The sequence below is a fragment of the Streptomyces sp. NPDC047515 genome, from assembly GCF_040643055.1.
Lineage (GTDB): Bacteria > Actinomycetota > Actinomycetes > Streptomycetales > Streptomycetaceae > Streptomyces.
In genome coordinates, this window is the sequence record NZ_JBEYTM010000020.1 from 56447 (window position 1) to 112390 (window position 55944).

General features: G+C 70.6%; 50 protein-coding genes, 3 tRNA genes and 4 pseudogenes (1 of these 57 running past the window's edge). 27 read left to right on the forward strand and 30 right to left on the reverse strand.

Going from position 1 to position 55944, the window contains the following annotated elements; all coding sequences use genetic code 11:
- A protein-coding gene (locus ABZ826_RS18595) for a site-specific integrase (protein ID WP_361448875.1) crosses the window boundary here: on the forward strand, positions 1-1172 show its 3' portion. The gene continues 331 nt to the left of window position 1, outside the view; the window shows 1172 of its 1503 coding nt (coding positions 332-1503); its start codon lies beyond the left edge, outside the window; its stop codon occupies positions 1170-1172.
- 183 nt (positions 1173-1355) lie between these two features.
- On the opposite strand, the gene ABZ826_RS18600 is transcribed toward ABZ826_RS18595, so the two are convergent.
- Positions 1356-1703, reverse strand: coding sequence for a hypothetical protein (locus ABZ826_RS18600; RefSeq protein ID WP_361448878.1), 348 nt, complete (start codon positions 1701-1703; stop codon positions 1356-1358).
- Between the two features lie 180 nt (positions 1704-1883).
- Between ABZ826_RS18600 and ABZ826_RS18605 the strand changes: the two genes are divergently transcribed.
- The 3 genes from ABZ826_RS18605 (at position 1884) to ABZ826_RS18615 (ending at position 3216) form a co-directional block, all read left to right on the forward strand.
- Complete coding sequence (locus ABZ826_RS18605; protein ID WP_361448881.1) at positions 1884-2111, forward strand: holin; 228 nt, start codon at positions 1884-1886, stop codon at positions 2109-2111.
- Positions 2108-2449 (forward strand): hypothetical protein, encoded by a 342-nt coding sequence (locus ABZ826_RS18610; protein ID WP_361448883.1) that lies wholly within the window; start codon positions 2108-2110, stop codon positions 2447-2449. Before ABZ826_RS18605 ends, ABZ826_RS18610 begins: the two co-directional genes overlap by 4 nt.
- Positions 2450-2682: 233 nt before the next feature.
- Positions 2683-3216, forward strand: coding sequence for a TerD family protein (locus ABZ826_RS18615; protein WP_361448886.1), 534 nt, complete (start codon positions 2683-2685; stop codon positions 3214-3216).
- Positions 3217-3325: 109 nt separating this feature from the next.
- Here the strand turns inward: ABZ826_RS18615 and ABZ826_RS18620 are convergent, their stop codons facing one another.
- The 3 genes and pseudogenes from ABZ826_RS18620 to ABZ826_RS18630 all read right to left on the reverse strand — a co-directional run bounded on the left by ABZ826_RS18620 (position 3326) and on the right by ABZ826_RS18630 (position 4908).
- Positions 3326-4180 carry a helix-turn-helix transcriptional regulator gene (locus ABZ826_RS18620; protein ID WP_361448889.1) on the reverse strand — a complete coding sequence of 285 codons (855 nt, stop codon included), beginning with the start codon at positions 4178-4180 and terminating at the stop codon, positions 3326-3328.
- Complete coding sequence (locus tag ABZ826_RS18625; protein ID WP_361448892.1) at positions 4107-4676, reverse strand: DUF6879 family protein; 570 nt, start codon at positions 4674-4676, stop codon at positions 4107-4109. Before ABZ826_RS18625 ends, ABZ826_RS18620 begins: the two co-directional genes overlap by 74 nt.
- A pseudogene (locus ABZ826_RS18630) lies at positions 4648-4908 on the reverse strand (hypothetical protein). The gene ABZ826_RS18625 and the pseudogene ABZ826_RS18630 overlap by 29 nt, the downstream one beginning before the upstream one ends.
- A 199-nt stretch (positions 4909-5107) precedes the next feature.
- Here ABZ826_RS18630 and ABZ826_RS18635 point away from each other — a divergent pair.
- Both ABZ826_RS18635 and ABZ826_RS18640 read left to right on the forward strand, forming a co-directional pair.
- Positions 5108-5248, forward strand: a complete 141-nt coding sequence (locus ABZ826_RS18635) for a hypothetical protein (RefSeq protein WP_361448895.1) — start codon at positions 5108-5110, stop codon at positions 5246-5248.
- Positions 5249-5912: 664 nt separating this feature from the next.
- Positions 5913-6347 (forward strand): annotated as a pseudogene (locus ABZ826_RS18640) (radical SAM protein); the annotation flags it as partial.
- A gap of 131 nt (positions 6348-6478) precedes the next feature.
- Here the strand turns inward: ABZ826_RS18640 and ABZ826_RS18645 are convergent.
- Positions 6479-6718 carry a helix-turn-helix transcriptional regulator gene (locus tag ABZ826_RS18645; protein ID WP_361448898.1) on the reverse strand — a complete coding sequence of 80 codons (240 nt, stop codon included), beginning with the start codon at positions 6716-6718 and terminating at the stop codon, positions 6479-6481.
- Positions 6719-8085: 1367 nt separating this feature from the next.
- Here ABZ826_RS18645 and ABZ826_RS18650 point away from each other — a divergent pair.
- Positions 8086-8283: a hypothetical protein gene (locus tag ABZ826_RS18650; protein WP_361448901.1), complete on the forward strand. Its 198-nt coding sequence runs from the start codon at positions 8086-8088 to the stop codon at positions 8281-8283.
- Between the two features lie 286 nt (positions 8284-8569).
- Here ABZ826_RS18650 and ABZ826_RS18655 read toward each other — a convergent pair whose 3' ends face one another.
- The 6 genes from ABZ826_RS18655 to ABZ826_RS18680 all read right to left on the reverse strand — a co-directional run bounded on the left by ABZ826_RS18655 (position 8570) and on the right by ABZ826_RS18680 (position 16305).
- Complete coding sequence (locus ABZ826_RS18655; RefSeq protein WP_361448904.1) at positions 8570-9601, reverse strand: LacI family DNA-binding transcriptional regulator; 1032 nt, start codon at positions 9599-9601, stop codon at positions 8570-8572.
- A 233-nt stretch (positions 9602-9834) separates the two neighbouring features.
- Positions 9835-11298, reverse strand: a complete 1464-nt coding sequence (locus ABZ826_RS18660) for a GH1 family beta-glucosidase (RefSeq protein ID WP_361448907.1) — start codon at positions 11296-11298, stop codon at positions 9835-9837.
- Positions 11299-11419: 121 nt separating this feature from the next.
- Positions 11420-12337, reverse strand: coding sequence for a carbohydrate ABC transporter permease (locus ABZ826_RS18665; RefSeq protein ID WP_361448910.1), 918 nt, complete (start codon positions 12335-12337; stop codon positions 11420-11422).
- Between the two features lie 15 nt (positions 12338-12352).
- The gene (locus ABZ826_RS18670) at positions 12353-13354 is read right to left on the reverse strand and encodes a sugar ABC transporter permease (protein WP_361448913.1); all 1002 of its coding nucleotides are present in this window, start codon (positions 13352-13354) and stop codon (positions 12353-12355) included.
- A 131-nt stretch (positions 13355-13485) separates the two neighbouring features.
- Positions 13486-14814 carry an extracellular solute-binding protein gene (locus ABZ826_RS18675; RefSeq protein WP_361448916.1) on the reverse strand — a complete coding sequence of 443 codons (1329 nt, stop codon included), beginning with the start codon at positions 14812-14814 and terminating at the stop codon, positions 13486-13488.
- A 798-nt stretch (positions 14815-15612) separates the two neighbouring features.
- On the reverse strand, positions 15613-16305 hold the full coding sequence (locus ABZ826_RS18680; RefSeq protein ID WP_361448919.1) for an FCD domain-containing protein: 693 nt from the start codon (positions 16303-16305) through the stop codon (positions 15613-15615).
- Between the two features lie 154 nt (positions 16306-16459).
- Between ABZ826_RS18680 and leuA the strand changes: the two genes are divergently transcribed.
- Positions 16460-18253, forward strand: coding sequence for a 2-isopropylmalate synthase (gene leuA / locus ABZ826_RS18685; RefSeq protein ID WP_361448922.1), 1794 nt, complete (start codon positions 16460-16462; stop codon positions 18251-18253).
- 411 nt (positions 18254-18664) lie between these two features.
- On the opposite strand, the pseudogene ABZ826_RS18690 reads toward leuA, so the two are convergent.
- From ABZ826_RS18690 to ABZ826_RS18700, 3 genes and pseudogenes are all read right to left on the reverse strand, one after another.
- Positions 18665-19461: pseudogene (locus ABZ826_RS18690) on the reverse strand (ATP-binding protein); the annotation flags it as partial.
- A 19-nt stretch (positions 19462-19480) separates the two neighbouring features.
- Positions 19481-20407: a fused MFS/spermidine synthase gene (locus ABZ826_RS18695; RefSeq protein ID WP_361449076.1), complete on the reverse strand. Its 927-nt coding sequence runs from the start codon at positions 20405-20407 to the stop codon at positions 19481-19483.
- A gap of 111 nt (positions 20408-20518) precedes the next feature.
- On the reverse strand, positions 20519-20902 hold the full coding sequence (locus tag ABZ826_RS18700) for a hypothetical protein (protein WP_361449079.1): 384 nt from the start codon (positions 20900-20902) through the stop codon (positions 20519-20521).
- A 308-nt stretch (positions 20903-21210) separates the two neighbouring features.
- On the opposite strand from ABZ826_RS18700, the gene ABZ826_RS18705 reads away from it, so the two are divergent.
- A complete protein-coding gene (locus tag ABZ826_RS18705) occupies positions 21211-22563 on the forward strand; it encodes a tetratricopeptide repeat protein (protein ID WP_361448925.1) in 1353 nt (450 codons plus the stop codon).
- A gap of 187 nt (positions 22564-22750) precedes the next feature.
- On the opposite strand, the gene ABZ826_RS18710 is transcribed toward ABZ826_RS18705, so the two are convergent.
- Positions 22751-23347, reverse strand: a complete 597-nt coding sequence (locus ABZ826_RS18710; protein WP_361448928.1) for a histidine phosphatase family protein — start codon at positions 23345-23347, stop codon at positions 22751-22753.
- 275 nt (positions 23348-23622) lie between these two features.
- On the opposite strand from ABZ826_RS18710, the gene ABZ826_RS18715 reads away from it, so the two are divergent.
- The 7 genes from ABZ826_RS18715 (at position 23623) to ABZ826_RS18745 (ending at position 29967) form a co-directional block, all read left to right on the forward strand.
- A complete protein-coding gene (locus tag ABZ826_RS18715) occupies positions 23623-24615 on the forward strand; it encodes a phosphatase PAP2 family protein (protein ID WP_361448931.1) in 993 nt (330 codons plus the stop codon).
- A 46-nt stretch (positions 24616-24661) separates the two neighbouring features.
- Positions 24662-25687 carry a hypothetical protein gene (locus tag ABZ826_RS18720; protein ID WP_361448934.1) on the forward strand — a complete coding sequence of 342 codons (1026 nt, stop codon included), beginning with the start codon at positions 24662-24664 and terminating at the stop codon, positions 25685-25687.
- Positions 25678-27285 carry a hypothetical protein gene (locus ABZ826_RS18725; protein WP_361448937.1) on the forward strand — a complete coding sequence of 536 codons (1608 nt, stop codon included), beginning with the start codon at positions 25678-25680 and terminating at the stop codon, positions 27283-27285. Before ABZ826_RS18720 ends, ABZ826_RS18725 begins: the two co-directional genes overlap by 10 nt.
- Positions 27282-28616, forward strand: coding sequence for an AAA domain-containing protein (locus ABZ826_RS18730; protein ID WP_361448940.1), 1335 nt, complete (start codon positions 27282-27284; stop codon positions 28614-28616). The genes ABZ826_RS18725 and ABZ826_RS18730 overlap by 4 nt, the downstream gene beginning before the upstream one ends.
- A gap of 91 nt (positions 28617-28707) precedes the next feature.
- Positions 28708-29049 carry a hypothetical protein gene (locus tag ABZ826_RS18735; protein WP_361448943.1) on the forward strand — a complete coding sequence of 114 codons (342 nt, stop codon included), beginning with the start codon at positions 28708-28710 and terminating at the stop codon, positions 29047-29049.
- A 146-nt stretch (positions 29050-29195) separates the two neighbouring features.
- Complete coding sequence (locus tag ABZ826_RS18740; protein ID WP_361448946.1) at positions 29196-29903, forward strand: bifunctional DNA primase/polymerase; 708 nt, start codon at positions 29196-29198, stop codon at positions 29901-29903.
- Positions 29894-29967, forward strand: a tRNA-Lys gene (locus ABZ826_RS18745). Before ABZ826_RS18740 ends, ABZ826_RS18745 begins: the two co-directional genes overlap by 10 nt.
- A gap of 73 nt (positions 29968-30040) precedes the next feature.
- On the opposite strand, the gene ABZ826_RS18750 is transcribed toward ABZ826_RS18745, so the two are convergent.
- Positions 30041-31255 (reverse strand): M6 family metalloprotease domain-containing protein, encoded by a 1215-nt coding sequence (locus ABZ826_RS18750; RefSeq protein ID WP_361448949.1) that lies wholly within the window; start codon positions 31253-31255, stop codon positions 30041-30043.
- Positions 31256-31664: 409 nt separating this feature from the next.
- Here ABZ826_RS18750 and ABZ826_RS18755 point away from each other — a divergent pair, with 409 nt between their 5' ends.
- Entirely contained in the window at positions 31665-33545 is a 1881-nt protein-coding gene (locus tag ABZ826_RS18755) for an EAL domain-containing protein (protein WP_361448952.1), read from the forward strand.
- Positions 33546-33594: 49 nt separating this feature from the next.
- Here ABZ826_RS18755 and ABZ826_RS18760 read toward each other — a convergent pair whose 3' ends face one another.
- Positions 33595-34692 (reverse strand): LLM class flavin-dependent oxidoreductase, encoded by a 1098-nt coding sequence (locus ABZ826_RS18760; protein WP_361448955.1) that lies wholly within the window; start codon positions 34690-34692, stop codon positions 33595-33597.
- Positions 34693-34809: 117 nt separating this feature from the next.
- Entirely contained in the window at positions 34810-35622 is an 813-nt protein-coding gene (locus ABZ826_RS18765) for a decarboxylase (RefSeq protein ID WP_361448958.1), read from the reverse strand.
- Between the two features lie 194 nt (positions 35623-35816).
- Between ABZ826_RS18765 and ABZ826_RS18770 the strand changes: the two genes are divergently transcribed.
- The 8 genes from ABZ826_RS18770 (at position 35817) to ABZ826_RS18805 (ending at position 42944) form a co-directional block, all read left to right on the forward strand.
- On the forward strand, positions 35817-36776 hold the full coding sequence (locus ABZ826_RS18770) for a D-2-hydroxyacid dehydrogenase (protein ID WP_361448961.1): 960 nt from the start codon (positions 35817-35819) through the stop codon (positions 36774-36776).
- A gap of 256 nt (positions 36777-37032) precedes the next feature.
- The gene (gene ehuB, locus ABZ826_RS18775; protein ID WP_361448964.1) at positions 37033-37935 is read left to right on the forward strand and encodes an ectoine/hydroxyectoine ABC transporter substrate-binding protein EhuB; all 903 of its coding nucleotides are present in this window, start codon (positions 37033-37035) and stop codon (positions 37933-37935) included.
- Between the two features lie 19 nt (positions 37936-37954).
- On the forward strand, positions 37955-38695 hold the full coding sequence (gene ehuC, locus ABZ826_RS18780) for an ectoine/hydroxyectoine ABC transporter permease subunit EhuC (protein WP_361448967.1): 741 nt from the start codon (positions 37955-37957) through the stop codon (positions 38693-38695).
- A complete protein-coding gene (gene ehuD, locus ABZ826_RS18785) occupies positions 38692-39336 on the forward strand; it encodes an ectoine/hydroxyectoine ABC transporter permease subunit EhuD (RefSeq protein WP_361448970.1) in 645 nt (214 codons plus the stop codon). The genes ehuC and ehuD overlap by 4 nt, the downstream gene beginning before the upstream one ends.
- Positions 39326-40177: an ectoine/hydroxyectoine ABC transporter ATP-binding protein EhuA gene (ehuA, locus tag ABZ826_RS18790; RefSeq protein WP_361448973.1), complete on the forward strand. Its 852-nt coding sequence runs from the start codon at positions 39326-39328 to the stop codon at positions 40175-40177. Before ehuD ends, ehuA begins: the two co-directional genes overlap by 11 nt.
- Before the next feature lie 165 nt (positions 40178-40342).
- Entirely contained in the window at positions 40343-41101 is a 759-nt protein-coding gene (locus tag ABZ826_RS18795; RefSeq protein ID WP_361448976.1) for an IclR family transcriptional regulator C-terminal domain-containing protein, read from the forward strand.
- A gap of 120 nt (positions 41102-41221) precedes the next feature.
- Positions 41222-41295, forward strand: a tRNA-Lys gene (locus ABZ826_RS18800).
- A gap of 131 nt (positions 41296-41426) precedes the next feature.
- Positions 41427-42944: an MFS transporter gene (locus tag ABZ826_RS18805; protein ID WP_361448979.1), complete on the forward strand. Its 1518-nt coding sequence runs from the start codon at positions 41427-41429 to the stop codon at positions 42942-42944.
- A gap of 244 nt (positions 42945-43188) precedes the next feature.
- Here ABZ826_RS18805 and ABZ826_RS18810 read toward each other — a convergent pair whose 3' ends face one another.
- The 3 genes from ABZ826_RS18810 to ABZ826_RS18820 form a co-directional block, all read right to left on the reverse strand.
- Positions 43189-43779 (reverse strand): lytic polysaccharide monooxygenase auxiliary activity family 9 protein, encoded by a 591-nt coding sequence (locus ABZ826_RS18810; protein WP_361448982.1) that lies wholly within the window; start codon positions 43777-43779, stop codon positions 43189-43191.
- A 157-nt stretch (positions 43780-43936) separates the two neighbouring features.
- Complete coding sequence (locus tag ABZ826_RS18815; RefSeq protein WP_361448985.1) at positions 43937-45469, reverse strand: SPFH domain-containing protein; 1533 nt, start codon at positions 45467-45469, stop codon at positions 43937-43939.
- 28 nt (positions 45470-45497) lie between these two features.
- The gene (locus ABZ826_RS18820; protein WP_361448988.1) at positions 45498-46886 is read right to left on the reverse strand and encodes a peptidoglycan-binding protein; all 1389 of its coding nucleotides are present in this window, start codon (positions 46884-46886) and stop codon (positions 45498-45500) included.
- Positions 46887-47070: 184 nt separating this feature from the next.
- On the opposite strand from ABZ826_RS18820, the gene ABZ826_RS18825 reads away from it, so the two are divergent.
- Both ABZ826_RS18825 and ABZ826_RS18830 read left to right on the forward strand, forming a co-directional pair.
- Positions 47071-47144: transfer RNA gene (locus tag ABZ826_RS18825), tRNA-Lys, on the forward strand.
- Positions 47145-47305: 161 nt separating this feature from the next.
- Positions 47306-47608, forward strand: a pseudogene (locus ABZ826_RS18830) (glycosyl transferase); the annotation flags it as partial.
- A gap of 77 nt (positions 47609-47685) precedes the next feature.
- Here ABZ826_RS18830 and ABZ826_RS18835 read toward each other — a convergent pair.
- From ABZ826_RS18835 to ABZ826_RS18875, 9 genes are all read right to left on the reverse strand, one after another.
- Entirely contained in the window at positions 47686-48369 is a 684-nt protein-coding gene (locus ABZ826_RS18835; RefSeq protein ID WP_361448991.1) for a class F sortase, read from the reverse strand.
- A 1-nt stretch (position 48370) separates the two neighbouring features.
- Complete coding sequence (locus tag ABZ826_RS18840) at positions 48371-48940, reverse strand: hypothetical protein (protein WP_361448994.1); 570 nt, start codon at positions 48938-48940, stop codon at positions 48371-48373.
- A 127-nt stretch (positions 48941-49067) separates the two neighbouring features.
- Entirely contained in the window at positions 49068-49856 is a 789-nt protein-coding gene (locus ABZ826_RS18845; protein ID WP_361448997.1) for an HAD-IIA family hydrolase, read from the reverse strand.
- Positions 49857-50061: 205 nt separating this feature from the next.
- On the reverse strand, positions 50062-51123 hold the full coding sequence (locus tag ABZ826_RS18850) for a 2-aminoethylphosphonate ABC transporter substrate-binding protein (RefSeq protein WP_361449000.1): 1062 nt from the start codon (positions 51121-51123) through the stop codon (positions 50062-50064).
- 64 nt (positions 51124-51187) lie between these two features.
- Positions 51188-51985 carry an ABC transporter permease subunit gene (locus tag ABZ826_RS18855; RefSeq protein WP_361449003.1) on the reverse strand — a complete coding sequence of 266 codons (798 nt, stop codon included), beginning with the start codon at positions 51983-51985 and terminating at the stop codon, positions 51188-51190.
- Complete coding sequence (locus tag ABZ826_RS18860) at positions 51972-52916, reverse strand: 2-aminoethylphosphonate ABC transporter permease subunit (protein ID WP_361449005.1); 945 nt, start codon at positions 52914-52916, stop codon at positions 51972-51974. Before ABZ826_RS18860 ends, ABZ826_RS18855 begins: the two co-directional genes overlap by 14 nt.
- Complete coding sequence (locus ABZ826_RS18865) at positions 52909-54009, reverse strand: ABC transporter ATP-binding protein (RefSeq protein WP_361449008.1); 1101 nt, start codon at positions 54007-54009, stop codon at positions 52909-52911. The genes ABZ826_RS18860 and ABZ826_RS18865 overlap by 8 nt, the downstream gene beginning before the upstream one ends.
- Positions 54006-54731 (reverse strand): phosphonatase-like hydrolase, encoded by a 726-nt coding sequence (locus ABZ826_RS18870; protein ID WP_361449011.1) that lies wholly within the window; start codon positions 54729-54731, stop codon positions 54006-54008. The genes ABZ826_RS18865 and ABZ826_RS18870 overlap by 4 nt, the downstream gene beginning before the upstream one ends.
- Positions 54728-55852 (reverse strand): TIGR03364 family FAD-dependent oxidoreductase, encoded by a 1125-nt coding sequence (locus ABZ826_RS18875; RefSeq protein ID WP_361449014.1) that lies wholly within the window; start codon positions 55850-55852, stop codon positions 54728-54730. Before ABZ826_RS18875 ends, ABZ826_RS18870 begins: the two co-directional genes overlap by 4 nt.
- Positions 55853-55944: the final 92 nt, after the last annotated feature.

A 55944-nucleotide genomic window follows, 5' to 3' on the forward strand; every position in this document is an offset into this window, starting at 1 on the left:
ACGCGGCCGGACGCGAGCACCCCGCCACCATCGGGAACCTCACCCAGGACGACATCAGCGACTGGGTGCGCGCCGAAGAAAAAGGGGACCCCGATCCCGCCGCCAAGGGGAAGTGGCTGCGGCGGCCGGCCGACCCGAAGAGCATCGCGAACCGGCACGGGCTACTTTTCTGCATCGTGCAGGCCGCGATCGACGCGACGCCGCAGCTACGCACCACGAACTGCTGCAAGAAGACGAGGCTGCCCCGCACGGACGACGGCATCGACGAGGAGATGACGTTCCTGGAGCGGGACGAGTACCAGCGGATTGCGGCGGAGATCACGGACCCCGACGCGCGCGCACTCGCTGACTGGCTCGTCGGCACGGGGATGCGGTTCGGCGAGGCCACCGCCCTCCAGGTACGGGACCTCACCCTTACCTCCGACCGGCCCACGGCATCGATCCAGCGGGCGTGGAAGAAGGCGGAGAAGGGCTCGGCGGCCGGGGCGTTCTACCCGGGGCCGCCGAAGACGAAGAAAGCCCGGCGCCTGGTAGCTCTCTCCCCCGTCCAGGTCGAGATGGCCCGCAAGCTGGTCGCCGTGCGCAAGCCGACGGACTTCGTGTTCCGGGCCAGGATGGGCGGGGAGTGGCGGCATGCGAACTTTTACAACCGGAAGTGGAAGCCGGCCGTGGCCGAGGCCGTGAAGAAGGGCCTGCCGAAGGCGCCGCGGATTCATGACCTGCGGCACACGCATGTGGCGTGGCTGATCGGGGCGAATGTGCCGCTGCCCGCAATTCAGCTGCGGCTCGGCCACGAGTCGATTCAGACGACGGTGGACCGGTACGAGCATCTGGTGCGGGCTCTCGACGACGACATCACGGCCGCCGTCGAGGCCGCCCTGGGGGTGCCTGCTCCCCGTGCTGCGCCCAGGTCTGTGCAGTCCGCCCAGTGGGGGTGCTGGGGCGGCTCTTCGGGGCCGTCCCAGTCCTGTGTCCGCCGGCCGGTGCGGGTGATCTGGGTGAGAACGCGGTTGATGTCAGCGCAGAGTGATGGGCTCATGTGTCCCTCTCGGACGAACATGGTGATCTGTCCGCGCTTCTCCACCGGCAGGACGTTGTGCCCTGTGGGCATGTCCGTGTCGGCCACGATCTTAAATTGTGCGCTCGCCGATCCTTGCGTGTCAGCCATCTGACCCCCAGTGCCTGGCCCCCGCCATTCGATCGTATGTTCGAATCGAAAGACATGGGCAGGCTATCGGACTCTTGCGCCCCCCAGGGGGAAGAGTCATGCTGCCACTCCGCATGGATCTTGACTACAGCGCGCAGGCGAAATCTACGGTCCGTGCAAGCAATGACCAAAGAGATATGCCGGAGTCCTACTCCGGCGGCGCCATGGTGTCCATGAGTCGGCGGATCTGCTCGCGCTGCTCGGCCGTGAGCCTGTCGGCACCTTCAAGGAAGGCGCGGGCGTCACCGGAAGCGGACCACTCGGTATCGATGCCGAAGAACTCTGCGCCGGCCGCGTCCTGCACCCGATAGAGCGGGACCTGAAGGCCGGTAGCGAGGCCGCGCATTTGCGGAAGGTCCGGGGGCTGGACGGTGAGATCTGTGGCCAATCGGTGAAGCCAGCTGGATTTCACCGTCTGCTCGCCGGCTTCGGGGTCGATGCAGCGCCGGGCCAGCTTGTCGAAGCTGAGCCCGAGGGCGGCCTTACGCTCCCGCACGAGGTCCCTGAGCTGGGCCCGCCCGCCGGGAGGTGCGTCCTGTTCAGCAGCCGCGGACTACAGCGATGGCCCGAAGAGCCCCCGCCACTACTGGACCGGCCGCAGCGTGTTCGCCGACCTGGTGACCCGGGTCCGCCGCATCGACAAGACACTCGCTGTTCTCGCGAAGGAGAAGTGACCATGGCCGCACCGATCGAGACCAAGGTGAAGGCGTCGACTGCGGCAACGTTCGGTGCTGGCGTCGCCATCGCGGTGCTCAATGACGTGCAGGCGGACAGCTCGCTGCTCGGCCCGCTCCCGGCATGGCTTCAGGCGCCGCTCCTCGCGCTCGTCCCAGCCGTGCTGACGTGGCTGGCCGGGTACCAGGCCCGGCACACCCCGCGCAGCAGATACGGGGATGTCGAGTGAGCGAGAGCACCACCGGAGTCGTGGCCGTCGACATGGCGGTCATCTGGTCAGTCGCTGCTGCGGCCATAGCTGCCGGGCTCGGCCTGCTGTGGCGCATGACGCGCGGTGTACGCCGCATCGTCACCAGGGTCGACGAGTTCGTCGACGACTGGACTGGCGTACCTGGCCGTCCTGGCGTACCGGGCCGGCCGGGCGTAATGGCCCGGCTCGATGGCATTGAGGAGCGGCTCGGGTCGGTGGAACACGAGTTGCACCCGAATTCCGGGAGTTCACTCCGGGACGCGGTCGATCGGGTCGACGCACGCACCCAGCAACTGACGGCCGATACAGACCCGTAGACGGCCTATCTGCCACACTGGCACTGGCCCCGTCGCATCCCCCGTCGACGGGGCCAACCAAAGCAGTCCCGTTCAGCTCCGCCCTCGGCATCGTCCAGGCCACGAGCGTGGCGCCGGTCACGATCCCGCGGAACGCGCCGGTGTGAGAGCCTCATTGACATGCCATGATGATCAAACCGCCTTATCCAACGGCGAAGTTGAGATAGAAGGCGCATGCATAGGAGGAGGGGCTGGTGAACAGCGCCAACAAGGACGTTCGCAAAATCGAGGTCGCGCTGAAGTGGGACCCGAGCCCCCTCGGTGAACCGGCCAGCCACCTCGACATCGTCGCCGCTACCTACCCGGCGGCTACCCCGTACGGAGATCCCTCCTACATAGTGCACTGGGACAGTCGCTCCCCAGACGGCACCATCTACCTCAACCGGGACAGCAAAGACGGCAAGGGCCTCGGCTGGGACGAGGTCATGACGCTGGAGCTCGACCGTCTCGACAGCCGGTACGCGCGTGTGGTGGTCGGCGTTGTCATCCACCAGAACGCCGGCCGCAGGACATTCGCTGGCGTGCTCAGCCGCGGCCTGCGCCTGCGCGAGGGCTACACCGTCCTGGCCGAGGACGACTTCGGCGGTGTCCTGGAGGCAACGGCGGCGACGGTCGGCGAGTTCGTACGCGACAACTCCGAAACGTGGACCTTCCGTCCAGGTATTCGCGGATACGACGAGGAACCGGCGGCCTTCACAAGGATCATGGGCAGTGCCCCCGAGTCGTGAGACCGGCCCAAAGGAAGACTTAGAGCTCCCCTCATGCGCAGGGGTCCGTTCGACCATGCCCCCTGTTCCGGCTACGGCCGGGCAGGGGGCGGTTTCGTGCCATCCGGGGTCAGCCCAGCGCGTCGATCGCCTTCACAACCAGCGCCCGGGCGTCCGCGCCGTACACGGCCATGGTCCGTAGCTGCTCGAACGCCTTCAAGTAGAGCGCGATCTCGCTGGGCTGCGTGATGTTCACCTGCGCTGAAAGCAGTTCCACGGACACGAAATCGTCGTCGTAGACGTGGAACACCTCCTGTGGCCAGAAGCCCCGCTCTCTCGTCGCCGTCGGGATGATGCCCAGCGACACGGCGGGGAGCGCGCCAGCAGTCAGGAGGTAGCCGAGCTGCGCGGCCATTGCGTCCGCGTCGCCGAGCCGGTAGTAGAGGACAGCCTCCTCGATGAGAAACACGAACCGGTGCCCCGGCTCTCGAACCACATGGGACCGCGCCACGCGGGCGGGCGCAGCCTCCGCGCCGTCGTTGACCGGGATGTCTCGGAACGCGCCGATGGAGGAGAGCAGGGCTGCGGCGTAGCCCTCGGACTGCAGCAGTCCCGGAACCAGCGTCGGCGAGTACACCCGAAACAGCTGGGTGGACTGGTAGAAGTCCACCCAGCTGTCCTGAAGCTGCTTCAGCCCAGCCCGTACCTGATGGCGCCACTCCTGATACATCGACTCCGCGTTGAGCGATTGGGCCACCAGATCTACGGCCTGGTCCGGCACACCGCAGGCGGCACACCAGCGCCCTATGTCGGACGCCGATGGAGCAGTGCGCCCGTTCTCGATACGGGACGTCTTGGCGTGGTGCCAGCCGCACCGTCTGGCCAGCTCAACGACCGTCAGGCCCGCCCCTTTACGTAGGTCTCGCAACCTGCGCGCCACAGAGTCGCGGGCCGCTTGGGCAGACGACGGCGGAGAGATGGGCATGGCCGATCGGTGCTCCTGCTAGTGGTGCCTCGGAACACAGCTTGACCGAGGCCGGATCGTCGGTGATCTCCTCGCCGAGGGAGGAGCCGTTCCCGGCGAAGTGGTTCCAGTGGACCCACTGATCATCGAATAGCCAGAAGTCGTTGCCGGGAAGGGCAATGTCGGACGCCTGCCGACGAGGCAGCCACCGCACCTCCTCTCCGGCCGCGACGTTGGTGAACGTTCCGTCGTAGAGGAAGCGCGTGTACTCGCCGACGGGTTCGGACACGATGCGGGCTCGCTGGACGACGGCCCCGCGGCTAACGGTTCCCTGGATCAGGTCAAGCCACGGACGCCACCAGGACGCTCGGTCGGACGGGTCGTGACGGAATCCGGCACGCCAGTCGGCGAACGGCCCGGCCTCGTAGTCGACGGCGTAGGAGTCCCGCATCTCCAGGTGTACGGCGGATCGGCAGCGGGCCATCAGGTCATCGAAGGTTGGCACGTTCGACGGCATCGCACGCCTCCCTGATCAAGTGCACCATCCTGGCAGGAATGCGGATGACGGCCTCGTTCTCCGGGATGCCCACGGCGTGGCCCGGCACGGTGAACGCGGCCGCCTCTGCTTCGAGTTCAGGGCTCGGCTTCCATCCCTGGAAGACGAACTCCTTGCTGTCCTGGTCGACCTATACGGTGGGGCTCTGCTTGTCACCGGTGTTGGGGTCAATCCCGATGAACAGTAACGACATGCCGGTCTCCGTCCACGTGGTGTGCAGTTGTGTGCAACACCGTGCTGCCGTAGGGGGCCGGCGGTCAAGTGCGCGAAGCGGTCAACTAGCTCCACGAGGGACAGTGTGCGCACAGATCTGCACACTGCTGGTGTGCGCGCACACGCCGTCCCTACGGTCAGCCGTATTCCTCACCGACCGCGACGGGGGCTTACCCGTGATGACCATCAAGGTGTACGAGGTCGACCGCTACGGCAGAACGCGCGTCATCCGCCCCGAGGCCGAGGTCACCCCGCTCAAGACCGTGGACCGGTCGTCTGCGTACCCGGCCTGCGAGTGCGAGCACTGCAAGAAGCCGTGACCGCGCCCGCCCGCCCCCTGCCGCCACCGGAGCGGTTGACGTGGGACCAGTCCGCCGGCCGCGCCTGCATCTGGTGCAAGAAGCCGCTCACCACTGGTGCGGTCAGTGTCGGCGTCATCCGCGACCAGCTCGGCGCTCACGTCCTCGATACCGAGGTGTGGGCCGGGCCCTGCTGCACGGAGCCCCTTCAATATGCCTCCTGCCTGCGGCTGGCGATCGCGCTCCCAGCCGCGGGCGGGCCTCCGTCCCGGATCCAGGAGGACTGCATCGTGCACGAGCCGCCGCATTGCCCCTACTGCCGGACGGCCAGGCGCTCTAGCGAGACACCACCCGCACCACCCCCACCTACCCGGGCTCGTGGCACTGGTACTGCACCGGCTACTGACAGCAGTGGGAGCCCAGCCCCGACCCGAAAGGCAGCGGGTCGACCTGGCCCGCCGCGTGCTCTGCCGCAGCGTCATCCGTTCCCCCCTACGCTGCACGATCGTTCAGACCACAGCAGCGCCCAGCGATCGGAGACACCCCATGGCAGGCATTGAGTACGAGGCGAAGGCCCTGGACATCGACCCCGTGAAGACTGCGCGGCTCATCATCGACGCCGGCGGCACCCAGCAGGGCGAGCCCCAGCTCATGCGCCGATACGTGTACGACACCATCCCGGCCGCTCGTGTCGTTGGAAGACGACGGCGCGTCGCTGGCCGCCATGCAGGAAGTCGTCAACCACCTCGGCGCCGTACCCGTCCGGCGGATCATTACGGCGGGGGCATCGGATCAGCGGGTGCGGTACCGGCTGCCGGACGGACGGACCCTGTACGCGAAGAGCATCCGCGCCGTGCGCCTCCCGGAGACGTGCGCCGACTGCCGGTTCAACAACCCTGACGACTGCCAAGAGGGGTACTACGGCGTCCGCCTGTACCGCGCCACCGACGGACCGTTCATGGTCGGCGTGTGCATTCAGCGGATGGACCTGTGCCTACCGCTCGGCGAGTTCGTCATGAGCCAGCGTTGCCGAGAGGTGGCCGCCTTCCGGGATGACGAAACAGCGCGGTTCGCGAAGCTGTACGCGGTGCAGGCGCCGTCGGCGCGGCCCGGAACGTAGCGCCTCCTCAAGCTGACCCCGGCTGTCGGTATCCCGTTGCAGATGGCCGGGGCCTTCCCCAGCAGCGGACAGCCCGCGCTGTAACCCCCGAAACCGCCCCGGTCGGCCGCACCCCGTCGGCCGGCCGGGGCTCATTCGTGTACGAGGTCGGCGAGCGGTACACCGATCGCGTCGGCGATACGGATCAGGGTGTCGATGCGCGCTGCGGCGTGGCCCTGCTCGATCCGGTCGTACGGGCCGAGGGTTATGCCGGCCCTGAGTGCGACGTCCTCTTGGGAGAGGTTTGCGTGGAGTCGGGCGGCTCGGATCTGCTCGCCAATTGCCCGGCGTCGGGTGAGAACCCGTTCTGCGGGCAGGGGCGAGTGGTGCACCTGTCCACGTTCGCCGGATCGTGATCGTTTTGTCTTTACGGTTAACCGCAAAACGGTTGATCATGGATGCTGCGAGTACAGGCGGAATAGATCACTCCCCTTATCGGCCCTCCGCATCCTGCCCCCAGACGGTTCGGAGGGACCGGCGGCGCCCTCGCCCTACGGCGGGGGCGCTGTTGCGTTCCCGACCGTGACGGTTACGGAGTTTGCTACTCACCCCGCCCTGCGACCGAGAGCCGACCACTCCAGTGTTTGGCCACGGCCAAACGCCTCTACTTCGTACGTCTCTCAGTGGCTCGCACTGGTATCGAACTGGCCCGATTTGGTGCGATTTTCGGCATCACCGCAGGTCAAAAGTGGGTAACAAAACAGGTTCGAGTCCCGTTACTCGCCCTGAATGATCAAGGGCTGACCTGTGAAAACGGGCCAGCCCTTCTTCATGCGTCCGGACTTGGGAACACCACGGGAACGCGACTGTCGGTCCTGCGCCGTATCGTCCCCGCGTGGTGAGCATCGTGGAACGGCCCGAGAAGGACGACACCACCGCCATCTGCCCGCCCACGCTGCGGTGCCCGTGCCGATCCCTGGCCCGCCGGGGCCGCGGGGGTGAAGGGTGACCGCGGCCCGGCGGGACCGACTGGCCCGGTGGGATGTGGCCGGCACTCGCGTGCTCGAAGAGGACACCCATCTGGTCATTCCCCCGGAACGGCGCACGCAGGGGCCCGGTCCGCACTGGCGAGTGTGTCCCGCTGCTGAGGTGTGGACGACCGGCGCCGCAGCTCGGCAGGCTGCTCTCGAAGATGCGGCCGGCCCACGGACGGAGCAGGCACGGTGAGCCACTGCGCGCCGGAGAAAACGCCGGCCGCGCCGGACGCCGCGTACCGCTCCTGGCTCGGCCGCACCACCACCTGCGCCACCTGCCAGGCCGGGGCCTCATGTGTGACGGCGGTCCGGCTGGGCCGCGCGTGGCGGGAGGAACGCCGATGACGACCTGCCCGAAGGGCCAGCACGACTTCCCCATCGAGGACGACACCGGGGCGTACTGCGAAGCGCACGGGGTCACCGTGATTTGACAGCCGGACCCCGACCAAGGAGGGGTGCTGCCCGTGATGACGCCGACCACGAAGGGCCAGAAGTGAACTGCCCGAGATGCGGCGCTTTCGCGTACGAAGACAACAGTGGCCGATGGTTCTGCTCGCAAAACTGCGGGTGGAAGAGCCGCTGCACCATGATGGGAGACTGCGATGGGTTGTCCAAGGTGTGGCGCAGGTACTCAGCAAACCCCCAGCGGGGGTTGGCTGTGCGGGAACTGTGGGTGGCAGTCCGGAGTCGCGCCTGCTCGAACCCGTCGGGGGTAGCCTCCGAGCATGACCCGCCACCCCGAACGAGCGCCCAAGGCCGCCACCACGACGAGCGGCGAGATCACCCGCACGGACTGTCGACGCTGCGGCCACGAGGTGCACGGCATCGACGGCCGCTACTCGTGCCCACTGTGTGGCTGGGTGAACCACTGGAGCGAGGGTCACACGACACTGCCCACGGGACGCGACGACAACCGCGAGTAGCCCCGCTTCGAAACTGCCCCGGTCGGCCGCCCCCCGTCGGCCGGCCGGGGCTCATTCGAGGAGCTGTTCCCGTGGGAACACGGGACGGTTCAGAGCGTCGTTCAGTGGCTCGCACTGGCATCGAACTGACCCGACTTGGTGCGATTTTCGGCATCACCGCAGGTCAAAAGTGGGTAACAAAACAGGTTCGAGTCCCGTTACTCACCCTGATGGGAAGGGCGCCGGTCGATGACCGGGGCCCTTCCCATGTCTGAGCCTCCCTCGCCGGGCGGCCTCGTGACGGCCGTCACGAGGAGTCGCGGACGATCAGTTCCGTGGGGAGCACGATCTGCGGACGCTCCTGGTTCTCGCCCGCGATCTCCTGGAGCAGTACGCGGGCCATCGTGCGGCCCATCTCCTCGATCGGCTGGCGCACGCTGGTGAGCGCCGGGTCCATGTGACGGGCCACGGCCGAGTCGTCGAAGCCGATGAGGGCCACATCGTCCGGGATGCGCCGGCCGGCCTCGCGAAGCACCTGGCGGGCTCCCGCGGCCATGACGTCGGAGGCGGCGAAGACCGCGTCGACGTCGGGGCGACGGGCGAGCAGTTCACGCATGGCCCGAGCGCCGCTCTCCTCGCTGAAGTCGGCGGGAGCGATCAGTTGCTCGTCGGGGCCGAGGCCGGCCCCGGAGACCGCCTTGCGGTAGCCGTCGAGGCGGCGCCGGGCACCGTAGACGTCGAGGCGCCCGGTGATCGTGGCGATGGAGCGGCGGCCCCGGGCGATCAGGTGGTCGACGGCGGCGCGGGCACCCTCGAAATTGTCGGAGTCGACCGAGGCGAGCGATTCGGAAGCGGATCTGCGCCCGCTCATCACGGCCGGCATGCCGAGCTGTTCCAGCAGGTCCGGCAGCGGGTCGTCGGCGTGGACGGAGACCAGCAGCACACCGTCGACGCGGTGCGCGGTCAGGTACTGGGCCAGCCGTCGGCGCTCGCGGTCGTTGCCGACGAGGGTGAGCAGCAATTGCATGTCGGTGTCGGCGAGCGCCGCACCGACACCGCGGACGATGTCGGAGAAGTACGGCTCGGCGAAGAAGCGGGTCTCCGGCTCGGGCACGACGAGGGCGATGGCATCAGTGCGGTTTCCCGCGAGCGCGCGGGCCGCGCGATTGGGCACGTACCCCAGTTCGGCGACGGCCGCCTCCACCGCCTCGCGGGTGTGCGCACTGACCCGCGGGGAGCCGTTGATGACCCGTGACGCCGTACCCCGCCCCACCCCCGCCCGTGCCGCGACCTCTTCGAGCGTGGGCCGCCCGCCGCTCCGTACTCGCGCTGCCGCCATGGCTGCCTCCCGTTCGCGGTCAATTTCTCACAGTCGGATAACCGAACCAAGTCCTGGTGTCGGCTCCCTTGACACTCGTCCGGGCCCGGTGGCTTTTCCGCAGCATCAAATATGGGAGCGCTCCCATATTACGGGGGCGACATTTCGGGTTCCGCGGCCGCCGGAGTCGGCCGGAAATGACGGAGACCCGGCACGGACGGCCGGGTCTCGGGAGGGGGCGTATGCCGGTCGGCTCAGAGCCTGTCGGGCGCGGGGGGCAGTGCGTGGCGGCGGATGACGTCGGCGTACCAGTGGGCGCTCGCCTTGGGGATGCGGCGCTGGGTGGCGTAGTCGACGTAGACGGCGCCGAAGCGCTTGGAGTACCCGTACGCCCACTCGAAGTTGTCCAACAGGGACCACAGGAAGTAGCCGCGGACGTCCGCCCCGGCGGCCACGGCTCGCTGTACGGCGTCGAGGTGGCCGTGCAGGTAGTCGACCCGCTCGGGGTCCTCCACCCGGCCCTCGGGCGAGACGTAGTCGTCGAAGGCCGCGCCGTTCTCGGTGACCATCAGCGGCAGGCCGGGGTGGGCGCGGGAGACGTCGATGAGCAGGTTGTACAGCCCGTCGGGGTCGATCGCCCAGTTCATCGCGGTGCGCTTCTTGCCCTCGGAGAGGTGGAAGGCGACGTGCTCGGAGCCGGGCCACGGCGAGTGGTCACTGTTGCCGTGGCCGTCGTCGCGCGAGTCGCCGCAGCCGTCGGTGGGCATGGAGACCAGTGTCGGCGTGTAGTAGTTGACGCCGAGGACGTCGATCGGCCGGGAGATGGCGGCCAGGTCGCCGTCCTGGACCAGCGTCGACCAGTCCACCAGGTGCGAGGTGTCGGCGATCAGGTCCTCGGGGTACGCGCCGCGCAGCATGGGGCCGGTGAAGACCCGGTTGCCCACCGCGTCGATCCGGCGGGCCGCGTCCGCGTCGGTCTCGCTGCCGGTCAGCGGGCGGACCTGGTGGAGGTTGAGGGTGACCGAGGTCTGCGCGGCAGCGGGGAGTTGGTCGCGCAGAACCTCGATCGCCCGGCCATGGGCGAGGTTGAGATGGTGGGCCGCGCGCAGGGCGGCGGCCGGCTCGGTGCGGCCGGGGGCGTGCACGCCGGAGCAGTAGCCGAGGAAGGCCGAGCACCACGGCTCGTTGAAGGTGGTCCAGGTCGTGACGCGGTCGCCGAGGGCGCCGGCCATGATGGCGGCGTAGTCGGCGAAGCGCTCGGCGGTCACCCGCTGCGGCCAGCCGCCGGCGTCCTCCAGCTCCTGGGGCAGGTCCCAGTGGTAGAGGGTCGCGACGGGTGCGATGCCCGCTTCCAGGAGCTCGTCGACGAGCCTGCGGTAGAAGTCCAGTCCGCGTTCGACGGCGGGACCGCGGCCGGTGGGCTGCACCCGGGACCAGGAGACGGAGAAGCGGTAGGCCTTCAGACCGAGCTGTTTCATCAGCGCCACGTCGTCGCGGTAGCGGTGGTAGTGGTCGGCGGCGATGTCTCCGGTGTCACCGTTGCGGACCTTGCCCGGAGTGCGGCTGAAGGTGTCCCAGATGGAGGGGGTGCGGCCGTCCTCGGCCGCGGCGCCCTCGACCTGGTAGGCGGCGGTGGCCGCCCCCCAGACGAAACCGGTCGGGAAGTCCGCTGCCTCGGGCGCCTGCTTCGGGGCGATGTCGGGTCGTACAGCAGTCATGCGGGAGCGCTCCCAGGGGTGGACGGACAGGGGCAGGTAAGGGGTGGAGCTCCGGGCCGTACGGCCCGCGGTCGGAAGACAGGCCGTACGGGGCGTCCGGGATGGGACGGGTGACGCGCGGTCAGCCCTTGACGGCGCCGGACATGATCCCTCCGACGATCTGCTTGCCGAAGATCACGAAGACCACGAGCAGCGGCAGGGTGCTGATCAGCGCACCGGCCATCACGATGCTCTGGTCGGGGGTGTAGGAGGCGCTCAGCTGACCGAGGGCCACCTGGAGCGTGGGGTTCTGCTGGTTGAGTGCGAGGTAGGGCCAGAAGAAGTCGTTCCAGGCCTGTACGAAGGTGAGCATCCCCAGCACCGTCATCGCGGGGCGGGCCACCGGGAGGACCACGCTCCGCACGATGCGGAAGTTGTTGGCGCCGTCGATCTTGGCGGCCTCGATGAGTTCGTAGGGCAGCGCCTCGCTCAGGTACTGCCGCATGAAGAACACGCCGAACGCGCTGACCAGGGTCGGGAAGATCACCGACTCCAGCTTTCCGCCCCAGCCGATGTCGGACATCATCATGAACAGCGGGACGACGCTGAGCTGCGGCGGGATCGTGAGCGTGGCGATGACCCCGGTCATCAGCCCGCCGCGGCCCCTGAAGCGCATCTTGGCGAAGGCGTAGCCGGCCAGGGTGCAGAAGAAGAGCGTCGCCGCGGTGATGCAGCTGGAGACGATGACGCTGTTGACGATCGCCTTGCCGAGGTGTGCCTGGTTCCAGGCGGCGTCGAGGTTGTGCAGCAGCCGTCCGCCGGGCAGGAACGGCGGTGTGGTGGCGAGTACTTCGTCCTGTGTGTGGGACGCGGCCACCAGGGTCCAGTAGAGCGGCAGGAGCGAGCCGATGCCGACGACGGCCAGGGCGATGTAGGCGAACGGGCCGCCCTGCAACTGCTGTCCCGCGCCCGGCCTGAAGCGGCTCGGCCGCCGCGCGGCACGGTGGGCCGGGTTCGGGACGCCGAATTCCGGGGCGGTGGTGGGGCTGGTCATAGTCATGGAAATCGCTCCCGGTCAGACCGCGGATGTGCGTACGAAGCGGCCGATGAGCCAGTTGACCGCGGCGATGATCAGCAGGAGGGCGAGCATCGCCCAGGCCACTGCGGCGGCCGGGCCGAGATGCCCGAGGTTCCAGCCGTAGTTGTAGAGGTAGACGCTGAGCGTCTCGTACTGATTCTCGTTGCCGCCGGTCGCGCCGAGCGTGCCGCCCTCCAGGAGCAGGGGCTCGCCGAACAGCTGCATGGAGCCGATGGTCGAGATGACGATCGTGAAGAGGATCGTGGGCCGCAGCGAGGGGATGGTCACCTTGCGGAACTGCTGCCAGCGCGATGCGCCGTCCAGCGACGCGGCCTCGTACAGATCGCTCGGTACGGCCTGCATGGCGGCCAGGTAGATCAGGGTGTTGTAGCCCGTCCAGCGCCAGATCACGATGACGGAGATGGCGATCTTCGAGGTCCAGTGGCCGTTGGCCCAGTTGGTGTCGCCGAGGCCGACGAAGTGCAGCGCCCAGTTGAGCAGTCCGCCGTCGGCCCGGAAGACCAGGGCGAAGACGAGGGCCGCGGAGGCCACGGAGGTGGCGTACGGGGTGAGGATGACCGTCCGCCAGAAGGTGCTGGCACGCAGCCGGTAGTTCAGCAGATGGGCCAGGCCGAGCGCGACCAGCAGCTGCGGGACCGTCGACATGACCCCGATCAGGAAGGTGTTGCCGACCGCCGTCCAGAACTCGGCGTCGTGCAGGATCTTGTCGAAGTTGTCCCAGCCGACCCACTCCATCCGGTCGAGGCCGGTCATCTCCACCCGGTGCAGGGCGATCCATCCGGTGTAGAGCAGCGGATAGAGCCCGAAGGCGCCGAAGACGAGGAAGAACGGAGCGATGTAGGCGTACGGCGACGCCTTGTCGTCGAACCGCCACAGCCGGCTCCGCCAGGCCCGCCGGCGGGACGGCACCGACGCGTGCGGGGAGCCGCCGGAGGGTGGCGGTGCGTATGAATCCCGGGTGGGAGTCGAGGTGGCCACGGGCGGGAGTCCTTCCCTGAGTAGCGGGGTCGCCCGGGTAAGGGGCGGGCGGGGGCCGGGGGCTGAGCCGAGTACGAGGTGTGCGCGCGCCGGTGCGGGCGGCTCCCAGGGGCCGCCCGCACCGGCGACGGTCAGCCGATCGCCTTGTCGATCGCGCTGGTCGCCGCCTTCCACGCGTCGTCCGGGCTGGTGCCGCGCTGCTCCATGTTGTTGATCTGGGTGGAGATGGTGTCCTTGATGACGCCGTCCTTCGGGCCCAGCACCGTCTCGGGGATCGACTTGGCCTCGTCGGCGTAGATCTGTCCGATCGGCGCGTCGTTGAAGTACTGCAGCTTCGCGTCCTTCACGTTGGGCAGGTCGTACGCGCCCTTGTTGGACGGGAAGCTGCCGATCGCCTTGAAGACGGCGGCCTGCTGCTCGGGGGCGGTCAGCCACTTGACGAGCTTGGTGGCCTCGTCGACGTTCTTGCCGGACTTGGGCACGGCGAGGAACGAACCGCCCCAGTTGGCGGCGGTCGCACCGGGCGCGGTGGTGATGTTCCACTTGCCCTTGTTGGCATCACCGGCGTTGACCGAGATCTGACCGGCCATCCACGCGGGGCACGCCACGGTGGCGACGGTGCCCTTGCGCAGGGCGGCCTTCCACGGGTCGTTGAACTGGGCGAGGCCCTGCGTCAGCTTCTTGGACGCCGCCTCGGCGGCCAGGTTCCAGCCTTGCTCGACGCTGGGGCTGTCCTTGTAGACCGGCTTGCCGCTCTCGTCGTAGTACTGCTTCGCGTTCGAGCTCACCACGGCGTTGAACATGGCGCTCGCGGAGTCCATGAAGTAGGTGCCCGCGGGGGCCTTCTTCTTGTACTCCTCACCGAGCTTGAGGTAGTCCTCCCAGCCGCCGGAGACCTTCTTGGCAACCTCCTCACGGTCGGTCGGCAGGCCGGCCTTCTTGAAGAGGTCGGTGTTGTAGCAGAGCGACATCGGACCGATGTCGGTACCCGCGCCGATCACCGCGCCGTCGGGCGTGGTGGCCTGCTTCTCCTTCCACGAGACCCAGTCGTCGACGTTGATCACCTTGCTGAGGTCGACGAAGGAGGACGCCTTGGTGTCGACGAGCTCCTTGATCCGGCCGACCTCTATGCCCTGGACGTCGGCGAGACCACTGCCCGAGTTCAGCTGCTGGAGCAGCTTGGGGTAGTAGACCTTCTCGTCGGAGGTGACGTCTTCCTTGACCGTGATGTTCGGGTGCAGCTCGTGGTACTTGGCGAAGAGACCGGCTTCCTTGTAGCCGAACTGCCCGAAGTCGGCGACGGTCAGCGTGATCTTCCCGTTCGCATCGGGGCCCGTGCTGCCCGATGAATCCGAGTCGCTGCTGCAGCCGGTCAGCAACAGGGCCGAGGCTGTCAGCCCCGTGGTGGCCAGAACCGCGGCTCTGCGGCTCCGTCCGGCGACGGTGCGGGTGATACGCATTCCACTACTCCTTGTTCCAGGGTGGGACTGGCGTTCTGACTGCGAGGCATACGCACCGGTGAGCGCGGGTGCCGGGTGGCTCAGGGGGGAGGACACGGGCAGTGCCGTTCGGACGGGAATCCCCGCACGATATGGGAGCGCTCCCATGCGTCGATGTCGGAAGGTTCCTGCCTTGAGGGGGTGGGTGTCAAGAGTTGAAGGCGCTTCCGTTGCCCGAGTGTGTCCTGCAAGTCACGAGACCGTGTCCCGCCCAAGTCTTGCCAAAGCCCACCGACTTCGGCCGAGAGTTCGCGCGGTTCCGGAAACACACAGGCCAAGGACCTTTCGGGGAAGGGCCGCCGCACCGGGCCTGCCGAACAGCCCCCGTCGCGCCGCGTTTCCTGCCGCTACCGGGAGTGGCCCTCGTCATCCCCGCTTCACAGCCGACCGCCCGCCGGAAGGTGAACGGGGCACCGCGCGGCGGGGGTGGTCGGGGGCGGATCCGCGTTCTTTCTCCGAACCCGACGCCGGTACTCGGCGTTCCGGGCCCGGGGCGTCCGGGTACGGGGACGGGCCCGGGAGGCCCGGCCTGGGGGCGGCGCGGGCTTGGAGGTCTGGAGCCGGGGGGCGGCCCAGGAGTCCGGGCCTGGCGCCCGGTACTTGGCGTTCCGGGCGCGGTGTTCCGTACCTGGCGTTCCGTGCCCGGTGTGCCGTACCCGGTGTTCCGTGCCCGGTGTTCCGTACTCGACGCCCCGCGCTCCGGGCGCGGGCCTCAACCCCGACCCCACCCAGCCTGCCGTGCCTCGGGGGTCGTCCGGCCTACGCCGCCCGCAGCCGGGCCAGCGTGGCCTCCAGCTCGGTCTGCGCGGCGCGGCCCGCCGAATCCGCGTCACCGGCCACGACGGCCCGCACCAGGGCGTCATGGCTCGCGTCGCCGTGGTGCGGGTCCTCGCGGCGCAGGCCGAACAGCTCGACGAGGTCGATGAGCCCTTGCCGCAGCGCCGGGGCGAACTCGCCGAAGAGGTCGGTGAGTACGGGATTGTGGGCCGCGACCACCACGGCCCGGTGCAGGGCGATGTCCGCGTCGACGAACTCGGCGTCTCCCGCCGCCCCCGCCGCGCGCCGCGCGGTGAGCGCCGCGTCGAGGGCGGCCAGGTCCTCGTCCGTCCGACGTCGAGCGGCCAGCCGGGCGGCCTGGACCTCGATCAGCATGCGCACCTCGTAGACATCGGTGACGGAGGCCCGGCGCAGCCGGGCCGGCCAGTCCTCCGTCGCGTGGTCGGCGATGACGAAGACGCCCGCGCCCTGACGGGATTGGAGCAGGCCGAGCGTGGCCAGGGTGCGCACCGCCTCGCGCACGGTGGAGCGGCCCACGCCGAGCGTCTTGGCCAGGGTGGTCTCGCCGGGAATCTTCGTGCCGACCGGCCAGTGCCCCCCTGTGATCTGCTCGCGCAGATGGTGCGTGGCCTGTTCGACCAGGGGGCTGGGGCGGAGCGGACCGAGCGAGGACACGGGTTTCACCTGTCAGGTTGTCTGAGGACTTTCTTTCTGGCTACTGTACCGGGCATGACGCTCAGCGGTCTCCTTCTTCTCGGCTGCCGCGGCGGGGCCTGAAGCGACCGGCACCCCGCCGCGGGGTGCCGTGCTGTGCCGGTCGCATCCGGCGATGCGAGAAGAGTCCGCCTTCATGTCCGACCGTCTGTCACCGATGCACAGCTTCCCGACCATCTGCACGCCGCGCGGGCCCGTGCCCGCCGACGCGCCCCGCTGGAACCCGCAGCGCGGCAGCTCCATGCCGTCCCACCGCTATCGTTCGGCCTTCGACCGCGTCGAAGTCCCGCTGACCGGGCGCACCTGGCCCCAGGCCCGTGTCGAGAAGGCCCCGCTCTGGGTACCCGTCGACCTGCGGGACGGCAACCAGGCGCTGGCCGAACCCATGGACACCTCGCGCAAGCGCCGGATGTTCGATCTGCTCGTCGCCATGGGGTACAAGGAGATCGAGGTCGGCTATCCGTCCGCGAGCCGCACCGACTTCGACTTCGTCCGGCACCTGGCCGAGAGCGACGCCGTGCCGGACGACGTCACCGTGGTCGTCTTCACCCCGGCCAAGCGGGATCTGATCGAGCGGACCTTCGAGTCCATCGAGGGGATGGACCGCGCGGTCGTCCATCTCTACATCCCGACCGCCCCCGTCTGGCGCGATGTCGTGCTCGGCCGCAGCCGTGCCGAGGTGCACGGTGTGGTGCGGGAGGCGGCGACGCACATGGATCGGCTGGCGCGGGCCCGACACGGCACGGACATCCGGTTCGAGTTCTCCCCCGAGGTCTTCGTTCTCACCGAGCCGGACTTCGTCCTGGAGCTCTGCAACGGCCTCACCGAGCTGTGGGACGCCGCCTCGGACCGGCCGGTCATCCACAACCTGCCCGCCACGGTGGAGATCGCGACGCCGAATGTGTACGCGGACCAGATCGAGTACATGCACCGTCACCTGGAGCGGCGCGACGCGGTGATCCTCTCCGTCCATCCGCACAACGACCGCGGCACCGGCACCGCGTGCGCCGAACTGGCCGTCCTGGCGGGCGCACAGCGCGTGGAGGGCTGCCTGTTCGGCAACGGGGAGCGCACCGGCAATGTCGACCTGGTCAACCTGGCCCTCAACCTCCACGCGCAAGGCGTCGACCCGATGATCGACTTCTCCGACATCGACGAGATCCGCCGTACGGTCGAGCACTGCAACCGGCTGCCGGTGCCACCTCGCCACCCCTACGGCGGCGATCTCGTCCACACCGCGTTCTCCGGCACCCACCAGGACGCCATCAGCAAGGGCTTCGCCCATCACGCGAGCAGCAGCTCGGACCTGTGGTCGGTGCCGTACCTGCCGATCGACCCGGCGGACGTGGGGCGTACGTACGAGGCGGTCATCCGGGTCAACAGCCAGTCGGGGAAGGGCGGCATCGCCCATCTGCTGCAGAGCAACTACGGGGTGAACCTGCCGGCCGGAATGCGCGCGGACTTCTCCCGTACGGTGCAGACCGCGACCGACGACAGTGGCCTGGAGGCCACGCCGAAGGATCTGTGGGAGCTGTTCGAGGCGGCTTACCTGGCCCCCGGACGGGACGGGAACGCGGCTCTGACCTCCTGGTCCACCGACCGGAACCCGGCAGGTGAGCACCGGTTCATCTGCACGCTGCGGGTGGGCGACCGGGAGGGCGACTACGAGGGCACCGGCAATGGTCCGGTGTCGGCGTTCACCCGTGCGCTGGCGGCGGCGGGCATCGAGGTGGACATCCTCGACTTCACCGAGCATGCGACGTCGACGGGGCGGGGCAGCCCGGCGATGGCGTACGCGGAGTGCCGGGTCGGCACCGGCGGGGAGCGGCGCTGGGGGGCGGGCCAGGACACGTCCGTCCTCACCGCGTCGATCCAGGCCGTGCTGTCGGCGGTGAACCGGGCGGAGTAGCGGGGCCGTCGGGCTTCGTCCGGGCGCCAAAGTCGGGCTTCGTCCGGGCGCCAAAGAGGTACAGGCGCCGCACAGGTCCGGGCACCGCATAGGTCCGGGCACAGAAAGGGCCCGGACACCACGGGGAGAGAGGGCGCGCACCCCGGCCGGAGGTGGGGGTGCGGGGGCCGGCCGGGATGCGCGGAGGGGGTGTTGGTCCGGTGGGTGTCGGGCGGCTACTCGTACACGCCGATCGCCTTGGTCCCGGTGCTCGCCGTGCGCCGGTGCGTACTGGTGCCCATCGCGTGCCTGCCGCTGTCCTGCGGGAGTGGGGGTGCGGGAGAACGCTAGCGGCAGCGAATCCGGCAAATGGCGCCCTTCGGAACCGAGTTGGCGTTCTTAGGGTTCCCTTAAGGAGCGCATCGGTGCTGGTCAAAGGTTCGGCTCTGCGCCGCAGCGGAATCGGAGCGTCGCCTTCCGACGGATCGCGCCGCGACGCCGCCGCCCCACCCGGTGGCCGCGCCGGTCCCGCTCCGGCCGCTGCCCCCCGAGGCCGATCCAGACGCGTACTTCCGTACCACCGAGCACCGAACGGCCGATCCGCACATCGCCGCCGGTGGACTCCGCGACCCGGCGGGCGATGTCGAGGCCGAGCCCGGTCGAGCCCACCGCGCCCCTCGTGCCCCTCGTCCCGCTCCGGCCGCTGCCGCCGCGGATCAGGGCCGCCGCCGGGTCGTCGATTCCGCCGCCCGCGTCCGAGACCAGCACGATCACGGCGTCACCGCTGTGGTGCACATCGACGGCGAAGGCGGTGCTCTCGGGGGTGTGCCGGAAGACATTGCCGAGCAACGCGTCCAGCGCGGCGGCCAGTTCGGGCCTGGCCACCGGGACGCGTACCGTACGGTCCACGCCCGCCAGGCGAACCTCGCGCCCCTCGTCCTCGGCGAGCGCCGACCAGAAGTCCATCCGTTCCCGGATCACTTCGGAGACATCGCAGCCGGCCCCGGGCCCGTCGTCGCGCCCCTGGGCCTGCGGGCGCTGTTCGCGAGCGGTCCTGATGATGATGTCGACCTCGTGCCCCTGGTGCCCAGCCGGCCCTCCCCCAGGTCGTGGGCGGCGCCCGCGAGCCGCCGGGCGGGCTCCACCATCCGCCCGCCGAGCCGGTCGGCTACCGCGACGGACCCGACGATCAGCGCGATGCCCACGCCCGCCAGCATCAGCCAGGCGGAGAGGCCGCCCGACAGGCTCTCAGCCGAACGCCGACGGCGGCGGCGCCGGTGACGGTCTGGCGTCCGCGTCGCTCACCGCCGCCGCGCCGCCGGTGAAATCGGCGAGCGCCCGCCCGTGTTCGACGCGCCCGGGGTGCGGGTCGGTCGCGACCCGGCGGGTCAGCTCCGCGACCTTCAGCGGCAGGTCCGAGGCGAGCAGCACGGCGTTGCCGAAGCGGCGGCCGCGCCAGACGGTCGGGTCGGCGGCGAGCGCCAGTTCGGGGAAGACCGTGGCCGCGGTGGCGATCTGGCCGCGGAGATGGGTCAGCGGTGGCCCGTCCGCGAGGTTGGCCACGTAGCTCCCGCCGGGCTTCAGGACCCGGCGCACCTCGGCGAGGAACTCGGTGCTGGTGAGGTGGGCGGGGGTGCGGGCCCCGCTGAACACATCCGCGATGACGAGGTCCGCCCAGCCGTCCTGGATCTTCCCGAGCCCGGCGCGGGCATCGGTGGACCGGACCCGGACCCTGGCCTGCGGGTCGAGCGGCAGCTCCCGGCGGACCAGTTGGACGAGCGCGGCGTCCACCTCGACGATCTGCTGGGTGGAGCGGGGGCGGGTCGCGGCGATGTAGCGGGCGAGCGTGAAGGCGCCGCCGCCCAGGTGCACGACGTGCAGGGGCTGCCCGGGGGGTGCGACGAGGTCGGCGATGTGGCCGATCCTGCGCTGGTACTCGAAGGACAGATACGTGGGGTCGTCGAGGTCCACATGGGACTGGGGGGCGCCGTCGAGCGTCAGCGTCCAGGCGTGCGGGCGCTCCCGGTCGGGCACCAGCTCGGCGAGACCGCCGTCCACGGGTTCGGCCAGGGGCTCCGCCCTGCGCCCGCCCGCGCGTTCGGTCCTGGCGTCGGCCTTGCGGTCGGACCGCTTGCGGGCGCCCGCGCCGCCGCCCGGCGTTCCTCGACGTGCCACTGCTGCTCGTGCCTGCTCACTGCTCATCGCTCCGGGCCCGTTCGGGGAACCGGCCGTGCCGGGGAATCCGGCCACCGGCCCATTATGGGCGCGCGGGCGGGGAGGCGGTGGTCAGCGGCAGCTGTCGGCCGCCTCGATCAGCCGGGCCGCCTGGTCGAGCGCGGCCCGCAGTGCGGCCGGGTCGGTGACCGGGGCGTCCTCCCCCGGCGGCAGCAGCCAGCCACTGCCGGTGACGGGTGGTTCGGCGGGGACGCGCAGCCCGCGGCCGTCGGTCTGGGTACAGGCGCTGCCCGGTACGTCCCAGGCCTCGGCGGTGCCCGGCGGCACCAGGAATCCGAGGGTGTCGCAGGCGCCGTCGTGCAGGACCGGGCCGACGGCCTCCTGGTCTGCGCCGCGGCGCAGGATGTCCACGGCCTCCAGTCCCTGGCGGGCCGGGACCGTCACCAGGTCGCAGGGTTCGGCGCCGTGGTCCTCCGTGAGGGCGGCGGGCGCCATGGCACCCGTTGCGGCCGGGGTCGTCGCAGTCGTCCGCGAGCCGGTCTCCGTGCCGAGATGCAACAAGGGACCTCTCCTCTCATCGCCGGGCGGAGCCGGATTCCGTCTCCGCATGGACCAACGCGCCGACGGCGTCAAGGGCTACGGTGCCACGCCGCCGCAAAGGGTGGCAGTTCATGGCGGATCGCGGGCGATATATCCCTTTTGCACATAAATGGTGAATGTGTGACCCGTCACAGCCGGTACCTTCTTGCTCCGCCGGGACACCGGAAGCAGGAACCCCGGCTGCAGAAGAGAGGTCCTCGCCCATGGTGTCGACAGGGGCAGTTCCCAACCTCGCCTTCCGACGGCTGCGCGGCCCGCGCTCCGCCGGGGAGTTCGCTGCCGCGGTACGCAGGTCAGCCCGCGAGATCGGCGAGCAGGTCGCGTGCGACGCCCGGTACATCGGACGCGTGGAGTCCGGCGAGATCCGCTGCCCCAACTACGCGTACGAGCGGGTCTTCCTGCACATGTTCCCCGGGACGACCCTGGCGGACCTGGGCTTCTCGCCGCGCGAATCCGTACGCGGCCGGGGTGCGCGGGTCACCGTCGAACCCCCACCGCCCCCTGCGCTCCACAGCGACACCGACGAGGAGAGCGACGTGCTGCGTCGCGTATTCATGACGAGCGGCACCACCGCGATGGCGGCCGCGACCCTGGGCCTCGGCCTGGACGACCCCTCCGCCGCCGCCACCCTGCCCGACCCGCGCCGCGTCGGGGAGGCCGAGGTGAGCGCCGTCGAGAAGGCGGTACGGCAGATCCGGCTGCTCGACGACCGGCACGGCGGTGACGGCCTCTATCGCAGGGCGTCCCAGCCGCTGCGTGCGGCGTACGCGCTGCTCGACTCCGGGACCGCGACCAAGCGTTCCACCGCCGACCGGCTGCATGCCGGAGCGGGCGAACTGGCCATCTCGGTGGGCTGGCTGGCCCATGACTCGGGCCGGTTCGAGGACGCCCGCTCGCACTACGCGGAGGCGCTCGCCACCGCGCGGGTGGCGGGGGACGCGGCGCTGGAGGCGCATGCGTTCTGCAATACGTCGTTCCTGGCCAGGGACACGGGACGGCCCCGCGAGTCCGTACGCGCGGCCGAGGCCGGGCAGCGGGCGGCACAGCCGCTCGGCTCGCCGCGACTGCTGGCCCTGCTCGCCCTGCGGGAGGCGGGGGGCCGGGCGGGGCTCGGGGACCGCACGGGCTGCGAACGGGCGATCGGCCGCGCGCACACAGCGTTCGGGCGCGGGCCCTGCGACGCCGATCCGGAGTGGATGACCTTCTTCCGGGAGGCGGAGCTGGAGATGCTGGAGGCCCAGTGCTGGTCGGCACTGGGCGACTGGTCGCGGGCGGCCCGCCACGCACTGCGGGCGACGCGGCTCCAGGACCCGCACTTCACCCGGAACCTGGCGCTGTACCGGGCCGAACTGACCACGGACCTCGCACGGGCCGGCCGGGTCGCGGAGGCGGCGACGGCGGGCCATCAGGTGCTGGACCTGCTGGACCGCGTCCAGTCGTCCCGTATCCGGGCGATGCTGGCGGACGCGACGGCGGTACTGGCGCCGCAGCGGGGCGCGGTGGACGTACGGGGGTTCATGGAGCGGTACGCGGAGCTCGCGGAGCCGGGCGTATAGGGGCTCCGGCGGGCGCGCCGCGTCCGCCCGGCGGCGGACGACCCCCGGCCGCCGTCCCGCGCGCCGAAACCGGCCGGGCCGGCGAACCGGACCCGTCAGCCGCCGGACACGGAACCCCTGCCCCCTGGTCGGGGAGGCAGCGGTGCAAGCCCGTCCGGCGAGCGGGACCGCTCCGGGAGGGGCCGGGTCACCGGTCCAGGTGGCCCGTGTCGTTCCAGCGTTCCAGCGCGGGTGCCCCGTACGCCCATCCCAGCACCGAGAGCGATGTCGGATCGAGCCGGATGCGCGCCGCGAACGACACGTCCTCGCCGAGCCACCGTGCTCCCAGTGCCCGCAGGATGTGCCCGTGGGCGAAGACCAGAACATCGCGGTCGGCCGAACGGGCCCAGTCGACGATCTCGTCGGCGCGGCCGGACAGCTCGGCCAGGGTCTCCCCCTCCGGCACCCCGTCGCGCCAGATGAACCAGTCGGGGCGGATCGCCTTGATCTCTGCCGGAGTCATCCCCTCGTACGCCCCGTAGTCCCACTCCATGAGCGCGTCCCACGGCTCGGCCCGGTCCGCGAAGCCCGCGATCTCACAGGTCTCCCTGGCCCGCAGCAGCGGGCTGGTGCGGACTTCGAGGCCCGGCAGGTCCGCCCACGGCCCGCGGTGCAGCCGCTCGCCTAGGAGCTTGGCGCCCGCACGGCCGGTGTCGAGCAGCGGAATGTCCGTCCTGCCGGTGTGATTGCCCCTGACGGACCATTCCGTCTGGCCGTGCCGGGCGAGCAGGATACGCGGTGCCATGACGGCTCTCCCTGAAACTGAGATCTGAGGCCGGAGATCGGGACAGAACGGATCGTCCGGTTTTCCCATCATCGCGCACGCGTACGGAAGGCAACCTCCGGGGCCGAACCGACGTCCCTCTCTGCGCGGAGATCTCCGGCGGAGAAATCCAACGGAAATGTCCGTACACGCACGGGGTACCCGACAGGGACCCCCGGGGGGAATCGCGACCGGCCCGCACCGTACGGTTGAACGCCCGCCGTCGGTCGCATTAACACATGATGGAGAGCTTCCGGATGCAGCATGCCAGCACCGCGCCCGTGGCGCGCCCGCGGCCCCGTTGGTGGACCGAGCTGCCGCTGCTGGCCCTGGTGTACGCAGCCTACTCGGCGGGCCGGCTGGTGGTGCGCGGCGACGTGTCCACGGCCGTCGACCACGGTCTGCGCATCCTGCACCTGGAGAAGACGCTCCACATCAACTTCGAGCACCCGCTCAACCGGCTGCTCACCGCGCACTCCTCGATAGGCATACCCGCCGACTTCGCGTACGCGTCCCTGCACTACCTGGTCACCCCGGCCGTCCTGATCTGGCTCTTCCGCCACCGCGCGGCCGTGTACCGCAGGGCCCGCACCTGGCTGATGACCTCCACACTGCTCGGTCTGATCGGCTTCACCCTGCTGCCGACCTGCCCGCCCCGGCTGCTGCACGCCAGTCACGGATTCGTCGACACGATGGCGCAGTACAGCTCGTACGGGTGGTGGGGAACCGAGGCGAGCGCCCCGCGCGGCATGGGCGGGATGACGAACCAGTACGCGGCGATGCCGAGCCTGCACGTCGGCTGGGCGCTCTGGTGCGGGATCCTGCTGTGGCGCCACGGCCGCCACCCGCTCGTACGGGCCGCGGGCATCGCTTACCCCCTGGTCACCACGTTCGTAGTGATGGGCACGGCCAACCACTACTTCCTCGACGCGGTCGCGGGCGTCGCCGTGATGGGCGTCGGAGCCCTGCTGGCCGGACCGGTGATGCGTCTCGCGGACCGGATCAGGGACCGGCTCGAAGTCCGCTTCCCGAGGCTCGTCGGGACCACGAAGTCCCCGGTTGTCAGTGCCGGATGCAAGACTTCGGCGGGTGAGCGAATCCCTGGCCAGCGGACCACCTCCGCAGATTCCACCGACGCCCCGGCAGCAGCCGACGCAGACGCCTCGGACGGCCGCGCATCCCGGGCCGGCACCGCAGCCCCCGCAGACGCGCGACCAGCGCAGGACGACGCTCCGGCAGCGGCTCGCTGAGCTGCGGGGCCCGGCCGTCGCGGCCCGGCCGCTGGACGCCCGCGCATTGGCGGCCCTCGCCGCCAACCCCGGCTGCCGGCGCCGCGCCCTGCTGGACGGCGCGGGGGTGGACAAGGCCGCGCTGGCCGCCGCGCTCGGTTCGCCGGCCCCCTTCGGCCAGTCCCAGTTCGCTCTCGTCCGGGGCAACGCCTTCGAGGCCAAGGTCAAGGCCGACGGCGGTACGGAGCTGATGCGGCTGCTGCACGAGCGTCTCGGCGGCGACGGCGCGCCCCCGCGCGAGGTGGTGGTCCCCGACCTGAGCGCGGCCGGTCCCGAGGGCCGCGCGGCGCGTACGGCCCTCGCGCTGCGGGAGGCGACCGAATCGGGCGGCTGGGCACTGCTGGACCACCCGATGCTGGCCCTGGAGGTGGCCGGCTCCCCGGCCTACCTGGAGCCGGACGCGGTGGCGGTGCACCCCGACGGCACCTGGACGGCCATCGAGATCAAGTCCTTCCCCATGATCGACGGTTCCGCCGACGCCGCGAAGGTCGGCGCGGCAGCCCGGCAGTCCGCCGTCTACGTACTGGCTCTGGAGCGGATCGCGGAGCTGACCGAGGGGGCCGAGGTCGGGCACCGGGTCCTGCTGGTCTGCCCGAAGGACTTCTCCAATCTACCCACCGCTTCGGTCGTCGACGTACGCAAGCAGCGTGCGGTCACCCGGCGCCAGCTGACCAGGCTGACCCGGATCGAGGACATCGCGGCGGCCCTGCCCGAGGGCACCACCTTCGACCCGGAGTGCCCCCGGCAGCAGCTGGACGCGGCGGTCGAGTCGGTCGGCGCGGCCTACGCCCCGGAGTGCCTGTCCGCCTGTGAACTGGCCTTCCACTGCCGGGCGAAGTCCCGCGCGGCCGGTGCGGTGGAGACACTGGGAAGGAGTGTGCGGGGCGAGCTCGGCGGGCTGACCACGGTGGGCGCGGTGCTGGCCGCCGCCGCGGGCAAGGAGGGCGACCCGGCCGATCCCGCGGTCGCGGCCCTGCGGCGGGCGGCGGCGCTGCGTGCCGAGGCCCTGGAGGGCGGTCCGGCATGTCGCTGATCAGCACCCTGGCCCGGCTGGAGGCCGTGGAGAGCGGCCGGGCACAGCCGATGACGACGGTCCTGCACCGCCATCTCACCGACCGGCCGCTCGTCCTGGTGCCACTGACCACCGCCGGTGAGGCGGGCGCCCCGCTGGGCGCGCTCGTCGGGACCGACCGGGAGGCGCCCCGGCTGCTGGCGGTTTCGCAGCCGCGCGACCGGGATCTGCGGTTCGCGTTCCTCGCCGAGCTGGCCGAGGCGGTGCTGCCGCACATCGAGGCGTACGAGGACGTCGTCGAGCCCGCCGAGCGCAATGAGACCGATCCGGAGACCGGCAAGAAGGTCAAGGTCGAGGTCGAGCTGTGCGCGGACGCACCGCAGTTGATCGTGCCGAGCCGGGCGGGCATCGACTTCGTACGACTGCTCGGCCGCTCGATGCGGTTCCGGCGCACGGCGGAGGACGATCCCGAAACCCCTTACCCCGCGCCCGCCCGCGTCCCGCTGCTGGGCCGCTGGCTGACGCATTACGGGGAGCGGGCCAGGGTGCCGGGCTCCTCACTGCTGCTCGCCGCGACGGATCTGCTGAACCGGCACTGGGCGACCGGGCAGAGCAGCCTGGAGGATCAGCATCTGGGCGCGCTGCTGGCCTGGATCGATACCCCGGCGGGCGAGTCCGGGGCGCGGGCGGCGCTCCGTGCGGAGCTGGACCGGGACGGCGGAGGACAGCTGCTGTGCCCCCCGGCCGGCCCGGCCACGGACCCGGCGTTCGACAACCGGCTGCTGGGGCCCGCCATCGAGAAGTACGACCGGGCGCGCACCTCGCTCGCGGCGGCCGAGGACGGCCTCGCCGCCGATGCCCGGCTCGGCGAACTGACCGCCGCCGAGCGGGAGATCAGGGCACTGCTGGCCGGGGTGATGCGGCCGACGTGGGATGCGGTGTGGCGGGGGCTGGATCTGCTGAGGGAACTGCCCGAGGGGGCCAGGGCCGAGGACCGCTGGACGAGGGACCGCTGGTCGTTCACCGGGCACCGTGACCGGGTGCGTTCCGGTGAGCCGCCGCAGCCGCGCCGGGACGACGCGGTGACGGCGGCGCAGAAGCTGGCCTCGCGCGAGACGGCGCAGGCCCAGCTGGAGGCGCAGGAGGCCTTGGACGATCCGCTGGTGCTGGCCGGACGGCGGCTGGCCGGTGAGGCGTTCGTCGGCGAGGTGACGGAGGTGGTGATGGCGTACAGCGAGTCGAAGCGCCCGTCCCCGCGTCCGCTGGTCACGGTCCGCACGGACGAGCGCCCGCATCTCGGCGAGCGCACCAAGGTGTACCGCTCGCTCGAAGGCAGGCCGCAGACCGCCGAGTTCGTGGGATTCGCCGCGGAACCGGAGGACGGCGGCCCGCCGCCGCTGGTGCTGCGCATCACCGACCGGATGGGCAGGAGCAAGGAACCGGCCCCCGGTTCGGTGCCCGAGCCGGGCGACCGGATCTCCTGGACGCTGTTCGAGCACGATCAGCGCGGCGGCCCGAAGCTGCCGGACCCGGAGCAGACGCCGTGGACGCACGGCGGACCGCCGGGCGCCGAGCGCGCCGAGCATCCCGATCCCGTGACCGCGGAGGACCTTCTGTGACGGCCGTATTCGACCCGGGCGCGCAGGCCGCGCGGGCGACCGACGCGATCCTCGCCGACACCCTGAGCGGTACGTCGCGCGGCATCGTGGTGGACTCCCCGCCGGGCGCGGGCAAGTCGACGCTCGTGGTGCGTGCCGCGCTCGAACTCGCTTCGGCCGGGCACCCGTTGATGGTGGTGGCGCAGACCAACGCCCAGGTCGACGACCTGGTGGTGCGGCTGGCCGAGAAGGACCCGGGACTGCCGGTCGGCCGGCTGCACAGCAATGACACCGACCCCTACGACAAGGTGCTGGACGGCCTGGCCAACGTACGGAAGTCGGCCAGGGCGTCGGACCTCGCCGGACTCGACGTCGTCATCTCGACGGCCGCCAAGTGGGCGCACGTGAAGAACGTCGAGCCGTGGGGGCACGCGATCGTCGACGAGGCGTACCAGATGCGTTCGGACGCTCTCCTGGCCGTCGCGGGGCTCTTCGAAAGGGCGCTGTTCGTCGGCGACCCCGGCCAGTTGGACCCGTTCTCGATCGTGGGCGCGGACCAGTGGGCGGGGCTGTCGTACGACCCGTCCGCGAGCGCGGTCTCCACGCTGCTCGCGCACAATCCCCGGCTGCCGCAGCACCGGCTGCCGGTCTCGTGGCGGCTGCCCGCCTCCGCCGCGCCGCTGGTCTCGAACGCGTTCTACCCGTACACCCCGTTCCGCAGCGGTACGGATCACGGGGACCGGCGGCTGTCGTTCGGCGTCGCGTCCGACGGCTCGGCACCGGACCGGGTGCTGGACGAGGCCGCGGAGTCCGGCTGGGGCCTGCTGGAGCTCCCGGCCCGGCACACCCCGCGCACCGACCCGGAGGCGGTACGGGCGGTGGCCCTGGTCGTCCGCCGGCTGCTGGACCGGGGCGGCGCGGCGACGAGCGAGCGTTCCTCCGAGCCGGTCCCGGTGACAGCGGACCGGGTCGCGGTCGGCACCGCCCACCGTGACCAGGCGGCGGCGGTACGGGCGGCGCTCGCGGAGCTGGGGGTGACGGGCGTGGCGGTGGACACGGCGAACCGGCTCCAGGGCCGCGAGTTCGATGTGACGGTGGTCCTGCACCCGCTCTCCGGCCGCCCGGACGCCACGGCGTTCCATCTGGAGACGGGCCGGCTGTGCGTACTGGCCTCGCGCCACCGGCACGCCTGCGTCGTGGTGTGCCGGGCGGGCGTCGCGGAGCTCCTGGACGAGCACCCCTCGACGGAGCCCGTGCAGCTGGGGGTCACGGTGAAGTTCCCGGACGGCTGGGAGGCGAACCACGCGGTACTGGCGCATCTGGCGGAACACCGGGTGCGTTGGCAGGCGTGAGGGAGGCCGTTCACGGTATGCCGGACGGCCACGTGCGGGACGTTGGACAATGGAGGGTGGCCGTCGGGCCCACCGAAGGAGGAAACACCACATGGCACAACCCGAGCGGAACGAGCAGCAGCGGCTGCGACCCGCGCCCCTGCTCTTCGAGCCGTCGGCGGCGGTCGCCGATCCCGAGCACTTCTTCGACCTGGAGTCGATGGACGATCCGCAGGAGCTGCTGGCCCGCGCCACCGAGCTGACCCTGGCGTTCCGCGCCGCGACCGACCGGGCGGTCGAGTTCCAGGCGCTCGCGGCTGCCCAGCTCGCCGATCCGCGCCGGTTCGACCGGCTGACGACCGCGGACATCGCGCAGCGCGCGGAGTGGACCGAGGACTATGCCCTGAAGATGGTGGAGTTCGGCCGGAGCCTGCTGGGCGGCTCCGCGCCCTGACCTCCGCCCCTGGGCCGCACCGGCTCTGACTTCGGGTACCACCACTGGCATATGCCCGCGCGCAAGATACTCCTTTGCACCCTCACCTGTCCCGATTTCCGACAACTCTCGGAATCCACTTGATCACTCCCGGTAGACATGCCTGCATGAGCGCTTGGCTGCCAGACGAAACGACCCTGCACATCGGCGACGCCTCCCAGCACGGCCCTGACGTCTTCGCCCTCCTCCGGGACCGGACCGCGAACCAGACGGCCCAGGTCACGGCGGCCGGCGCCGCCTGGCTCGCCGGCGCCACGGCCTATCCGCGCAGCACGCTGGCCCAGTGGGAAGCCCACCCCACCTCTCCGGCAGTGCTGCCATGCGGATCGGCCTTCGACGTGGTGAACGTGCCCACCCTCTTCGGCCGCCGGATGCTGGAACACCTGTGGGCCGACGGGCCCGGCTCCGGACCCGTCGCCACGCATCGCGGACGGATGCTGCTCTTCGCCTCCCCCGGCACCGCCCAGCGGCTGCCGTCGCTGCTCGACTGGGAGGAGTGGGGCGGCGGCCTCGAACCGCGCGCCGCCGCGGACCCGCGGGAGCGGGACGGCGGCGAGGCCAAGGTCCCGCCGCTGCTCTGCCACGGCACCGGGGACGCGGTGACCGTTCCGCCCCTGACCTGCACGTCGACCACTCCCGGGCCCCGCTGGGTGGTCGCGCCCGACACCCGCGGCCCCTGGTTGCCGGGCCCGGACGTACTGCTCTGGGCCTGTGTCCGGGTGACCCGGGCGACGCACCCGTCGGCGGACCGTCATCCGATTTTTCCTCACGCCGATCAGGATGCTAATGTCTACGACGTCAGCAGGCGCCGCTAGCTCAGTTGGTTAGAGCAGCTGACTCTTAATCAGCGGGTCCGGGGTTCGAGTCCCTGGCGGCGCACAGACGGAAGAAGCCCCCTCGCGGAAGCGAGGGGGCTTCTTCGTGATCGCGGACACCTGTGTTCCCGTGGTGATCAGGTTCCCGTGGTGATCCGGACCGTCCAGGCGCCCGACGGCGTCCGGTCGGCGACTTCGATCCTGGCGTGCGCGCCGGGGATGCTGTACGTCTCACCGACCCGCAGCGGGGCGTCGGCGAGCGGGGCGTAGACGGACCGCTCCCAGCAGGCGTCGGTGGTGGGGTGGGTGTCGAGGACCTCGACCGGGCCGCCGCCGGACGGGGTTCCGTTCCGCACCCGGTAGAGCAGGACACCTTCGGTACAGGTCGTCCGGTCGTTGCCCGTGGCGCCGCGCGCCTCGATGGCCACGGCGCTGCCCTCACCGGTCCTGATCACCGCGAGCCGGGTGCCGAGCGAGCCGCCGGGTGCGGGCGCGGCGGCGATCGGCTCCAGGGTGATGTCCCGGCTGCGCTGGACGCAGACCACCTGTCTGCGGTCCAGCCAGCCCAGCTTCCACTTGTGCCAGCCGAAGAAGTCCGGTGCGAGACCGAACTGGCTGCCCATCACGTCCCAGTCACCGACATAGGTGTCCCAGTCGCCCCTGCCGTCGGACGGCCGGTGGTAGAGGTCCGGCAGGTCGAAGACGTGGCCGGTCTCGTGGGCCAGCACGTTGTGGTCCGGCGGGTGCTGCTCGAAGACGGTGACGAGGCGCCGGATCTCCGTACCGTCCGCGTGCAGCGGCTGCTCGAAGTTGACGACCTTGGTGGCGTCGGAGTCGACCCCCGGGGCGTCCGGGTCGGCGACCAGGTAGACGATGTCGTACCGGGAGAAATCGACCTTCGGGTCGGCGGTCGCGATGGCATCGCGCAGATAGGCGCTGCGCCTCTCGTTGTTCCAGTCGCGCTGTATGCCGTACCAGTCGGAGGCCTCGGGCATCTGGATCCACTGCTTCAGCGGGTGTGGGCGCAGGGTGAACTTCCCGTACGAGGCGCGCTGGAAGAACTGGGTGGTGGCGGGGAAGTAGTCCGCGGTGAGTTCCTTCGGGGTGACGGTGGGGCGGTGGTCGGGAAAGGACAGGAAGACCATGACCGCGTCGAGGGAGCGGACGGGGCGGGGGTAGGCGTCGTTCCAGTCCCCCAGACCGAGTGAATGGTGCACCTCGGTGCGGGGCAGCGCGCACGGACCCGCATCGCCGGTGGCGGCCACGGCCGGCCCGGCGACGAGGGAGGTGGCCGCGAGGGCCAGGAGAGAGGTCACGGCCGCGGCCACGCCACGCAGGCTCGGTCTCTCCACTCCCCCGGTCCTGTGCTGACGCGGCACATCTACCTCCGGGTGCGGGCTGCGGTCACGCACCCACCCTGTGATGGTTCGAGGCTTTCGTCCTGTTGAGCTGCCCCAGTCGAGTCAGCGGCCGGCCACGACGTTCACCCTCACGGACAGTCACAATCAATCACTGGAGGATCGTGAAAGAACGGAACCACTCAGGAACGACCAGTCATGGGCAAACCAGATCGGTGTGGGCTTGGCCCATGCGGGGCGAACGTGGGGCGCGGAAGGGGCGGGCGCTGGAACGGCCGACGTACCAGCCTCTATGCTTCACCAGGCTTTCCCGCGTGGATTCCGCCTCCGACAGCGGCGCTCCGCGCGGTGGGCCAGTCCGGCCACACCTGTTCAATACAGAACTGCACGGCGGGAGCGAACGGTGAGCGGAACCCCCGAAGGGCCGAGGCCCGCGGCGGGCACACACCCCCACTCCACAGGACCGTCGGTCACGGAGTGTCACACTTTGTGGCCCCCTGCCGGGGCCCAGCGATCCGAGCCGCACGGCTACCGGGCGGCCTTCCGGGCCGCCACGCTCCCGATGGCCGTCGTCAACCACGAGGGCCTGGTCGTCGCCGCCAATGACGCTCTCGGCGGCCTCCTCGGCAACTCCCCCGCGGCACTGACCGCGCAGTCGGCGGCCGATCTGCTCGACCTCGTCGCGGACGGCCGCACCTGGCACGCGTACCGCGAGGTACTGCACGGGCGGCGCTCACGGTTCCGCTGCACCCGCAGGCTCAAGCACCCCGACGGGCGCTCGTTGTGGGCCGAGATCACCGTCGTACCGATGCCCGAACCGGAGGCCGGCCGGGCCGGTGGCTCCGGACCCGGTCGGGTGCTCCTCTCCGTCGCGGACGTCAGCGACCGGCGTGAGCTGCAGAAGCGGCTGCGTCACCTCCAGATGCACGACCCGGTGACCCGGCTGCCCAACCGGACGCTGTTCTTCGAGCGGCTCTCGGCCGTCCTGGAGACGCCCCGGCACCACGACGGCCGGGACGACGGTGTCACCGGGCACGGCCGGATCGGGCTCTGCTACCTCGATCTGGACGGATTCAAGGCCGTCAACGACACGATGGGCCACCGGATCGGCGACCGGCTGCTCGCGGCCGTCGCCGCCCGGCTCACCGACTGCGCGACCCAGGACGGTCCGCACCGCCCCGGTGCCCATCTCGTGGCGCGCCTGGGCGGCGACGAGTTCGCCATCCTGGTCGAGGACTCCGCCGGTACGCAGCAGCTCACCGACCTGGCCCGCACGGTCCTGGCCGCGCTGGAGAAACCCTTCGACCTGGCCGGGCAGCGGCTCTCCGTCTCCGCCTCGATCGGGGTGGTGGAACGCGCCGTGGCCGGCACCTCGGCGACCGGCCTGATGCAGGCCGCCGACACCACGCTGTACTGGGCGAAGGCGGACGGCAAGTCCCGCTGGACGGTCTTCGACCCGGAGCGCAACGCCCACCGGATGACCCGGCAGACGCTCTCCTCCAATCTGCGGCCCGCCGTCGAGCGCGGCGAGTTCACCATCGAGTACCAGCCGCTGGTCGGGATGGCCGACGGAGTCGTACGCGGTGTGGAGGCCCTGGTCCGCTGGAACCACCCGCAGTTCGGCATGCTCTCGCCGAATCGGTTCGTCGCCATCGCCGAGGAGGACGGCTCGATCGTCCAGCTCGGCCGGTGGGTGCTGCGGTCCGCCTGCCGCCAGGCCCGGCGCTGGCAGCTCGATCACCCCACCGAGCCACCGCTGTTCATCAGCGTCAATGTCGCCGTGCGGCAGGTCTGGGACTCCGACCTGGTCACCGATGTCGCAGAGATCCTCGCCGAGACCGGCCTCGATCCCGCGCTGCTCCAGCTGGAGCTGACCGAGTCGGCGGTGATGGGCTCGACGGGCCGCCCGCTCCAGGCCCTCCAGTCGCTCAGCGACATGGGCGTCCGCATCGCCATCGACGACTTCGGGACCGGCTACTCGAACCTCGCCTATCTGAGCCGGCTGCCGGTCTCCGTGCTGAAGCTCGACGGTTCGTTCGTGCGCGGCTTCCGCTACGAGGACGGCGCCCACCCGAGCCCGGCCGACGAGACGATCGTCGAGGCGATGGTGCACCTGGCGCACCGCCTCGGCCTGACCGTCACCGCGGAGTGCGTGGAGACGGCGGGCCAGGCCGAACGGCTGCGCCGGATCGGCTGCGACACCGGGCAGGGCTGGCTGTACTCACGGGCGGTGGCCCCGGAGCGGATCGCCGAGCTGATCGGCAGCGGCGGGCTGAAGGTCTGAACCCCGGTGTTCCGGCCCTCCCCGGGGGCCGGAACACCGGTTGCCCGGGTCAGGCCGTCGGCAGTCCGTACGCGTCCGCGATCAGCTCGTAGCTGCGCAGCCGGGCCTCGCCGCCGTGGGCGTTGGCGGTGATCATCAGTTCGTCGGCGCCAGTGCGCTTGGCCAGGTCGTCGAGGCCGGTGCGGACCTCGTCCGCCGTGCCGTGGACGATGTTGACCAGCCAGCTGTCGACGAACTCCTGCTCCATGGGGCTGAAGGCGTACGCCTCCGCCTCCTCGGGCGTCGGGACCAGGCCGGGGCGGCCGGTGCGCAGGCGGACCATGGACAGCGCACCCGAGAGCACCTGGCGGCGGGCCTCGCGTGCGTCGTCGGCGGCCAGCGCCGATACCCCGATCAGGGCGTACGGGGCGTCGAGCACCGCGGACGGCCGGAACGACTCCCGGTACAGATCGAGGGCCGGCACCGTGTTCTGCGCCGAGAAGTGGTGGGCGAAGGCGAACGGCAGCCCGAGCACACCGGCCAGCCGGGCGCTGAAACCGGAGGAGCCGAGCAGCCAGATCGGCGGACGGGCCGCGGACTGGACGCCGCCCTCGGCCGTGGCCTGGACCGGGCCGGGGACGGCGTGGATACGGGCGTAGGGGTGGCCGTCGGGGAAGTCGTCGTCCAGGAACCGGGTCAGCTCGGCGAGCTGCTGCGGGAAGTCGTCGGCCCCTTCGTTGAGCCGGTCCGACCGGCGCAGGGCGGCCGCCGTGGCGCCGTCGGTGCCGGGGGCGCGGCCGAGGCCGAGATCGACGCGGCCCGGCGCCATGGCCTCAAGAGTGCCGAACTGTTCGGCGATGACGAGCGGTGCGTGGTTCGGCAGCATCACGCCGCCCGAGCCGAGCCTGATGCGCTCGGTGCGGGCGGCGAGGTGGGCCAGGATCACGGCCGGTGAGGAGGAGGCGACGCCGGGCATGGAGTGGTGTTCGGCGACCCAGTAGCGGTGGAATCCCCGGCGCTCGGCGAGCTGCGCGATGTCCACGCTGGTGCGCAGCGCCTGGGTGGCGGTGCGGCCCTGCCCCACGGTCACCAGGTCCAGCACGGAGAGCGGAACGGTGGCCGTTCCCTCCGTCTTGCCACGGATCTCGTCGCCTCGAATCTCGTCCACGTCCTGGCCTCTCCGGTGATGCGCCTACGTCCGGCTCGTAGGTCCGGAAGAGCACAACAGGAGGTGGTCTCCGTTTATTCCCCGTTCTCCCCTCCCCGGGCCGCCGACCGCCCCGGCTCACCAGCCGGAGTGGGTCTGCCTCCCGGACCACCCCTTCCTTCCGCCGTGTGCACGCGCCCGGCCGGCGCCCCAGGTGGCCACCGGGGCCGGGGGTGCCTCGCGCTCGGCGAAGATCCTGCCGAGCCTCGGGGACCAGGACCGGCGGTCCGCCAGCCGCAGCCCCTCCCGCACCGACACCTGGTTCCCGGTGAGGACCGGTTTGCCGAGCAGCCGCTCCAGCTCCGCCACGTGCGCGACGGTGTGCAGGGCGGTGTCGGGCAGCAGCATCACGTCCGCCTCCGGCCGGTCCGCGGCCGTGACGAGGTCCTTCACCTCGTCCAGGCCCCAGGCCGCGGCCTCGGCGGCGGAGGCGAGACCCGCGGCACGGGTGGCGGCCACCTCGATGCCCGCGGAGTGCAGGAAGGCGGTGAACAGCTCGGCGACGGGCTCGGGGTAGGTCGCGGCGACTGCCACCCGGGCGGCGTCCAGTTCCCGTACCGCGTGGACGAAGGCGAAGGAAGTGCTGGATGCGGGCACCCCGGCCACCCTGGCCAGGGCGGCGGTCTGTTCATGGGCGCCCTCCCAGCCGTACAGGAAGCTGCCGCCGCTGCTCACCCAGACGACGGACTCGACGCCGGCGCGCTGCAGCTCCGTCACCCCGGCGGCCAGCCGTTCGGGTGTACCGGTCCGCGTCAGCGCGTCGGTCCCGTAGTCGTCCTCGTCGACGTCGGTGTGGTTCACGACCAGTCTGACGGCGTCGAGCAGGATCTCCATCCGCGGGAAGTCGTCCTCCGCGAAGTGGCCCGGGTAGAGAAAGCCGAGGGTCGTCATGTCCACCCCTTCTGTTCCTGCGGGTGCCTGGACGGGGGGCGGGGACAGGGCACACACCCATGACCGTTTTCGCCCGTCTCTCCCAGTATTCCCCCATCCGTCGCCGCTTCCCCTGTGAGCTGTTGACGAAGAGGGGCGCGGCTGCGAGCGTGGTCAATCCGCACATCCCAGAGGCAGCGGAGCGACCGTCCCTCATGTCAGAGCCCACCCTGCTCGTTCTGGACACCGACCCGTCGCCGCGTCTCGGCCGGCTGACCGGCAGGGCCGACATCCGGTACACGGACGAGGCCGGACTCGCCGCGCACCTTCCGACAGCCGACGTCCTGCTGGTGTGGGACTTCACCTCCGACGCGGTACGGGCCGCCTGGCCCGGCGACGGGCGGCGCCCGGCGTGGGTGCATACGGCGAGCGTGGGCGTGGACCGGCTGCTCTGCCCGGAGCTGACCGCGTCCGACACGGTGGTGACCAACGCGCGGGGCATCTTCGAGCGGCCGATCGCCGAGTACGTGACGGGGCTGGTGCTGGCGTTCGCCAAGGACTTCCCCCGCACGCTGGAGTTCCAGCAGCGGCGGCTGTGGCGCCACAGGGAGAGCGTCCAGGTCGCGGGCAGCCGTGCGGTGGTCGTCGGAGCGGGCCCGATCGGACGGGAGATCACCAGGACGCTGATCGCCCTCGGGGTCCAGGTGGCGCTCGTGGGACGCAGGGCGCGGCGCACCATCCACGGGGTGGCGGAGCTGGACCGGCTGGCCTCCATGGCCGACTGGGTGATCTGCGCGGCGCCGCTGACGGAGTCGACCCGTTCCATGTTCGACGCGCGGTTCTTCGGGCTGATGCAGCCCTCGGCCCGCTTCATCAACGTGGGGCGCGGACCGTTGGTCGTGGAGGACGATCTGGCCGCCGCGCTGCGCAAGCGCTGGATCGCGGGCGCGGCGCTGGATGTGTTCGAGCGGGAGCCGCTGGAGCCGCACAGCCCGCTCTGGGACGTACCGGATCTGATCGTGTCGCCGCACATGAGCGGCGACACTGCGGGCTGGCGGGACCGGCTGGGCGAGCAGTTCGTGGAGATGTACGAACTCTGGGCGGCCGGCGGGCCGTTGCCGAACGTGGTGGACAAGCGGCGTGGGTACGTCCCCGTGCGGGACCGGAACGAGTGAGCTCAACCGGCCCGGCCCGCCGCCCGTTTCACCCCTCCATGACGGACATCCACCCATGACGGGTGATCATGAGCGGTTCCCGGCAGGGATGCACGCACCGCGCACCGGCCGTCGCACTCCACCCCTGAACAGACACGGGAAGGTCACCTTCCGGCCACCGTTCGATCACAGCCGTCGTCTTCCTGCATAGACGCACGGGATCGGGCAGGCGCTCCCTCTGTCCGGACCGTTCGCCCGCTCCAGGAGATCACGAACCATGGCTGACTTCCCCAACCTGTCCCGCCGGGGCTTCCTCAACCGATCGGCAGCCGTGGGTGGCCTGCTCGTCGTCCCCGGTCTGCTCTCCGCGTGCAGCAAGTCGGACGCCGGTTCCGCGGACGGTGCGGGGGCGCTCGACAAACTCCGCAAGCAGGGCTTCGTCCGGGTCGCGTACGCCAATGAGGCCCCGTACGGCTATCTGGAGGGCAAGCAGCTCAAGGGCGAGGCGCCCACCCTGCACCGGGAGATCTTCAAGGCGCTCGGCGTCGACGAGCTGAAGCCCACCCTCTCCGAGTGGGACGGCCTGATCCCGGGGCTTCAGGCGGGCAAGTACGACGTGGTCAGCGCCGGCATGGCGATCACGCCGGAGCGCTGCGCCAACGCCCTCTTCTCCGAGCCCGAGTTCATCTCGCCCACCGCGCTGATGGTGAAGAAGGGCAATCCGAAGAAGGTCACCGACCTGGCGTCGGCGAAGGCCGCCGGGATCACCGTCGGCGTGATGTCGGGCGCCGTCGAGGGCAAGTACGTCGAGGGCGCGGGCATCGCCAAGGACAGGATCAAGACACTGCAGAAGCCGCAGGACGGCGCGGACGCGGTCAAGGGCGGCCGGATCGACGCCTTCCTGCTCACCGGCATCTCGCTGCGCTGGCTGGCGAAGACCAATCCCGACACCGAGGTCGCCGAGCCCTTCCTGCCCGAGCTCGACGGCACGAAGCAGTACAGCCCCGGCGGCGCCGTCTTCCGCAAGGGCAACGAGGACCTGCGGGACGCCTTCAATCGCGAGCTGAAGAAGATCGTCTCGGACAGTTCGCGCTATGTGGGCCTGCTCCGGGACTACGGCTTCGGGACCACCGAGCTCCCGCCGGCCACGTTGAAGACGGCCGATCTGTGCAAGGGCTGACGGGGACGGAACGCACCGCATGAGTGATTTCTTCTCCGCCTTCTTCGACGATCTGCCGCAGTTGCGCTCGGGGTTGTGGGTGACCCTCGAAGCCACCGTCCTGGGCGCGCTGGCCGCCCTGCTCCTGTCGTTCGTCCTCGGTCTGATGTCGGTCAGCCGGCTGCTGGTGGCGCGCGGTGTGTCCCGCGTGGTCGTGGAGTTCTTCCGCGGCACCTCGCTCTACGTCCAGCTGTTCTGGCTCTACTACGCGATGCCGACACTGACGGGGTACGAACTGACGCCGCTGCTCTGCGGCGTCGTCGCCTTCGGTCTCAACTACGGCGCGTACGGCGCCGAGGTGGTGCGCGGCGTGATCAACTCCGTGCCGCGCGCCCAGTACGAGGCGGCCGTCGCGCTGAACATGACGCCGTTGGACCGGATGCGGAAGGTGATCCTTCCGCAGGCCTGGGTGCAGATGATCCCGTCCTTCACCAATCTGCTGATCCAGCTGCTCAAGTGCACTCCGCTGCTGTGGCTGATCTCCGCGGCAGACCTGATGACCGTGATCCAGCAGCTGCGCGACCGCACCGGTGAGACGCTCACCGCGTACCTGACCCTGCTGGTCGTCTACTTCGTCCTGGCCTACGCGCTGACCCTGCTCATGAACCTGCTGGAGCGCGGCGCCAAGCGGCGGCTCGGCCTGGCGACCGGCGCGGGCTCGCTGCTGCGCAGCCGCAGCGCCACGGAAGCCGTCGCGTCGGCGACCGGAGGTGCCCGGTGAACGGCTTCGACTGGAACGCTGCCTGGGACGTCCTGCCCCTGCTCCTGCACGGTTTCGAGGTCACCCTGCTCGCGACCGTGCTCGGCACGCTCGTCGCCGCGGTCCTCGGGCTCGCCATCGCGGTCGCCGGACGGGCCCCGAGCCGGTTCGTGACGGTACCGGTGCGGGTCGTGATGGAGTTCATCCGGTCCACCCCGCTGCTCGTCCAACTCGTCGGCGCCGCCGCTCTGTTCTCCTCGGTGGAGCCGCTGGTGACCGGCATCGTGGTGCTGGGCGTCCACTACGCCACGTACACCTCCGAGGTGTACCGCGCCGGGATCGACAGCGTGCCGAAGGGCCAGTGGGAGGCCTGCCGGGCGCTCTCGCTCAGCCCCCGGCGGACCTGGCAGGCCGTGATCCTGCCGCAGGCGGTGCGCAATGTGCTGCCCGCCCTCGGCAACTACGCGATCGCGATGTTCAAGGAGACCCCGTTCCTCGCCGTGATCACGGTGCAGGAAATGGTCTTCGAGGCCCGGCAGTACGGGGCCGAGCACTTCGGGTACTACACAGAGGCATTCACGCTCGCGGCCCTGATCTTCCTGCTCGCGAGCTACCCCACCTCGCTGCTGATGAGAAAGCTGGAGAAGCGCCTTGGCCACTGAACCCCTCCCCCTGCAGAAGACGGCGGTCCGGGCCCCGAAGGACGTCGCACCGGTCTCCGCCGTGCCGGGGACCGGCCATCCGCTCGTCCGCTTCGACCACGTCGTGAAGCGGTACGGGGACCATGTCGTCCTCGACGGCCTGGACTTCTCGGTACGGCGCGGCGAGCACGTCACCCTGATCGGGCCCAGCGGCTCGGGCAAGACCACCATCCTGCGGCTGCTGATGACGCTGGAGAAGGCCAGCGACGGGGTCATCTGGGTGGACGGCACCCCGCTGTCCCACGTCGAGGCGCCCGACGGTTCGCTGCGGCCGGCGACCGAGAAGCATCTGCGCGAGGCCCGGAAGAAGATCGGCATGGTCTTCCAGCAGTTCAATCTCTTCCCCAACATGAAGGTGCTGCAGAACATCACCGAGGCCCCGGTCAGCGTGCTGGGCATGGACCGCGACGAGGCGGAAGCCCGCGCCCGCGAGCTGCTCGATCTGGTGGGGCTCTCGGGAAAGATCGACGCGCACCCCTCCCAGCTCTCGGGCGGACAGCAGCAGCGGGTGGCGATCGCCCGCGCGCTGGCGATGCGGCCGGAGATCCTGCTGCTGGACGAGGTGACGTCCGCGCTCGACCCGGAGCTGGTGGCCGGCGTACTGGAGCTGCTGAGCGACATCGCCAGGAACACCGACATCACCATGCTCTGTGTGACCCACGAGATGAACTTCGCCCGGGACGTCTCGGAGACGGTACTGATGTTCGATGCCGGACGCGTGGTCGAGTCGGGTCCGCCGGAAAAAATCTTCACGGATCCCGCACATGAACGTACGCGCGAGTTCCTCACCGCGGTGCTGTGACCTCGCAATTTGTCGCACGCCAATGACACTGGCATATGCCAAACGGGTGCGCCCCAGCATACGGAGCCGGGGCGCCCCATCAAGTCACCAACAGCCACCCCGCGAGGGGCTCTTGGCGGCTATCGTGGTCGCACGCCTTGCGGTCACAACCTGGTGGGGGAAACCGTGGCACTGAAGCCCGAACCGACCGCACCGTTCCACTCGGTGCAGTACGCCCTTCGTGTTCTCGAAACGGTCTCCAAGCACGGCAACGGCGTGACGGACACCCAGATCTCCCGGGAGACGGGGCTGCCCCTCGGGCATCTCACCTCCCTGCTGCTGACGCTGCGCCGCGAGGGGTACGTCGAGCAGATCACCGACGGCACCTATGTCATCGGCTCCTCACTGCTGCTCCTGGGTTCCGGCGCGGCCCGCAGACAGGCGCTGGAGACCAAGCTCCAGCAGATGCTGGCACAGCTGCGTGATTCGGTCGGCGCGGCGGTCTACATCAGCCGGTACGTCGACGGCGAGATCCGCGTCACGCAGTACGCCGACGGCCCCCGAACCCCCGCGGTGAACGAGTGGGTGGACTTCCGTTCCTCCGCGCACGCCTCGGCGGTCGGCAAGTGCCTGCTGGCCCAGCTCGACCGGAACGGCCGTCGCGACCACCTCTCGCGCCACAAGACGGCCCGGCTCACCTCGCGGACGATCACCAACGAGAAGGTGCTCTTCTCCAAGCTGGACAGTCAGCCGGCCACGGTCCCGGTGCTCGACCTCCAGGAGTACGCGGTCGGCACGGTGTGCGCGGCGGTGCCGCTCACGGCCGGTTCGTCGGCGGGGTGCCTGGCGCTGTCGCTGCCGATCGAGGACGCGCATCGCCTGCGCGCGGCGGCGGACACGCTCAACCGCCGGGCGGCGCCCGTGCTCCTGTCGCTGGCGCTCTGAGGGCTGCCCGGGACTCGATCCGTTCCGGCCGATCTCGACCCGATTCGTTCACCCCTGCCCCGTTTCGTTCCCGGTGTCATCAGCGCCCCTCGGGAGCAGGTATTATTTTCGAGTCAGCAGGCGCCGCTAGCTCAGTTGGTTAGAGCAGCTGACTCTTAATCAGCGGGTCCGGGGTTCGAGTCCCTGGCGGCGCACAGACAACGCACTGGGCGGTTCACGTACACAGGTGAACCGCCCAGTGCGTTTTTTGCTGCCCAAGGAGATGAACGAACGTCTTACACAGACGTACTAGACAACCGTATTACACGCTCGTATATTTCCAGGCATGACGAACGCTACGAGCACCACCGCCGCGCGCGGCGACCTCGCCGGTCGCCGGGAATGGACCGCCTTCGTGGTCCTCCTGCTGCCCCTCCTCCTCGTCTCGATGGACGTCTCCGTCCTCTTCTTCGCGATCCCGTCCATCGACCGGGACCTCGCGCCCAGCGCCACCCAACAGCTCTGGATCTTCGATGTGTACGCCTTCGCCCTGGCCGGTCTGCTCATCACGATGGGCTCGCTCGGCGACCGGATCGGCCGCCGCAAGCTGCTGCTCCTCGGCGCGTTCGCGTTCAGTGCCGCGTCCGTCGCCGCCGCGTACTCCACCAGCCCCGAGATGCTGATCGCGGCCCGCGCCCTGCTCGGGATCGGCGGTGCGACGCTGATGCCGTCGACGATGGGGCTCGTGCGGAACATGTTCCGCGACGAGCGACAGCGCGGCCGGGCGATCGGCATCTGGTCGGGCGCCATGGCCGGCGGGATCGCGCTCGGCTCGGTGCTCAGCGGGGTCATGCTGGAGCACTTCTGGTGGGGCTCGGTCTTTCTGATCAATGTGCCGGCGATGCTGCTGCTGCTGGTCCTGGTGCCGATGCTGGTCCCGGAGTTCAAGGACCCGAACCCCGGCCGGTTCGACTTCCTGAGCGTGCCGCTGTCGATGGGCGCCGTGCTGCCCGTCATCTACGGGGTCAAGGAGAGCGCCGCCCACGGGTTCGACGTGCCGCGCGGGCTGCTCATCGCCGCCGGGCTCCTCGTCGGGTGGTTCTTCGTCCGCCGTCAGCGCAGTCGTACCGACGCGATGATCAGCCGGGAACTGTTCCGTGACCGCGGCTTCGCGGCGGGCATCGGGCTGAACGCGCTGGCCGCGTTCGCCATGATGGGCTCCTCCTTCTTCACTACGCAGTATCTGCAGTCGGTGCTCGGCATGGGCACGATGGAGGCCGCGCTGTGGAGCCTGGCCCCGTCCCTGGCGGTGGGAGCCGCGGCCCCGACGGCCACGGCGATCGCCCAGCGGACCGACCGTGCGCGCGTCATCTGCGCCGGTTTCGCGATCGCCGCCGCCGGCTTCTCCGTCCTCGCCCTGACCGGTACGGACTCGCTGTGGCTGCTGCTGGGCGGCTGCGCCGTGATGAGCTGCGGCATCGTCACCGTGATGGCACTCGTCTCGGACCTGGCGCTGTCCACCGCCCCGCCCGCGAGGGCCAGTTCGGCGGCCTCGCTGCTGGAGACCGGGCAGGAGTTCGGCGGTGCGATGGGCATGGCCCTGCTGGGTGCGGTGGCCACGGCGGTCTACACCGCGGACATGCCGGGCTCGGCGCCGGAGGTCGCCCGCAAGACGCTGCCGGGTGCGGTGGCCACGGGAGACGATTCGCTGATCTCCATCGGGCGGGAGGCGTTCGTGCACAGCATGCAGTACGCCTCGGTGGCGGGGGCCGCGCTGCTGCTGGCGGGTGCGGTGCTCAGCGTGACGGTGCTGCGGCGGCGCACCGAACCGGCGAGCCGGGACGAACTGGCCCTGACGCGTTAGAGGCTCTCGTTCGAAGAGGCGTGGCGCCGGGGCAACCGGTGCGCCTCACCGGCCCCGGTCAGCGGCAGCCCCTCGGGTGGGGCCGCCGCCGGCCCGTACGGCAGCGCCGGGGGGCGGCGGCCCGGTGATGACGGAGGAGACGTCCTCGCGTCCCGGTCCGGACCACCGGCCGCCCCATGGACGCTGTACGGACTCCGCGACGCCGCCTGCGCCCCACGGCGCCCGCGCAGCAGGTGACTAGGCGTCAGAACTGCACATCGGAGCAGGCGTAGAACGCGTTGGCCGTGTCAGCGATGTTCCAGACGCTCAGGATGATGTGCTTCCCGGTCTTCTGGGTGGGGATGGTGCCCTGCTGGGTCAGGGTCGCCGGCGGCTGCTGGCCGCCGTACGGCACCGTCATGAAGGGCTGCGGCTCCAGGTCGGCCCTGGTGAGCGGCTTGGTGGGGTCCCAGCCGTCCTTGGTGATGTAGTAGCGGAAGTCCGTCGTGGCGTGGCGTGCGGTGAACTGCCAGCGGAAGCTGAAGCCCTGCCCGGCCGTGACATCGGTGGCGGGCCAGTTGCCGCCGCGCGGGTCGTCGAGTTGGGCGAACTCGGAGTGACCGCCGGAGCAGATCTTGCCGTCGGCCGGACCTGCCGCCGGGAAGCCCTTGGGGCCCTCGACGCTCTGCGGCTCCCACTGGATGTTGCCGCAGCCCGTCACCGTGCCGTTGGCACAGAGCTTCTGGCGGCTGATGGGGTTGTCGGTGTAGCCGTGGCTGCCGGCGCTGCTCGTCGCGAACATCGAGACGGCCGCAACCGCCAGGCCGACTACGGCCGCGCTTGCCCTTTTACGCATTGCTGTCGCTCCTCAAGAACGTGGGGGAGGTTCCATGAGCCCTGCTGCGCGCGCGTTGCGGTCTAGACCAAGCCTTAGATTATTGACGGGGTATGAACATGTCCAGACCAATGGGAGTTGGATTCCGCTTCGTCGCCGGAGCGTGCCTCCGGGGCCCTCAGGCCCCCTCCCCGCCACTGCGTCCGGTGTAGAAGGCCACCGTCAAGTCCTTGACCAGTGACTTCCGTTCGTAGTCGTCCAGCTCCACGATCCCCCTCGCGGTCAGCCGGTTGACCGTGTCGTCCACCGCGTCGACCACCGAAGTCAGCACGCTGTCGCGGTGCTTGGCGTCGATGGCGGCGATCCGGCGACGCTGCATGGCCGCGGCGATCTCGGGCGCGTACTCGATGCCGGTCGGCTGCGCCGAGTACACCTCGATGCCGACGGGTTCGCAGTCCGCCTTGAGCATCCCGGTCAGCGCGTCACCGACCGCCTCCGCGTTGCGCAGGGTGTGCGCGTCCTCGTGGAACGCGTCGGCGGGCAGTTGCGAGAGGACCCGGGCCATCGCCGCCTCGACCTGTTCGCGCAGATACGCCTCGTGGTCGGCGACCCCGAGCGTCGCCCGTACGGTGTCCCTGATCCGCCACACGACGAGGACGACGACGCGCAGCGCCGTACCGTTGGCGTCCACCGCGCGGAGCGGTTCGCTGCGCCAGTGCCGCAGACGTACGTCGACCCGGCGGCGCAGCAGCAGAGGACTGATCCACATCAGTCCGGTCCGGCGCACACTCCCCCGGTACTCGCCGAAGAGCGTCAGCACCCAGGCGTACCCGACCCGTCCGCGGCTCAGACCGCCGAGCGCGAAGAGCACCACCGTGACCAGCGCGGCGAGCGCCGCCCAGGCACCGAAGCCGATTCCGTCGTACGGACGCGAGCCGATCCCGAGCCGGTCCGGCGCGGCGGCGGGCAGCGCGCCGACCCACCACAGGACGGCGAACCCGGCGGCGATCCCGGCCAGTGCGGCGAGCAGCGCGACCCAGCCGGGCAGTGCGGGCCCCCGCCGCTCGGCCAGCCGGGGGTCACCGACCGGCGCCGGCCTGGTCGACGCCCGCACCTGCGGCCCCCTCGGCGCGGGCGGTCGACGCGCCCGCGCCGTCGCTCCCCCGCCGTCGTTTCCCCTCGGCAGCACACCGGCGGGGAGCGCGGCGGCGTCGGTGTGTGCGGAATCCTCGCGAAAGAGCAGGTGCACGGGGATGGAGGCGGTCCGTTCGCCGGCGATGACGGCGTGATGCCGCCCGGCGCCCCACGAACTGCCGCCGGACCGCCCCTCCCCGTCGCCCCCGGCAACGGGGAGGGAGTCGAAGACGGTGCCGGGGGCCGCTCGATGCGGAGCCGTATCCGGGCCCCCACCGGCTCTCAGTACCGCAGCCGCCTCCCCGTCCAAACGCGCATCGGCCCCAGGAGCGAGGGCCGGCTTCGCCACGGATCCCCCGTCGGCCCCCGTCGGAAGCGGAGCCGTATCTCCGTCCAGCCCGCCACCCGCCCCGTCGCGCGCCGGCGCCCGGTCCGGACCCCGCCCCCGCAGCGGCGCGCGCACCGGAGCGGGCACCCGCGCCTGCTCCCGTTCCCGCTCCTGCCCCTGCCCCTGCTCCTCGTCCAGTCCCCTCCCGTTCTCCGGGGTTCCGGAGCTCTCCGACACCGTGGATCCCATTCCCGCCTCCGTCATGTCCGCCGTCGTGTCACGCGAAGAGTCGCCGCCAGGTCTCCGGACCGGGGTAGCCGTCGGCCGCTCCGCCCCGCCAGCCCTGGGCCCGCTGGAAGGCCTCGACATTGCGCCGGTCCGCCTCGGTCCAGCGGGGCCCCGGTCCCGTCCGGTAGTACGTGCCGTATCCCTTCTTCACCAACTGCTTGCCGAGCCTGTCGACATGGCTGTTGGACTGACCGGGCCGGAAATGGCCCCGCCCGGGGAACGCCGGATCAGAGCTCGAACCCCCCTGGCCGTTTCCGCTTCCGGCGGGGACGTCGCGACCGGTCCCGTCGACCAGCAGCCGCCAGGTGTCGGGGCCGGGGATGCCGTCTGCCTCCTTGCCCTTCCAGCCCTGGGCCTTCTGGAAGGCCTGGGTCGCGAGTCGGTCGGCGTCGCCCCAGGCCGGGCCGGGACCGACCTTGTAGAAACGCTTGCCGCCCCGGTCCACGAGCATCTTCCCGAGCCGGGTGACGTACTCGTTGCTCGCTCCGGGGCCGAACTTCCCGGCGCCCGGGAACTGCGCCGACGACGACGGACTGCTGCCTCCGCTGCCGCTCGCACTGCTGAGACCCTTGTACCGGTAGGGGATGTACTTGCCGGAGTTGGTCCAGTACGCCATGGGTGTCGTCTGCTTGCGGGTGTGCGGCTTCGTCTGCTCGTACGCCGTGTAGTGGGTGTGCGTGTAGTCGGTCCAGCCGCCGAAGATCGTGACGTGCGAGCCCTTCCCCGGGTCTGCCGGATTGTGGAAGAGCAGGATGTCGCCCGGCTGCAGCGCCTCCCGCGTGATCCGCTGCCCGAACTTGGCGAGGCTGCCGGTCCACTCGTTGCCGGGCAGGTTCCAGGCCATCGACACATAGCCGGAGCAGTCCTGCCGGTATCCGTCGGACCAGTACTTGTTCATGCTGTACGGAACCTGCGCGGCCACCCACTTCTTCGCGCGGTTGATGATCGCGGCCCTGGTGGTTCTGGGCAGCGCGGTACCCGTGGACGAGGGCGGGCCCGAGGCCCCCGCGCCCTCCAGCGGTCCGGGCATGCCCTGCGGGCTGTCCGGATCCCCGTCGGCCGAGGCGAGCGGATCACCCTCGTCGGCCGGGCCCACCGGGTCCGCCGGAGCCGTCGACGCCGTCGTCCCGTCCTGCCGGGCGGCTCCGGCCGCCTCCGCCGCCCGGCCACCCGGCCCGCTCACCGCCTCGGCCGCGCCGGTGCTCAGCACCACTCCGGCCGCGGTGACCAGCACCAGCGCACGGCGCGCGCCATGTGCGGCCGGATGACCTCCGTGCCGCACGGGCAAGGCGCCTGCGGCGGTTCGCCGTTGCGCGGCGCACCCCGCACAGACACAGTCGATGGCGGGCACATACTCCTCGAAAGCCGGCACAGTCATGCGATTCCCCTCCGCACTCGTCAAGATCTTTGGGCGCATGTGCACGGGCGTCAGTGTCTCAACTCTGCTGACATAACGCATTTTGACGGACAGAAGAGAAAAAACGACCATCCGACAGGCCGTGAAGGGCTGGAAATGGTCAGGAGCACGCCCCACCCTCGGGTAGAGTTCTTCGGGTCAGCAGGCGCCGCTAGCTCAGTTGGTTAGAGCAGCTGACTCTTAATCAGCGGGTCCGGGGTTCGAGTCCCTGGCGGCGCACGCAGAGTCAAGACCCTCTCACCATGCGTGAGGGGGTCTTGTTCGTTTCCGGAGCCGGCTCCCGCATCGCCGCCCTCACGAGCACCGCGCGACCGCCACGCGGCCGACGCCCACCGCGTGCGCCGATCATCAAGCAGTTACGGGAAGAGCTTCTTCTCGCTCCCCCCGCGGACAAGCTCCTCAACTACACCGTGGTGATCGCCTTCTACCCGTTGTCCGCCCTGAACTGGCTCCTCGCGGCACCGAGTTGTGCGCTGTTCTTGGGGATGGGCGTCTCGGACGTGCGGATCGACCCGACGGTCTGGATCACGCTGTACGACAACACCCCGGCGCTCCAGATCGGTCTGTGGATCTGGAACCGGCGGCACAGCGCCCGCCGCACGAGTCCGAGGGTTCCGGCGGTCCGGCGGTCCGGCGGTCCGGCCGACAGGATGATGTCCGCGTTCTCCGCCCCGATCCACGCACCCGGCGGGGAGCCCGGCGGGGCGGAGCCCACCGCGAGCAGGAGCACCGCCCCGGCCACCATCGGGTACCCACGGCCTCAGGTGCCGCCGTTCCCCCCGGATTTCCTGCCGGTCAGGTAGGCCGACACGACCACATTCGCGTCGTAGGAGTGCGATGCCCGGTCGTAGGCGCCGCCGCAGGTGATCAGACGGAGTTCCGCGCGGCCCTGCTTGCGGGGGCCGTAGGCCTTGTCGGCGTTGAAGCGTTCCCGGGTGAAGACCTGGACGTCGTCGACGGTGAATTCGGCGACGGTGCCGTCCGCGCGGGTCACCTCGACCTTGGCGCCGGGGCGGGCCGCGCTCAGCCCGTAGAAGACGGCCGGCTCGGTCTCGGTGTCGACGTGGCCGACGAAGAGGGCGGGGCCCTTCGCTCCGGGCTCGGCGCCGTCGCCGTACCAGCCGACGGTCTGGGGCGTGTCGAACGACGGTGGTTCGATCGCGCCGTCCTTGTCCAGGCCCCGGGCGATCACGGGCGCCTCGATGCCGAGCGACGGGATCTCGACCCGCTTCGGCACGGCGCCCTCGACCGGGTCGTGCGGCGGGGGCAACGGGACGCCGAGCGGACGTCCGACCGCGGCGACGTCGCCGGTCGTCGGGGCGGAACTTGCGCCGGAGCCGTCGGTGATGTCGCGGCCCCAGAGCCACAGACCCATCAGCAGGACGGCCCAGGCCACCCCGGTGAGCAGTCGGCCGTGGTCCGAGGGGCGGTCCGGGGCGGACATGTCAGTCCTTGGCCGGGCGGCGACGGCGCACGCCGCGGAACACGACGACGACCACCGCGACGGCGGCCAGGACCAGGCCGATCACCGCCTGCACGAGGCCGGGGCCGTGCTGGCGAGCGGTCTCTTCGTTGAGCAGGGCGGTGCCGCCCCCTCCGGCGCGGACCGGGGCGAGGGGCGTGGGCCTGTTCCGGTCGGCGACCGTGACCTTGCCGGACATCGTGGTGCCCCGGCCGTCCGAGCAGACGACCCGGATGTCGTAGTCGCCCGGGGAGGCGTCCGTGCTGATCCGGGCTTTCGCGAGGAGGCCCCCGTCCGTGGCGGGCGAGAACCGTGCCTCGGAGGCGAAGACATCGGAGTCGCCTTTGGCCTCCTTGCCCTCGCAGCTGTCCAGCCGCAGGTCCACCTCCCCGCCCGGGGCGGCGGAGAGCGGGGTCACCGAGAGTCCGGCGCGACTGTCGGAGCCCGTCCCCGGGCCGGAACCGGTGCCGGAGTCGGCCAGTGCGGCGGAAGCCGGTACCAGGGTCGCCGCGACCACCGCGACGGCACAGAACGTGAGTGGTATGGAACGCATCGTAAACCTCCTCTGGAAAGGTTCACGCCTGCGTCGGCTTTCCGCATCCGCAGGAGCGGGGGGACGGGGGCGTGCGCGGACAGCCCTGGATCGCCCCTCGCCCCGCTCCGGGCGGCGCCCGCCGGGCTCAGCCCATGTCGATGAGGTCGACCAGGTCCGCGATGGAATCGACGACCCTGGACGGCCGGAAGGGGTACTTGTCGATGTCGGCGACGCCGGTGAGACCGGTCAGGACCAGGAACGTCTGCATCCCCGCCTCCAGTCCGGCCAGCACGTCGGTGTCCATCCGGTCGCCGATCATGGCGCTGGACTCGGAGTGGGCACCGATCGCGTTGAGCCCGGTGCGCATCATCAGCGGATTGGGCTTGCCCGCGAAGTACGGGGCCTTGCCGGTGGCCTTGGTGATGAGGGCGGCCACGGACCCGGTCGCGGGCAGCGGGCCCTCGGCGGACGGACCGGTCTCGTCCGGGTTGGTGCAGATGAAGCGGGCACCGCCGTTGATCAGCCGGATCGCCTTGGTGAGCGCCTCGAAGCTGTACGTGCGGGTCTCGCCGAGGACCACGTAGTCGGGTTCGTGGTCGGTGAGGACGTAGCCGATGTCGTGCAGAGCGGTGGTGAGCCCGGCCTCTCCGATGACATACGCCGTGCCGCCGGGCCGCTGGTCGTCCAGGAACTGGGCGGTGGCCAGGGCGGAGGTCCAGATGTTCTCCACGGGCACGTCGAGACCCATGCGGTCGAGGCGGGCGTGCAGATCGCGGGCGGTGTAGATCGAGTTGTTCGTGAGGACCAGGAAGGGCATCCCCGAGTCCCGCAGCCGCTTGATGAAGGCATCCGCCCCGGGGATCGGTGTCCCCTCGTGGATCAGGACTCCGTCCATGTCGGTGAGCCAGGATGAGATCGGCTTGCGCTCTGCCATGTGGGACTCCTGCCGTACGCCGTGTGCGGGGACGCCGGCGGCACCGCGTTGTGCAGCGCCGACGTCCCCGATTTTAGAGCGTCCGTTCGACCGGCAGGTACTGCCGGAACGCTCGGAGTGAGCCGGGATCTGGACCAGACCCGTTATCTTCTCGCGATGATGCGCCGGAGGCCCTGTTTCCCCGCGATGCGTCTGTGGACGGCGGTCAGCTGCCTGTGGCCGACTTCCAGGCCCCGACGTACGTGTCCAGGTTGGTGCCGATGTCCGACCAGTCGGGCTCGAAGACCTCGACGCCGTCCATCAGCTTGGCCAGCGCGAGGGCGTTGGCGTCGGTGGCCTCGACGTCCTTGCGGGCGGAGAAGCCGCCGCCGACCGCGCTGACGTCCTTCTGGGCCTGCTCGGACAGCATGAAGTCGAGCAGCTTCTTGCCGTTGGCGCTGTGCGGGGCCTTGTCGACCAGGCCGGCCGCGTACGGCAGGGCGAACGTGGTGGGCTTGCCGCCCTCCTTCGCGGGGAACCAGATGCCGAGGTTGGGCATGTCCTTGGACTGCGCGTAGTTCATCTGGACATCGCCGTTGGCGGCGAGCAGTTCGCCCTTGTCGACCTTGGGGGCGAGCTTGCCGGTGGAGGCGGACGGGCCGACGTTGTTGGCCTGGAGCTTCTTCAGGTACGCCATCGCCGGCTCCTTGCCGCCGAAGTCGTGCATGGCCTTGATGAGTACGGCGGTGCCGTCACCGGCGACTCCGGGGGTGGAGTACTGGATCTTGTTCTTGAACTTTCCGTCGAGCAGCTCCTCCCAGGTGGTGGGTGCCGACTTCAGCTCCTTCTTGTTGTAGATGAACCCGAAGTAGTTGTTGACGACCGAGGTCCACTTGGAGTCGGACGCCTTGTCGGGGCCGTCGACCTGGTCGGAACCGACCGGCGCGTACGCCGCCAGAAGCCCCTTGCTGTCGGCCTGCTGGATGAACGGCGGCAGCGTGACCAGCACATCGGCCTGGGTGTTGGACTTCTCGCGGACGGCGCGCTGCACCATCTCGCCGGAGCCGCCCTCCACGTACTTGACCTTGATGCCGGTCTTCTTCTCGAAGTCCTTGAAGACCTTGTCGTACCAGCCGTCGCCGTTCTCGCCCTTCAGGCCGTCGGCGCTGTAGACGGTGACGACCTTCTCGTCGGAAGCGGCCGAGGAGCCGCCGCAGGCGGAGAGGGTGGCGGCGAGGGCGAGGCAGCCGGTGACGGCGGCTATGGGCTTGAGGTGGTTCTTGCGCATGGCAGTCGTATCTCCTGGAAGTCGGCCGGGAGCCGGCCGGAGTCGGTACGGGGGTGTCGGCGGATCAGCGGAACGAGGCCCTGGTGCGGATCCGGGAGACGCCGAGCAGCACGAGCAGCGTCGTTCCCATCAGGACCACGGCGACGGCCGCTCCGGTGAAGAGCGAGCCGCGGTCGGTGGCCGCGAAGATCTGCACCGGGAGCGGTGTCCAGTCCGGCGGGTAGAGCATCATCGTGGCGCTCAACTCGCCCATGGACAGGGCGAAGCAGAGTCCCGCCGCCGCCGTGAGGGACGGCAGCAGGAGCGGCAGCTTGACGCGCCACAGGACGTACGCGGGCCGGGCGCCGAGACTGGCCGCCGCCTGTTCGTACATCGGGTCGAGACGCACTATTGCCGCCGAAACCGACGAATAGGCGAACGCCGTGACAAGAATCGTGTGCGCCAGGATCACGATCCAGCGCGTCCCGTTCAGCAGCATCGGCGGTTTGCTGAACGCGACGAGCACGGCGAGGCCCACGACCACGGACGGCACGGCGACCGGCAGCATGAACAGCGCGTCGAGGAACCTCCTGCCGCGGCTGCGCAGCGAGGCGGCGGCCAGGGCGGCCCAGGAACCGGCGGTGAGGGCGAGCAGACTGGCGCTGACCGCGGTGATCAGGCTGGTGGTCAGGGCCTGCAGGGAGTCGCCGCCGGTCGCCGCCGTGTAGTGCTCGGTGGTCGGCCCCGAGGGGAAGGCACCGGACCAGTTGGTGGTGAACGACGCGGCCAGGATGACCAGCAGCGGCACCGCGAACAGGGGGACGAAGAGCACGACGAACACGGCCCAGGCGGCCCACTTCCCCGTACGGCTATGCACCAACACGGCGGCTCACCATCCGATACAGACTGTAGAGACCCACGGAGATCGCGATGTTGACGACGGCGACGACACAGGCTGCCGGGTAGTCGGACTCCAGGATCGCCTTGCTGTAGACGAGCATCGGCAGGGTCGTGACCCCCTTCGCGCCGGTGAACAGCACGATGCCGAACTCGTTGAGACACATCACGAGGACGAGGCTGCCGCCCGCGGCAAGCGCGGGAAGCGCCTCGGGGAGGATCACCTGCCGCACGATCCGGGCCGGCTTCGCGCCCAGCGAGGACGCCACCTCCAACTGCGCGCTGTCGAGCTGCGAGAACGCGGCGAGCAGCGGGCGCATCACGAACGGGGTGAAGTAGGTGATCTCGGCGAGCAGGACGCCCCACGGGGTGGTGAGGAAGTCGAAGGGGCCGCTCGACGCCCCGGTGACGTCCGTCCAGAGGCCGTTGGCCATGCCGACGCTGCCGTAGATGAACAGCAGGGCGAGCGTGATCAGGAACGACGGGAAGGAGAGGAAGACATCGATGAACTTGGCGACCGCCTTGCCGCCGGGGAACGGCACGAACGCGATGACCATGGCCAGGACGAAGCCCAGCACCAGGCATCCGACGGTCGAGCCGACCGCCAGCCAGACGGTGGTCGTCAGCGCGGAGCGGAACGACTCGGAGGAGAACACGTCGCCGTACGGGGCGAGCGAGGCGCCGCCCTCGTCCGGGCTGAAGGACTGCTGGACGACGAGGGCCAGCGGGTAGAGGAAGACGAGCGCGAGTACGGCGACGGGCGGCAGCGCCCAGACGAAGCGGGGGATGCGGCGGCCGTCGCGGGCCGGGGCCCGCGGACCGGCCGCCGGGGGCGTCACCTCGGACGAGCCGGTGCGCTGACGCGGCGCCTTCGTCGCCGTGATGCCCGGGGTGACGGGCTGTGCGGTGCTACCCATCGGCCCCTCCCCCGGCTCCCGACGCCGCGCCCGCGGGCAGCAGTACCGCGTCCTGTGCCGCGAAGTGCAGCGTGACCTTGTCGCCGAGCGCCGGGGTCTCGCGCAGTTCGCGGAGGTCGGCCTTGACCCGGTGCCCGTCGATGTCGACATACAGCCGGTGCGTGGAGCCCCGCCACTGGACCTCGGCGATGGTGCCGTTCAGCGCGTTGGGCCCGTCACCGAGCCCGACCAGGTGTGGCCGGACGCACAGGGTGGCGGTGGCACCGCCGGCCACGTCGCCGGTCGGTACGTCGAGCGCGCGCCCCGCGAACTCGACGGTGTCGGCGCCGTCGGCGACGGTGACCGGCAGCAGATTGGCGTTGCCGACGAACGACGCGGTGAACTCGGTCCGCGGACGGCGGTACAGCTCCTGCGGGGTGCCGCAGTCCTGCAGCCGGGCCTTGTCCATGACCGCGATCCGGTCGGCCAGGGTGAGCGCCTCCACCTGGTCGTGGGTGACGTACAGGATGGAGACGTCCGGCAGCTCCCGGTGCAGTCGCGCCAGTTCGGCGAGCATTCCGGAGCGCAGCTGGGCGTCGAGCGCGGAGAGCGGTTCGTCGAGCAGGAGAACGCCGGGGCGGATGGCCAGCGCGCGGGCGATGGCGACGCGCTGCTGCTGGCCGCCGGAGAGTTCGCGCGGGTAGCGCTCGGCATAGGCGGCCATGCCGACGAGTTCGAGCGCCTCGGCGACCCGCTCGGGGATCTCCGCCTTGGCGACCTTGCGGGCCTTGAGCCCGAAGGCGACGTTGTCCTGGACCCGCATGTGCGGGAAGAGGGCGTACTGCTGGACGACCATGCCGATGCCGCGCCTGTGCGGCGGCAGGCCGGTGACGTCGCGGTCGCCGAGGTACACGCGGCCGGAGGCGGGCCGGACGAATCCGGCGACGGCGCGCAGGGCGGTGGTCTTGCCGGACCCGGAGGGCCCGAGCAGTGCCATGACCTCGCCGGGTTCGACGGTCAGATCGAGCCGGTCGAGGACGGTGTTCCCGCCGTACGCGACGCTGACCTGGTCGAACCTGATGCCGCTGCGGACGGCGTCGGCCCCGCCCGTCATGCCTCTGCCCGCGCGATCAGGTCCGGGAGCTCGGCGACCGAGCCGAGCACATGCGTGGCGCCGTGACGGGTCAACCGGTCCTTGTCGTGGGCGCCGGTGAGCACGCCCGCGACGATCCCGGCCCCGGAGCGCACGCCGCTGAGCATGTCGTACGAGGTGTCGCCCGCGACGACGACCTGCCGGACGCCGTCGACGGCACCGGTACGCAGGAACGCGGCGAGGACCATGTCGGGGTAGGGGCGGCCGCGACCGCCCGCGTCGGCCGGGCAGAGGGTCAGGGCGACCAGGTCCTGCCAGCCGAGCGCGGCCAGGATGGCGTCCTGGGTGGTGCGGGCGAAGCCGGTGGACAGGACCACGGTGCGGCCCTCGCCCTTGAGCCGTTCGATGGCGTCGCGGGCGCCGGGGACCGGCGCGATGCGGCCGCCGTCGACCAGCTCCCCGTACGCCTCCTCGAAGGCGGTGTTGGCCCGCTGGGCCTTGTCCTCGTCGCCGAAGAGGTGACGGAAGACGGAGATCTTGGACTCGCCCATGGTGGCGCGCACGTAGTCGAGCTTCTCCGCGTGGTCGGCGGAGCCGGGCTCCACGCCGAGGCGTTCGGCCGCGGCGGAGAACGCCTGCTCGACGAGGCCGCCGTCGGCGACGGTGGTGCCGGCCATGTCGAGGACGATCAGGTTCAGCTTGTCGGTGGTGTTCGACGTGTCGGTGTTGCTCAACTTCTTCACCAGTCCAGTTCGTTGGCGGTCGTTTCGGCGATGGCGGGCGAGCAGGTCATGCCGCGCCCGCCCGGACCGGTGACCAGCCAGACGCCGTCCCGCACCTGCTGGCGGTGGACGACCCGGCTGGTGTCGGTGCACTGGGCGTAGACCCCGGCCCAGCGGTGGCGGATCCTCGGCAGCGGGCGGCCGAGGAAGGACTCGACGACTCCGGTGAGGTGCTCGTACGGCTCCTCGACGGTGTCGAAGGAGAAGGGGTGCTCGTACTCGTGGGTGTCGCCGATGGTCAGCCCGCCGTCGCGGCGCTGGACCATCAGGAGCTGCATCCTGTGCTGTGCGGCGGTGGGCGCCTGCGCCTGTTCGGCGTTGAGGGTGTCCAGCGCCTCGCTCCGGTACGCCGGGTAGTAGCGGAAGCTGTCGGCGTCGGCGACGGAGGTGGTGAGCCGCTCGCCGAGCGGGTCGGTCTGCATCATCTGGAGCCGGACGCGGCGCACCGGCAGATCGGGGCCGGCCAGCTCGCGCACGAGTCCGCCGAGCCAGGCTCCGGTGGCCAGGATCACGGCGTCACCGGTATGGACATCGCCGTGGTCGTCACGGACGGAGGCGGTGCCCACCACCTCGCGGACCTCGCGCCCGCCGAGGTACGTATACCGGCCGGACTGCAACAGCGCCCTCTTGAGCGCCAGTTGGGCGGTGCGCGGCTCGACGGCGGCGTCCCGCTCACACCACAGGGCGGCGGTGAATTCGCCGCGCAGCGCGGGGTTGACCGCGCGGGCCTCGTCGGCGGTGAGCAGCTTGTAGCCGCGGGCCGCCGCGTCGGGGCGGGCGACGGCCGCCTCGGCCACGGCGGTCTCCAGCCCGGTGCGGAGCGGGGTGAGCGAGCCACAGGCCCGGAAGCCGAGATCGGGGACCTGGGCCCCGATGCCCTCCCACAGCTCACGGGCGCGCAGCGCGGTCTCCAGCTCCTCGCCACCGGCCCGGCCGCTGACCCATATCTGTCCGAAATTGCGGAGCGATGCCCCGCGCGCCTCGCTCTCGCGCTCGATCTGTACGACCTCGTGGCCGCGGTTCACTGCGTGCCAGGCGTGCATGGTTCCCACCACGCCGGCTCCTACGACGATGACTCTCACGACGGCTACGCTCCTCGGGGCTGGTGACCCGTACGGATCGGTACGGCAACGGGAGGGTGAATGGGGCCCCAAGCTTGGACCAGACCCGTTAT

What these genes read in the sequence shown, in the direction of transcription:
- ABZ826_RS18710 (WP_361448928.1), bottom strand. Translation starts at nt 23,347, where the DNA reads ATGGCACCGCGTATCCTGCTCGCCCGGCACGGCCAGACGGAATGGTCC.
- ABZ826_RS18740 (WP_361448946.1), top strand. Translation starts at nt 29,196, where the DNA reads ATGAGCGCTTGGCTGCCAGACGAAACGACCCTGCACATCGGCGACGCC.
- ABZ826_RS18635 (WP_361448895.1), top strand. Translation starts at nt 5,108, where the DNA reads ATGACCATCAAGGTGTACGAGGTCGACCGCTACGGCAGAACGCGCGTC.
- ABZ826_RS18765 (WP_361448958.1), bottom strand. Translation starts at nt 35,622, where the DNA reads ATGACGACCCTCGGCTTTCTCTACCCGGGCCACTTCGCGGAGGACGAC.
- ABZ826_RS18650 (WP_361448901.1), top strand. Translation starts at nt 8,086, where the DNA reads ATGACCCGCCACCCCGAACGAGCGCCCAAGGCCGCCACCACGACGAGC.
- ABZ826_RS18840 (WP_361448994.1), bottom strand. Translation starts at nt 48,940, where the DNA reads ATGCGTTCCATACCACTCACGTTCTGTGCCGTCGCGGTGGTCGCGGCG.
- ABZ826_RS18815 (WP_361448985.1), bottom strand. Translation starts at nt 45,469, where the DNA reads ATGGGATCCACGGTGTCGGAGAGCTCCGGAACCCCGGAGAACGGGAGG.
- ABZ826_RS18715 (WP_361448931.1), top strand. Translation starts at nt 23,623, where the DNA reads ATGCAGCATGCCAGCACCGCGCCCGTGGCGCGCCCGCGGCCCCGTTGG.
- ABZ826_RS18620 (WP_361448889.1), bottom strand. Translation starts at nt 4,180, where the DNA reads ATGCCCATCTCTCCGCCGTCGTCTGCCCAAGCGGCCCGCGACTCTGTG.
- ABZ826_RS18665 (WP_361448910.1), bottom strand. Translation starts at nt 12,337, where the DNA reads ATGACTATGACCAGCCCCACCACCGCCCCGGAATTCGGCGTCCCGAAC.
- ABZ826_RS18810 (WP_361448982.1), bottom strand. Translation starts at nt 43,779, where the DNA reads ATGCGTAAAAGGGCAAGCGCGGCCGTAGTCGGCCTGGCGGTTGCGGCC.
- ABZ826_RS18865 (WP_361449008.1), bottom strand. Translation starts at nt 54,009, where the DNA reads ATGACGGGCGGGGCCGACGCCGTCCGCAGCGGCATCAGGTTCGACCAG.
- ABZ826_RS18860 (WP_361449005.1), bottom strand. Translation starts at nt 52,916, where the DNA reads ATGGGTAGCACCGCACAGCCCGTCACCCCGGGCATCACGGCGACGAAG.
- ABZ826_RS18655 (WP_361448904.1), bottom strand. Translation starts at nt 9,601, where the DNA reads ATGGCGGCAGCGCGAGTACGGAGCGGCGGGCGGCCCACGCTCGAAGAG.
- ehuB (WP_361448964.1), top strand. Translation starts at nt 37,033, where the DNA reads ATGGCTGACTTCCCCAACCTGTCCCGCCGGGGCTTCCTCAACCGATCG.
- ABZ826_RS18805 (WP_361448979.1), top strand. Translation starts at nt 41,427, where the DNA reads ATGACGAACGCTACGAGCACCACCGCCGCGCGCGGCGACCTCGCCGGT.
- ABZ826_RS18605 (WP_361448881.1), top strand. Translation starts at nt 1,884, where the DNA reads ATGGCCGCACCGATCGAGACCAAGGTGAAGGCGTCGACTGCGGCAACG.
- ABZ826_RS18845 (WP_361448997.1), bottom strand. Translation starts at nt 49,856, where the DNA reads ATGGCAGAGCGCAAGCCGATCTCATCCTGGCTCACCGACATGGACGGA.
- ABZ826_RS18675 (WP_361448916.1), bottom strand. Translation starts at nt 14,814, where the DNA reads ATGCGTATCACCCGCACCGTCGCCGGACGGAGCCGCAGAGCCGCGGTT.
- leuA (WP_361448922.1), top strand. Translation starts at nt 16,460, where the DNA reads ATGCGAGAAGAGTCCGCCTTCATGTCCGACCGTCTGTCACCGATGCAC.
- ABZ826_RS18850 (WP_361449000.1), bottom strand. Translation starts at nt 51,123, where the DNA reads ATGCGCAAGAACCACCTCAAGCCCATAGCCGCCGTCACCGGCTGCCTC.
- ABZ826_RS18700 (WP_361449079.1), bottom strand. Translation starts at nt 20,902, where the DNA reads ATGGCGCCCGCCGCCCTCACGGAGGACCACGGCGCCGAACCCTGCGAC.
- ABZ826_RS18705 (WP_361448925.1), top strand. Translation starts at nt 21,211, where the DNA reads ATGGTGTCGACAGGGGCAGTTCCCAACCTCGCCTTCCGACGGCTGCGC.
- ABZ826_RS18725 (WP_361448937.1), top strand. Translation starts at nt 25,678, where the DNA reads ATGTCGCTGATCAGCACCCTGGCCCGGCTGGAGGCCGTGGAGAGCGGC.
- ABZ826_RS18835 (WP_361448991.1), bottom strand. Translation starts at nt 48,369, where the DNA reads ATGTCCGCCCCGGACCGCCCCTCGGACCACGGCCGACTGCTCACCGGG.
- ABZ826_RS18625 (WP_361448892.1), bottom strand. Translation starts at nt 4,676, where the DNA reads ATGCCGTCGAACGTGCCAACCTTCGATGACCTGATGGCCCGCTGCCGA.
- ABZ826_RS18820 (WP_361448988.1), bottom strand. Translation starts at nt 46,886, where the DNA reads ATGACTGTGCCGGCTTTCGAGGAGTATGTGCCCGCCATCGACTGTGTC.
- ABZ826_RS18660 (WP_361448907.1), bottom strand. Translation starts at nt 11,298, where the DNA reads ATGACTGCTGTACGACCCGACATCGCCCCGAAGCAGGCGCCCGAGGCA.
- ABZ826_RS18770 (WP_361448961.1), top strand. Translation starts at nt 35,817, where the DNA reads ATGTCAGAGCCCACCCTGCTCGTTCTGGACACCGACCCGTCGCCGCGT.
- ABZ826_RS18735 (WP_361448943.1), top strand. Translation starts at nt 28,708, where the DNA reads ATGGCACAACCCGAGCGGAACGAGCAGCAGCGGCTGCGACCCGCGCCC.
- ehuC (WP_361448967.1), top strand. Translation starts at nt 37,955, where the DNA reads ATGAGTGATTTCTTCTCCGCCTTCTTCGACGATCTGCCGCAGTTGCGC.